General features: G+C 70.5%; 51 protein-coding genes, 2 tRNA genes and 3 pseudogenes. 20 read left to right on the top strand and 36 right to left on the bottom strand.

Annotated elements, in window-relative coordinates; all coding sequences use genetic code 11:
- The first annotated feature begins 756 nt into the window (after nucleotides 1-756).
- Nucleotides 757-948: a 50S ribosomal protein L28 gene (rpmB, locus tag V6V89_RS30000; protein WP_265255297.1), complete on the top strand. Its 192-nt coding sequence runs from the start codon at nucleotides 757-759 to the stop codon at nucleotides 946-948.
- An 82-nt stretch (nucleotides 949-1,030) separates the two neighbouring features.
- Here rpmB and V6V89_RS29995 read toward each other — a convergent pair whose 3' ends face one another.
- The 3 genes from V6V89_RS29995 to V6V89_RS29990 form a co-directional block, all read right to left on the bottom strand.
- Complete coding sequence (locus tag V6V89_RS29995) at nucleotides 1,031-1,165, bottom strand: hypothetical protein (protein ID WP_334622841.1); 135 nt, start codon at nucleotides 1,163-1,165, stop codon at nucleotides 1,031-1,033.
- Nucleotides 1,166-1,178: 13 nt separating this feature from the next.
- Nucleotides 1,179-1,535, bottom strand: coding sequence for an RNA polymerase sigma factor (locus tag V6V89_RS41880; protein WP_442935248.1), 357 nt, complete (start codon nucleotides 1,533-1,535; stop codon nucleotides 1,179-1,181).
- A 94-nt stretch (nucleotides 1,536-1,629) separates the two neighbouring features.
- A complete protein-coding gene (locus V6V89_RS29990; protein ID WP_334622840.1) occupies nucleotides 1,630-2,565 on the bottom strand; it encodes a thiamine-phosphate kinase in 936 nt (311 codons plus the stop codon).
- A 92-nt stretch (nucleotides 2,566-2,657) separates the two neighbouring features.
- Here V6V89_RS29990 and V6V89_RS29985 point away from each other — a divergent pair, with 92 nt between their 5' ends.
- Together V6V89_RS29985 and V6V89_RS29980 are read left to right on the top strand one after the other, a co-directional pair.
- The gene (locus V6V89_RS29985; protein ID WP_265253164.1) at nucleotides 2,658-2,891 is read left to right on the top strand and encodes an Lrp/AsnC ligand binding domain-containing protein; all 234 of its coding nucleotides are present in this window, start codon (nucleotides 2,658-2,660) and stop codon (nucleotides 2,889-2,891) included.
- Complete coding sequence (locus tag V6V89_RS29980; RefSeq protein ID WP_334622839.1) at nucleotides 2,892-3,449, top strand: DUF3515 domain-containing protein; 558 nt, start codon at nucleotides 2,892-2,894, stop codon at nucleotides 3,447-3,449.
- On the opposite strand, the gene V6V89_RS29975 is transcribed toward V6V89_RS29980, so the two are convergent.
- Complete coding sequence (locus V6V89_RS29975; RefSeq protein ID WP_334622838.1) at nucleotides 3,446-4,531, bottom strand: D-alanine--D-alanine ligase family protein; 1,086 nt, start codon at nucleotides 4,529-4,531, stop codon at nucleotides 3,446-3,448. The genes V6V89_RS29980 and V6V89_RS29975 overlap by 4 nt on opposite strands.
- Before the next feature lie 63 nt (nucleotides 4,532-4,594).
- Nucleotides 4,595-4,825, bottom strand: a complete 231-nt coding sequence (locus tag V6V89_RS29970) for a hypothetical protein (RefSeq protein ID WP_334622837.1) — start codon at nucleotides 4,823-4,825, stop codon at nucleotides 4,595-4,597.
- Nucleotides 4,826-4,926: 101 nt separating this feature from the next.
- Between V6V89_RS29970 and V6V89_RS29965 the strand changes: the two genes are divergently transcribed.
- Complete coding sequence (locus V6V89_RS29965; protein WP_334622836.1) at nucleotides 4,927-5,163, top strand: helix-turn-helix domain-containing protein; 237 nt, start codon at nucleotides 4,927-4,929, stop codon at nucleotides 5,161-5,163.
- Nucleotides 5,163-5,756 (top strand): annotated as a pseudogene (locus V6V89_RS29955) (Clp protease N-terminal domain-containing protein); the annotation flags it as partial. The gene V6V89_RS29965 and the pseudogene V6V89_RS29955, both read left to right, overlap by 1 nt.
- A gap of 18 nt (nucleotides 5,757-5,774) precedes the next feature.
- Here V6V89_RS29955 and V6V89_RS29950 read toward each other — a convergent pair.
- From V6V89_RS29950 to V6V89_RS29940, 3 genes are all read right to left on the bottom strand, one after another.
- Nucleotides 5,775-6,887, bottom strand: coding sequence for a cystathionine gamma-lyase (locus V6V89_RS29950; RefSeq protein ID WP_334622835.1), 1,113 nt, complete (start codon nucleotides 6,885-6,887; stop codon nucleotides 5,775-5,777).
- Nucleotides 6,884-7,879, bottom strand: a complete 996-nt coding sequence (locus V6V89_RS29945; RefSeq protein WP_334622834.1) for an NAD(P)H-dependent glycerol-3-phosphate dehydrogenase — start codon at nucleotides 7,877-7,879, stop codon at nucleotides 6,884-6,886. The genes V6V89_RS29950 and V6V89_RS29945 overlap by 4 nt, the downstream gene beginning before the upstream one ends.
- A 103-nt stretch (nucleotides 7,880-7,982) precedes the next feature.
- Entirely contained in the window at nucleotides 7,983-8,681 is a 699-nt protein-coding gene (locus tag V6V89_RS29940; protein WP_442935247.1) for a lysophospholipid acyltransferase family protein, read from the bottom strand.
- A gap of 163 nt (nucleotides 8,682-8,844) precedes the next feature.
- Here V6V89_RS29940 and cofC point away from each other — a divergent pair, with 163 nt between their 5' ends.
- From cofC to V6V89_RS29905, 5 genes are all read left to right on the top strand, one after another.
- Entirely contained in the window at nucleotides 8,845-9,534 is a 690-nt protein-coding gene (cofC, locus tag V6V89_RS29935; RefSeq protein ID WP_334622832.1) for a 2-phospho-L-lactate guanylyltransferase, read from the top strand.
- A 296-nt stretch (nucleotides 9,535-9,830) separates the two neighbouring features.
- The gene (locus V6V89_RS29925) at nucleotides 9,831-11,924 is read left to right on the top strand and encodes an RNA degradosome polyphosphate kinase (protein WP_442935245.1); all 2,094 of its coding nucleotides are present in this window, start codon (nucleotides 9,831-9,833) and stop codon (nucleotides 11,922-11,924) included.
- Between the two features lie 9 nt (nucleotides 11,925-11,933).
- On the top strand, nucleotides 11,934-13,463 hold the full coding sequence (locus V6V89_RS29920) for a CYTH and CHAD domain-containing protein (protein ID WP_334622830.1): 1,530 nt from the start codon (nucleotides 11,934-11,936) through the stop codon (nucleotides 13,461-13,463).
- A complete protein-coding gene (locus V6V89_RS29915; RefSeq protein WP_334622829.1) occupies nucleotides 13,451-14,344 on the top strand; it encodes an NUDIX hydrolase in 894 nt (297 codons plus the stop codon). The genes V6V89_RS29920 and V6V89_RS29915 overlap by 13 nt, the downstream gene beginning before the upstream one ends.
- Before the next feature lie 487 nt (nucleotides 14,345-14,831).
- A complete protein-coding gene (locus V6V89_RS29905) occupies nucleotides 14,832-15,062 on the top strand; it encodes a hypothetical protein (RefSeq protein WP_334622828.1) in 231 nt (76 codons plus the stop codon).
- A gap of 75 nt (nucleotides 15,063-15,137) precedes the next feature.
- Here V6V89_RS29905 and V6V89_RS29900 read toward each other — a convergent pair.
- The 3 genes and pseudogenes from V6V89_RS29900 to leuC form a co-directional block, all read right to left on the bottom strand.
- A pseudogene (locus V6V89_RS29900) lies at nucleotides 15,138-15,656 on the bottom strand (HU family DNA-binding protein); the annotation flags it as partial.
- 176 nt (nucleotides 15,657-15,832) lie between these two features.
- Complete coding sequence (gene leuD, locus V6V89_RS29895) at nucleotides 15,833-16,432, bottom strand: 3-isopropylmalate dehydratase small subunit (protein WP_334622826.1); 600 nt, start codon at nucleotides 16,430-16,432, stop codon at nucleotides 15,833-15,835.
- A gap of 11 nt (nucleotides 16,433-16,443) precedes the next feature.
- Nucleotides 16,444-17,892: a 3-isopropylmalate dehydratase large subunit gene (gene leuC, locus V6V89_RS29890; RefSeq protein WP_334622825.1), complete on the bottom strand. Its 1,449-nt coding sequence runs from the start codon at nucleotides 17,890-17,892 to the stop codon at nucleotides 16,444-16,446.
- Nucleotides 17,893-17,941: 49 nt separating this feature from the next.
- On the opposite strand from leuC, the gene V6V89_RS29885 reads away from it, so the two are divergent.
- Nucleotides 17,942-18,628: an IclR family transcriptional regulator gene (locus V6V89_RS29885; RefSeq protein ID WP_281893256.1), complete on the top strand. Its 687-nt coding sequence runs from the start codon at nucleotides 17,942-17,944 to the stop codon at nucleotides 18,626-18,628.
- Between the two features lie 795 nt (nucleotides 18,629-19,423).
- Here V6V89_RS29885 and V6V89_RS29880 read toward each other — a convergent pair.
- The 3 genes from V6V89_RS29880 to V6V89_RS29870 all read right to left on the bottom strand — a co-directional run bounded on the left by V6V89_RS29880 (nucleotide 19,424) and on the right by V6V89_RS29870 (nucleotide 20,504).
- Nucleotides 19,424-19,496 (bottom strand) — tRNA-Glu (locus tag V6V89_RS29880).
- Between the two features lie 82 nt (nucleotides 19,497-19,578).
- A tRNA-Gln gene (locus V6V89_RS29875) sits at nucleotides 19,579-19,650 on the bottom strand.
- 77 nt (nucleotides 19,651-19,727) lie between these two features.
- A complete protein-coding gene (locus V6V89_RS29870) occupies nucleotides 19,728-20,504 on the bottom strand; it encodes a fumarylacetoacetate hydrolase family protein (protein WP_334622824.1) in 777 nt (258 codons plus the stop codon).
- 22 nt (nucleotides 20,505-20,526) lie between these two features.
- Here V6V89_RS29870 and V6V89_RS29865 point away from each other — a divergent pair, with 22 nt between their 5' ends.
- The gene (locus tag V6V89_RS29865) at nucleotides 20,527-21,384 is read left to right on the top strand and encodes a 3-methyladenine DNA glycosylase (RefSeq protein ID WP_334622823.1); all 858 of its coding nucleotides are present in this window, start codon (nucleotides 20,527-20,529) and stop codon (nucleotides 21,382-21,384) included.
- On the opposite strand, the gene arfB is transcribed toward V6V89_RS29865, so the two are convergent.
- Genes arfB through V6V89_RS29820 form a run of 9 tightly spaced genes read right to left on the bottom strand, consistent with a single transcriptional unit; the run spans nucleotide 21,359 to nucleotide 28,447 of the window.
- On the bottom strand, nucleotides 21,359-21,775 hold the full coding sequence (gene arfB, locus V6V89_RS29860; protein WP_334622822.1) for an alternative ribosome rescue aminoacyl-tRNA hydrolase ArfB: 417 nt from the start codon (nucleotides 21,773-21,775) through the stop codon (nucleotides 21,359-21,361). The genes V6V89_RS29865 and arfB overlap by 26 nt on opposite strands.
- A 4-nt stretch (nucleotides 21,776-21,779) precedes the next feature.
- Nucleotides 21,780-22,442, bottom strand: a complete 663-nt coding sequence (locus V6V89_RS29855; RefSeq protein WP_334622821.1) for a DUF1345 domain-containing protein — start codon at nucleotides 22,440-22,442, stop codon at nucleotides 21,780-21,782.
- A gap of 18 nt (nucleotides 22,443-22,460) precedes the next feature.
- A complete protein-coding gene (locus V6V89_RS29850; RefSeq protein WP_334622819.1) occupies nucleotides 22,461-23,645 on the bottom strand; it encodes a sensor histidine kinase in 1,185 nt (394 codons plus the stop codon).
- The gene (locus V6V89_RS29845; RefSeq protein ID WP_334622818.1) at nucleotides 23,642-24,322 is read right to left on the bottom strand and encodes a response regulator transcription factor; all 681 of its coding nucleotides are present in this window, start codon (nucleotides 24,320-24,322) and stop codon (nucleotides 23,642-23,644) included. The genes V6V89_RS29850 and V6V89_RS29845 overlap by 4 nt, the downstream gene beginning before the upstream one ends.
- Before the next feature lie 9 nt (nucleotides 24,323-24,331).
- The gene (locus tag V6V89_RS29840) at nucleotides 24,332-25,198 is read right to left on the bottom strand and encodes a S1C family serine protease (RefSeq protein WP_334622817.1); all 867 of its coding nucleotides are present in this window, start codon (nucleotides 25,196-25,198) and stop codon (nucleotides 24,332-24,334) included.
- A gap of 14 nt (nucleotides 25,199-25,212) precedes the next feature.
- Nucleotides 25,213-26,172 (bottom strand): VWA domain-containing protein, encoded by a 960-nt coding sequence (locus V6V89_RS29835; RefSeq protein ID WP_334622816.1) that lies wholly within the window; start codon nucleotides 26,170-26,172, stop codon nucleotides 25,213-25,215.
- A 52-nt stretch (nucleotides 26,173-26,224) separates the two neighbouring features.
- Entirely contained in the window at nucleotides 26,225-27,193 is a 969-nt protein-coding gene (locus V6V89_RS29830; RefSeq protein ID WP_334622815.1) for a DUF58 domain-containing protein, read from the bottom strand.
- 49 nt (nucleotides 27,194-27,242) lie between these two features.
- Nucleotides 27,243-28,259, bottom strand: coding sequence for an AAA family ATPase (locus V6V89_RS29825; protein WP_442935244.1), 1,017 nt, complete (start codon nucleotides 28,257-28,259; stop codon nucleotides 27,243-27,245).
- The gene (locus V6V89_RS29820; RefSeq protein WP_334622814.1) at nucleotides 28,256-28,447 is read right to left on the bottom strand and encodes a hypothetical protein; all 192 of its coding nucleotides are present in this window, start codon (nucleotides 28,445-28,447) and stop codon (nucleotides 28,256-28,258) included. The genes V6V89_RS29825 and V6V89_RS29820 overlap by 4 nt, the downstream gene beginning before the upstream one ends.
- A gap of 207 nt (nucleotides 28,448-28,654) precedes the next feature.
- Here V6V89_RS29820 and V6V89_RS29815 point away from each other — a divergent pair, with 207 nt between their 5' ends.
- Entirely contained in the window at nucleotides 28,655-29,773 is a 1,119-nt protein-coding gene (locus V6V89_RS29815; RefSeq protein ID WP_334622813.1) for a CapA family protein, read from the top strand.
- On the opposite strand, the gene V6V89_RS29810 is transcribed toward V6V89_RS29815, so the two are convergent.
- On the bottom strand, nucleotides 29,759-30,643 hold the full coding sequence (locus tag V6V89_RS29810) for a hypothetical protein (protein WP_334622812.1): 885 nt from the start codon (nucleotides 30,641-30,643) through the stop codon (nucleotides 29,759-29,761). The two genes, V6V89_RS29815 and V6V89_RS29810, sit on opposite strands and share 15 nt — an antisense overlap.
- 129 nt (nucleotides 30,644-30,772) lie before the next feature.
- Between V6V89_RS29810 and V6V89_RS29805 the strand changes: the two genes are divergently transcribed.
- A complete protein-coding gene (locus V6V89_RS29805) occupies nucleotides 30,773-31,489 on the top strand; it encodes a carbonic anhydrase (protein ID WP_334622811.1) in 717 nt (238 codons plus the stop codon).
- Between the two features lie 18 nt (nucleotides 31,490-31,507).
- Entirely contained in the window at nucleotides 31,508-32,125 is a 618-nt protein-coding gene (locus V6V89_RS29800) for an MBL fold metallo-hydrolase (RefSeq protein WP_334622809.1), read from the top strand.
- Here V6V89_RS29800 and V6V89_RS29795 read toward each other — a convergent pair.
- The 4 genes from V6V89_RS29795 to cimA are packed head-to-tail and all read right to left on the bottom strand — an operon-like array spanning nucleotide 32,122 to nucleotide 34,925.
- Complete coding sequence (locus tag V6V89_RS29795) at nucleotides 32,122-32,622, bottom strand: DUF456 domain-containing protein (RefSeq protein ID WP_334622808.1); 501 nt, start codon at nucleotides 32,620-32,622, stop codon at nucleotides 32,122-32,124. The genes V6V89_RS29800 and V6V89_RS29795 overlap by 4 nt on opposite strands.
- Before the next feature lie 17 nt (nucleotides 32,623-32,639).
- Entirely contained in the window at nucleotides 32,640-33,059 is a 420-nt protein-coding gene (locus tag V6V89_RS29790; RefSeq protein ID WP_334622807.1) for a TIGR03668 family PPOX class F420-dependent oxidoreductase, read from the bottom strand.
- 3 nt (nucleotides 33,060-33,062) lie between these two features.
- Nucleotides 33,063-33,275 carry a hypothetical protein gene (locus V6V89_RS29785; protein ID WP_334622806.1) on the bottom strand — a complete coding sequence of 71 codons (213 nt, stop codon included), beginning with the start codon at nucleotides 33,273-33,275 and terminating at the stop codon, nucleotides 33,063-33,065.
- Nucleotides 33,276-33,317: 42 nt separating this feature from the next.
- Entirely contained in the window at nucleotides 33,318-34,925 is a 1,608-nt protein-coding gene (gene cimA, locus V6V89_RS29780) for a citramalate synthase (protein ID WP_334622805.1), read from the bottom strand.
- 210 nt (nucleotides 34,926-35,135) lie between these two features.
- Here cimA and V6V89_RS29775 point away from each other — a divergent pair, with 210 nt between their 5' ends.
- Together V6V89_RS29775 and V6V89_RS29770 are read left to right on the top strand one after the other, a co-directional pair.
- The gene (locus V6V89_RS29775; protein WP_334622843.1) at nucleotides 35,136-35,516 is read left to right on the top strand and encodes a PRC-barrel domain containing protein; all 381 of its coding nucleotides are present in this window, start codon (nucleotides 35,136-35,138) and stop codon (nucleotides 35,514-35,516) included.
- A 41-nt stretch (nucleotides 35,517-35,557) separates the two neighbouring features.
- A pseudogene (locus V6V89_RS29770) lies at nucleotides 35,558-36,298 on the top strand (tyrosine-protein phosphatase); the annotation flags it as partial.
- A 330-nt stretch (nucleotides 36,299-36,628) separates the two neighbouring features.
- Here V6V89_RS29770 and V6V89_RS29765 read toward each other — a convergent pair.
- Nucleotides 36,629-37,726, bottom strand: a complete 1,098-nt coding sequence (locus V6V89_RS29765) for a branched-chain amino acid aminotransferase (protein ID WP_334622804.1) — start codon at nucleotides 37,724-37,726, stop codon at nucleotides 36,629-36,631.
- Nucleotides 37,727-37,787: 61 nt separating this feature from the next.
- The gene (locus V6V89_RS29760) at nucleotides 37,788-38,819 is read right to left on the bottom strand and encodes a 3-isopropylmalate dehydrogenase (RefSeq protein WP_334622803.1); all 1,032 of its coding nucleotides are present in this window, start codon (nucleotides 38,817-38,819) and stop codon (nucleotides 37,788-37,790) included.
- A 165-nt stretch (nucleotides 38,820-38,984) separates the two neighbouring features.
- Between V6V89_RS29760 and V6V89_RS29755 the strand changes: the two genes are divergently transcribed.
- A complete protein-coding gene (locus tag V6V89_RS29755) occupies nucleotides 38,985-39,818 on the top strand; it encodes an FAD:protein FMN transferase (protein ID WP_442935246.1) in 834 nt (277 codons plus the stop codon).
- A gap of 443 nt (nucleotides 39,819-40,261) precedes the next feature.
- Complete coding sequence (locus tag V6V89_RS29750; protein WP_334622842.1) at nucleotides 40,262-40,615, top strand: hypothetical protein; 354 nt, start codon at nucleotides 40,262-40,264, stop codon at nucleotides 40,613-40,615.
- 50 nt (nucleotides 40,616-40,665) lie between these two features.
- Here the strand turns inward: V6V89_RS29750 and serA are convergent, their stop codons facing one another.
- From serA to V6V89_RS29720, 6 genes are all read right to left on the bottom strand, one after another.
- On the bottom strand, nucleotides 40,666-42,264 hold the full coding sequence (gene serA, locus V6V89_RS29745; RefSeq protein WP_334622801.1) for a phosphoglycerate dehydrogenase: 1,599 nt from the start codon (nucleotides 42,262-42,264) through the stop codon (nucleotides 40,666-40,668).
- Nucleotides 42,265-42,448: 184 nt separating this feature from the next.
- Complete coding sequence (mpgS, locus tag V6V89_RS29740) at nucleotides 42,449-43,672, bottom strand: mannosyl-3-phosphoglycerate synthase (protein WP_334622799.1); 1,224 nt, start codon at nucleotides 43,670-43,672, stop codon at nucleotides 42,449-42,451.
- A 145-nt stretch (nucleotides 43,673-43,817) separates the two neighbouring features.
- Nucleotides 43,818-44,831 (bottom strand): ketol-acid reductoisomerase, encoded by a 1,014-nt coding sequence (gene ilvC / locus V6V89_RS29735; protein ID WP_334622797.1) that lies wholly within the window; start codon nucleotides 44,829-44,831, stop codon nucleotides 43,818-43,820.
- A gap of 12 nt (nucleotides 44,832-44,843) precedes the next feature.
- Nucleotides 44,844-45,359, bottom strand: coding sequence for an acetolactate synthase small subunit (ilvN, locus tag V6V89_RS29730; protein ID WP_334622796.1), 516 nt, complete (start codon nucleotides 45,357-45,359; stop codon nucleotides 44,844-44,846).
- Nucleotides 45,360-47,195: an acetolactate synthase large subunit gene (locus V6V89_RS29725; RefSeq protein ID WP_334622795.1), complete on the bottom strand. Its 1,836-nt coding sequence runs from the start codon at nucleotides 47,193-47,195 to the stop codon at nucleotides 45,360-45,362.
- Nucleotides 47,196-47,358: 163 nt separating this feature from the next.
- Nucleotides 47,359-49,665 (bottom strand): putative bifunctional diguanylate cyclase/phosphodiesterase, encoded by a 2,307-nt coding sequence (locus V6V89_RS29720; protein ID WP_334622794.1) that lies wholly within the window; start codon nucleotides 49,663-49,665, stop codon nucleotides 47,359-47,361.
- Between the two features lie 152 nt (nucleotides 49,666-49,817).
- Here V6V89_RS29720 and ilvD point away from each other — a divergent pair, with 152 nt between their 5' ends.
- Complete coding sequence (gene ilvD / locus V6V89_RS29715; RefSeq protein WP_334622793.1) at nucleotides 49,818-51,662, top strand: dihydroxy-acid dehydratase; 1,845 nt, start codon at nucleotides 49,818-49,820, stop codon at nucleotides 51,660-51,662.
- Nucleotides 51,663-51,878 lie beyond the last annotated feature (216 nt).

Raw genomic sequence — 51,878 nt, 5'->3', positions numbered from 1 at the left:
CCCGAAGTCCCGGCTCCGCCGGGACGCTGCCGCACACGTGGCTGGGCCGAGTTTCGTCTCAGGGCAAATGCACGTGCTTTGATCTCATTTCCGCGTGCATTTGCCCTTGATCGACGCGAATGCCCTTGATCGAGGACCGCACATCGCGCCGGCCGCGCCGGCTGCGGACACCGCACCCAAGCCCGCCGCACCCCAAGCCCGCAGCGCCCAAGCCCGCAGCCACGGTGCGCCGCGAGCGCGCCGCGCTCGCGGCGCGGAGTACGAGACGCGGACGCGCCGCGCTCGCGGCGCGGGGTACGAGACGCGGACGCGCCCTGCCTGGCCACCGTCAAGCCGCGCCACCGGCCCGCGCCCGCGCCCGCGCACCCCTGCTGCCCGCCGAACTTGCCGAGCTATGGCTCAAATAGCGCCCGGCAGGTTCGGCTCGGTAGCCGGCCGCGCCGGCGTGCGTCAGCTCGCCGGCGCTCACCCGCAGAGCTCGCCGGCCGCGGCCCTCGCCGACGGCGTAGGCGGCCGTGTCGCCACGCCCGCTCCGCCGCACGGTCGCCGATCAAGGAGATGTCCGTCGATCAAGGGCAAATGCACATGGATCGGAGATCGAACCACGTGCGTTCGCCCTTGATCGACGGGAGAAGGCCGGGGGGGAGGCCGGGGAGGAGGGGGTTGGGAAACGGGCGGGGGGATCGGGTACCCTGGTCAGGTTGCCCGGGCTGCGTCCGGTGGCGACCTCACGATCGACAATCCCAGGAGTATCCCGTGGCTAGCGTGTGCGACGTCTGTGGCAAGGGGCCGGGCTTCGGCCACAACGTGTCCCACTCGCACCGGCGGACCAACCGTCGCTGGAACCCGAACATCCAGACGGTGCGCACCCCGGCCGGTGGCGGCACGACCCGCAAGATGCAGGTCTGCACCTCGTGCATCAAGGCTGGCAAGGTCGTCCGCGCCTGAGGCGCGACACCAAACCACCCACAAAACGACAGGAGCCGCCGGGTCGACGACCCGGCGGCTACATCTGTGCGTGGTGAAAAGGTCAGGAGGTGGCGAACAGGGCGCCGACCACCTTCTGCGTCCAGATGGCCTGGTATCCGACGCCGGGATCGAGCCGCACCGGCGACGCTGGGTCCAGCCTCAGGATGCTGTCGACGTTGACGCTGCGCCGCCCCACGGCCCGCCCCGCGTCAACGCCACCATCGCCCTCGCCGGCCGGGTCGCTGGCCGGGTCGAAGAGGATCTCGTCGCCGCTGCCCGCTGGGTGTGGCGGATCGCCACGAGGCGACGCTTGTCGACCGTGACCTCAGACGACGTGATGCCCCGCAGCGAAGTGAACGCCTCCAGCAGCGCCGCCCGCAGCTCCGAACTGAGCAGCAGGTCACACTTACATACAGCCAGGGCAGCAGGCCACCCCGTTCGGCGTCGTACCGGTCGCGTTGCTCGTACGCGACGAGGAACGTCTCGGCCACCACGTCTTCGGCGACCTGTTCCCCGACCCGCCGTGTGCAGTACCGGAGCAGGTCACGCGCGTACCGGTCGAACATCCCCGCGAGATCAGCCGGCTCGATCATCCCGGAGGTCGGCGCCGGCGTCGTCATGCCCTTTCTTGCCATCCGCCCGCGGCCATGTTCCCGGGTGCTAGAAGTGCTGCCAGCCGGGCGACCCCTTGTACGGCTTTCCGTCCACGGTCACCCCGGTGCCGTCGCGGACCTCGCCCACTACCCGCCACCACTCCGGCAGCGTCAGCCCGGCCGGGAACGTCGCGGCAAGCGCGTGGTCGTCGCCCCCGCCCAGCACCCACGTGTACGGGTCGGTGCCGAGCGCGTGCGCCGCGTCCCGCATCTGCCGCGGTATCTCGAACACGTCCCGCCGCACGTCCATGGCGACCCCGCTGGCTACCGCGACGTGCCCGAGGTCGGCCAGCAGACCGTCCGACACGTCGATCATGGCCGTAGCGCCGAGCCGCGCCGCCTCGGGACCGCACGCGTAGGGCACCTCCGGGCGCCGGTACGCCTCCACGAGGAGTTTGGGTGTGCGGAAGCCGCGCGACAGTACCGTGTAACCCGCCGCCGCGTACCCGCAGCGGCCGGCGACGGCGACCACGTCGCCTGGCCGTGCCCCGCTGCGCAGGACGGGCGCCCGGCCCTCCAGGTCGCCGAGCGCGGTGACCGCGATCATGAGCGTGGGGCTCGCGGACATGTCGCCGCCGACGACGCTGGCGCGCACTCTGGCCGCCTCGGCGCCGAGCCCGTCGGCGAGCTCCTCGGCCCAGCGGGCGTCCAAACCCGGCGGCACGCAGAGCGCGACCAGCAGCGCGGTCGGCACCGCGCCCATGGCTGCGATGTCGGCGAGGTTGGCCGCCGCGGCGCGGTGGCCCACGTCCTGTGGGGTCGACCAATCGCGCCGGAAGTGCCGGCCTTCGACGAGCACGTCGGTCGAGGCGACCACCCGGCCGTCCTTGGCGGCGACCACGGCCGCGTCGTCACCGGGGCCGAGCAGCGTGGACGGCCCGACGGGTAGGCGCGCGGTGACCCGGGCGATCAGGCCGAACTCACCGCTTCTCGCCACACTCACTTACGCCTCCCTCGGCACCGTCATGAATAGGGCCTGTTCCGTACGGTAGTTTCACGTTCGAGCCGCTGGCTGCGGCGGAGGGGAGTCGGATCGTGGTCCAGGCATACATCCTCATCCAGACCGAGGTCGGAAAAGCGCGTGACGTGGCCGCGGCGATCAATGATGTTCCGGGAGTGGTGCGGGTCGACGCGGTGACCGGCCCGTACGACGTGGTCGTGCTCACAGAAGCACATACGGTCGACGAGCTCGGCAAGATGATCGTCAGTAAGGTACAGATGGTTCCCGGTATTACTCGTACGTTGACGTGTTCGGTGGTGCACTTATAGGTGGACAGGACCACCCGGCAGGCGGCGCTGTGGGCAACGGCGGTGGCGCTGCCCATCACCGCGCTCGTCGCCGTTCTCGCGATCCGGGCGGCACAGCCCGATCCCGTCGCGCGGCCCACTCCGTCGGCCACCGCACCGAGTCCCACCTCCACCACGCCGGTGGAGATGGCCGCGCCCGCCCTGCCGGAGCGCGCCGCGACGGTATGCCGGGCCCTGCTGTCCCGCCTGCCCGCGACCGTGCAGGGCATGGCGCAGCGCCCGGTGACAGCCGGCGCTGAGCAGAACGCGGCATACGGCGACCCGGCCGTGACGGTGGCCTGCGGCGTGCCGGCGGCGCGGGTGCCGCCCACCGCCGAGTTGTTCGACCTCGACCAGGTGTGCTGGTACCAGACCGCGGGCGACGAGGCCACCGTGTGGACCACTGTGGACCGCGAGGTGCCGGTGCGGGTGACGGTCCCGAAGGCGTACGACCCACCGGGGCAGAAGGCCATCGCGTTCTCCGACGCGATCGTCGCCACGGTGCCGTCGCGGCCCGACGCCCCCAGTGGTTGCGCCTAAGACCGTCGGAGCGCGGTGCGGATAAGCCTGCTCACCAGCTTCGGGTACTCGAGACCGGTGGCGGCCCACATCCGGGGAAACATCGACGTCGGCGTGAAGCCCGGCATCGTGTTGATCTCGTTGAGGTAGACGTCGAGCTCGGGCGTGACGAAGAAGTCGACCCGGCCGAGCCCCGCGCAGTCGAGCGCGGTGAACGTGCGCGTCGCGTACTCCTGGACCTGCCGGGTGACCCGCTCGGGCAGGTCGGCCGGGATGTCGTACTCGCACGATCCGTCGAGATACTTGGCCTCGAAGTCGTAGAAGTCGTGACCGGAGACGCGCACCTCGGCCAGCAGCGACGCCTCAGGTGCCCCGCCGGCCTCGCCCTCCAGCACGCCGCACTCGATCTCACGGCCGACGATGGCGGCCTCGACCAGCACCTTCTGGTCGATCTGGCGGGCGGTGGCGACGGCGGATTCGAGGTCGGCCCAATCGGTGACCTTGGTGATGCCGTGTGACGAGCCGGCACGGGACGGCTTGACGAAGACCGGCAGGCCGAGCCGCTCCTTGTCTTCCTCGGCGAGCGTCACGCCGGCGCGCAGGACCGCGTACGGCCCGACCGGGATGCCCTCGGCCGCTGCCAGCTTCTTCGTGAACTCCTTGTCCATGGCGGCGGCGGAGGCGAAGACGTTCGCGCCGACGTACGGGATGCCGGCCATCTCCAGCAGCCCCTGGATGGTGCCGTCTTCGCCGTACTTGCCGTGCAGCGCCGGAAAGACGACGTCGACCTCGGCCAGCACCCGCGGTCCCGCGGTCGGGTCGAGCACCACGAGGCTGCGCTCGGTGGGGTCGGCAGGCAGGACGACGGCCGTGCCGGCGTCTGTGGTGATCTCCGGCAGGCGCCGGTCGGCGATCGCGAGCTGGGCCGGGTCGCCACTGGTGAGAACCCACTGCCCGGAGCGGGTGATGCCGACCGGCACCACCTCGTACTCATCCGGGTCGAGTGCGGCGAGGATGCTGCCGGCGCTGACTGCCGAGATGGCGTGCTCGGTGCTACGGCCGCCGAAGACGACGGCCACGCGAGTCTTACGTGGGCTGCTCACCCGGGTGACCCTACTCTGCGTGCGCGCGCTCCGCGCTGGTACGCGAGGGTCCGCGGGGTGCCGTCACCAGAAGTGGCGCCGGCGCTTCTTGTAGTGACCACGGAACTTCTTGTAGTGGCCACGGAAGCGGTAGTGGCCGTGGTATCCGTAGTGGCCGGGGTGCGGCGGGTAGCCGTGCCCTGGGTGGCCGTGACCGTAGTAGCCGCGGTGGCCGTGGCGGTGGTGCCGACCCAAGAGGCGACCGAGCTTGGCCACCAGGATCGAGTAGATCATCGCTTTCAGGTGACGCCCCATGAACTCCTCCTTCGCTCAAAGGGTAGGCGGGGGTCCTGTGAAACCCCTGTAAGCTGTCAACCAGAGTTGACAAACCCATCGTGTCAACGTAGGTTGACAACATGAGCGAGGCAACCGAGCTGGCCGCGGCGGCAGGCAGCACCGATCCCCGGGTCGGTCTGCGCGCCGTCCTGGCGCTGCGCCGCCTGCTGGAGAGCCTGGAGACGCTCCAGGTCGACAACGCGCGGCGGCAGGGCTGGTCGTGGCAGGAGATCGCGGACGCGCTCGAGGTCACCAGGCAGGGAGTACACAAGAAGCACGCCGGCCGCCGGCCGGCCAGCACGCGGCGGGAGGCGTGATGTTCGAGCGGTTCACCAAGCCGGCGCGCGATGTGGTGACGGGTGCCCAGACCGAGGCGCGGGAGCTTCGGCATCGGCACATCGGCACCGAGCACCTGCTGCTCGCGCTGCTGCGCGACGACGGCGGCATCGCGTCCGCGGTTCTGCGCGACGCCGGGGTCCATCCCGAGCAGGTACGCGCCGATGTGCGGGCGCAGGTGAGCACCGGTACCGACCCGCTGGGTCAGGCCGACGCCGACGCGCTCCGCTCGATCGGCATCGACCTCGACGCGATCCGCTCGAAGATCGAGGAGACCTTCGGCGAGGGCGCGCTGGACCAGCCGCACGTGTGCGAGGAGCCCCGCCGCGGGCTCTTCCGCCGGCAGCCGCGCCAGGCGCACGGCGGCTCGCCGGGGCACATCCCCTTCACGCCGCGCGCCAAGAAGGTGCTGGAGCTTGCGCTGCGGGAGGCGCTGCACCTCAAGCACTCGTACATCGGCACCGAGCACATCCTGCTGGGGCTGATCCGCGAGGGCGAAGGGCTGGCCGCCAGGGTGCTGACCGACGCGGGGCTGAGCCTCGACGACCTGCGCACCCACGTCCTCGACGCCCTCGACCGCGCCGCCTGACGGCTACGCCGGGGCGGTGTCGAGGGCGGCCGCGAGGTCGGCTACCAGGTCGGCGGCGTCCTCGATGCCGCAGGAGAGGCGGACGAAGCCCGGCGGTGTGTCGTCGCCCCACTGGGCGCGCCGGTCGGCCGTCGTGTGCAGGCCGCCGAACGACGTCGCCGCGAACACGAGCTTCGACGCGGTCAGGAACTGGCCCACCCGCTCGGCGCTGCCGAGGTCGAAGGACACCACACCGGGGATCCGCCGCATCTGCTGGGCGGCCACCTCGTACGAGGGGTCGTCGGGCAGGCCGGGCCACCGTACCCGCTCCACATCGGACCGGGCGGCCAGCGCCTGCGCAACGGCCGCCGCGTTGGCTGACTGGCGAGCCAGCCGGAGGTCCAATGTGGCCAGCGAGCGGTGTGCGAGCCAGGCGTCGAAGGCGCCCGGAATCGCACCGGTGTGCGAACGCCACGTGGTGATCCGGCCCAGCAGGTCGGCGGAGCGGGTGGCGGCGTACCCGAGCAGCATGTCGGAGTGGCCGGTCAGCGCCTTGGTGCCGGAGGCGACGGCGATGTCCGCGCCGAGGTCGAGCGGGCGCTGGCCGAGCGGGGTGGCGGTGGTGTTGTCGACGGCGACGAGAGCGCCCGCCTCGTGCGCCGCCACCGACAGCGCCGTCACGTCGCACACGTCCAGGCCAGGGTTCGCGGGCGTCTCCAGCAGGACCAGGCGTACGCCGTCGAAGGACGGGTACGGCCCGGCGGTGGGCGCGTACCCGACGCGCACGCCGAGCTGCTCCAGAGTGGACGCGGCGAACGAGCGCACGGTGTAGTAGCCGTCGCTGGGCAGAAGCACGGTGTCGCCGGGACGCAGCACCGACATCAACACCGCCGTGATGGCAGCCTGCCCGGTCGCGAACGCCCGGCAGTCGCCACCTTCCAGCTCGCCGATGGCGGCTTCCAGCGCTCGCCGGGTCGGGTTGTCCGGCCGGCCGTACCCGTCGGGTGCGGAGGCCGGGCCGGTGACCGGGTCGAGATGGTACGGCGCGGCGAACACCGGACCGGGAAGGAAGGGCTGCCCCGGCACCGGTTCGGGCAGTCCAGCATGGACACATCTCGTGCCGTCGCCAAAGGTCATTCCGGCTTCGTCTCCCGGCTCATCAGCGCGGTGAGCGCGACGCGCGGGTCGAGGCCCTCGTGGCAGACCCGCTCGACCTGCTCGGTGATCGGCATGTCCACATTGTGCGAACGGGCCAGGTCACGGATGGACAGACAGCTCTTGACGCCCTCGGCGGTCTGGCGGGTGGCCGCCTGCGCCTGCTCCAGCGTCTCGCCCCGCCCGAGGTGCTCGCCGAACGTGCGGTTGCGAGACAGTGGGGAGGAGCACGTGGCGACGAGGTCGCCGAGTCCGGCCAGGCCGGCGAACGTCATCGGGTCGGCGCCCAGTGCCACGCCCAGCCGGGCGGTCTCCGCGAGCCCACGGGTGATGAGCGTTGCCTTGGTGTTGTCGCCGAGCCGCATCGCGGTCGCCATGCCGTACGCGAGGGCGATCACGTTCTTGACCGCACCACCCAGCTCGGCGCCCACCACGTCGTCGTTGGTGTACGGCCGGAAGTACGGCGTGGTGATAGCGCGCTGCACGAGCGTCGCGCGCGTCATGTCGACGCACGCGACCACGGTGGCCGCCGGCTGCTCACCGGCGATCTCGGCCGCCAGGTTGGGCCCGGAGACCACGGCGACCCGCTCGGCGGACACCCCCGCGGTCTCGATGATCACCTCGCTCATCCGTTTGAGCGTGCCCAGCTCGATGCCCTTCATGAGCGAGACGAGCGTGGCGTCCGGTTCGAGGAAGGAGGCCCAGTCGGCGAGGTTGCCGCGCAGCGTCTGCGACGGCACCGCCAGCACCACGAGGTCGGCGCCGGCGATCGCCTTGCCCGCGTCGGAGGTGGCGGTGACCCGCTCCGGCAGCCGTACCGCCGGCAGATAGTCGGGGTTGGTGCCGTATGACCGGATGGCGGCGGCCAGCGACTCGCGGCGCGCCCAGATCGTCACGTCGGTACCCGCGTCGGCGAGCACCTTCGCGAACGCGGTACCCCAGGAACCGGCACCGAGAACCGCGGCCGTTGTCATGCGCCGCCTCCCGCGGCCGACACGAGCCGTAGCGACTGCCGGCTACAGGGAGGCTTTGGGGCGCATGACCCTCGCAAGCGGAGGTGAGCGCCGGCTGGCTCTGTCATGATGCCTTTTCTCCCTTCACAGGCGCCCACAACGGGGGCGGCGTCTCCTGCCGGATCTCGCCGAGCAGGTCGCGGACCCGCAGCATGATCTCGTCTGTCATCTCGTCGAGCACGGCCCGGGTCGGTTCCGCGCCGGCCCACTTGCTGAAGTCGACCGCCGGCCCGGCGGCGATCGCGATCGGGGTACGCGGGCGGATGCGGATCCTTTTGGTGCGCGGGTCGAAAAAGGTCTGCGGGCCCCACATGGCCATCGGGATGACCGGAGCGCCGGTGGCGAGTGCGAGCCGCGCCGCGCCGGTCTTGCCCCGCATCGGCCACAGATCCGGCTCTCGGGTGGTCGTACCCTCCGGGTAGATGATCACCGCGCCGCCCTCCTGGAGGGCCTCGGTGAGGGCGTCGAGCGACTTGGCCGCGTCGAGCGAGCCGCGCTCGACCGGGATCTGCTGCGCCCGCAGGATGATCTTGCCGACCACCGGGACCTTGAAGACGCTCGCCTTGCCGAGGAAGCGGGGCCAGCGGCCGGCGTCGTAGACGAAGTGCGCGCAGACGATCGGGTCGGCGTGTGACAGGTGATTGGGCGCGAGGATGACGCCGCCGGTGGCCGGGATGTGCTCCAGACCGGTCCACGTGCGCTTGGTCATCGGGGTCAGGACCGTCTTCACGAGAATGACAATTAATCGGCGCAAAAGCCCCAATCTGCGCCGCGCCGTCCGCACCACGGCCCCTCCTCGCTCCCACCAGCCAGCGTCGCCCGCCGGACGCCCGCAGCGAAATCATGCCTGCTGACAGCGGGTCCGGCTACATCCGCCGTTCCGCCACGGTTCCGCCGCCGTCGGTGGCGGCTGGCAGGATTGCGGTGTGGACGAGGCGACGTGGGCGGTGGTGCTGCCGGTCAAGCGGCTCCACGTGGCCAAGAGCCGGCTGCGGGGCGCGCTGCCCGGAGTGCCTCACGAGTCACTCGCGCTCGCCCTGGCGCAGGACACCGCACGTGCCGCACTGGCCTGCCCGCCGGTCGCCGAGGTGGTCGCCGTGACAGACGACCCCACCGTGGGGCGGGCACTGGCGAGGCTCGGCGCACGAGTCGTACCCGATGATCCCCGCGATGGGCTGAACGCCGCTTTCGCACATGGCGCCGCCGCGGCCGGGGCCGGACGCCCCGTGGCCGCACTCGCCGCGGACCTGCCGGCGCTGCGGCCCGAAGAGCTGGCCGCGGCGCTCAGCGCCGCGGCCACAAACGCCGGTCGGGCCAGAAGCTTCGTCGCGGACGCGCCGGGCACCGGCACCGTACTGCTGGCGGCGCCGCCCGGCACGGCACTCGACCCGCGTTTCGGTGTCGGCTCGGCGGAGGCCCACCGGCGCTCCGGCGCGCTACCGATGGCAGGGCACTGGCCGACGCTGCGCCGCGACGTGGACACCGCGGCCGACCTGGCGGTCGCGGCCCTGCTCGGACTGGGACCAGAGACTGAGGCGCTAACCGGAGGCATTCATGCAAGGAACTGTCGCGACCTACGACCCGCAGACGCGGTCCGGGACTGTGCTGCTGGATGACGGCACCGAGCTGGCCTTCCCCCGCGAGGCGTTCGACGCCTCCGGGCTCCGCCTGCTCCGCCTCGGCCAACGCCTACGCATCGAGATGAACGAATCAGGGCAGGTAACACAGGTAACCTTGCCCACGTTTGCGGACTGAGTTCACCTCACGTTAACCCTCATCGGGTGATGATAATGCGGTGAGCACCATGCCAGCCCGACGCACGCCGCAGCAGCGCCGAGCCACGGCCTCCCCTGAGCCACAGCGCGGGCCCGACGGGCGATTCGTTCGCGCGGACGAGGGCACCACAGAAACCATGGACGAAAGCCCCGACGAGGCCGACATGCTTCCCGAAGACCGGTTTCTGAACCGCGAGCTGTCCTGGCTGGACTTCAACGCGCGGGTGCTCGCGCTGGCCGAGGATCCAGACACCCCGCTGCTGGAACGCGCCAAGTTTCTCGCCATCTTCGCCAGCAACCTCGACGAGTTCTACATGGTGCGGGTCGCCGGCCTCAAGCGGCGCCTCCAGGCCGGCCTGCCGGTGCGCGGCGGCGATCAGCTCCCACTGCGCACCCAGTTGGAGCTGATCGGAGAACGCACTGCGCACCTCGTCGCGCGCCACTCCGCCTGCTTCGCCGACGAGGTGATGCCGAAGCTCGCCGCGGAAGACATCCAGTTCATGCGGTGGCACGAGCTCGAAGTGCCTGAGCAGGAACGGCTGCGCATCTACTTCCGTGAGGTCGTGTTCCCCGTCCTCACGCCGCTCGCGGTCGACGTGGCGCACCCGTTCCCCTACATCTCCAGCCGATCGCTCAACCTCGCCGTGGCCGTACGCGACCCCGACGGCGGCCCCGAACTGTTCGCCCGGGTCAAGGTCCCCAACAACGTGCCGCGCTTCGTGGTGGTGGAGAGCAGCGGCCGGCGATACCGGTTCCTGCCGATCGAAGAGCTCATCTCCAACCACTTGAGCCAGCTCTTCTCGGGCATGCAGGTGGTCGAGTGCCACCTCTTCCGCGTCACCCGCAACGCCGACTTCGAGGTCGACGAGGACCGCGACGAAGACCTGCTCCAGGCCCTCGAGCGCGAGCTGGCGCAGCGCCGCTTCGGCCCGCCGGTGCGGCTGGAGGTCGCGTCGTCGATCTCCGACCAGATGCTCGACAAACTCGTACACGAGCTCGACATGGACAGCCACGACGTGCTGCGTGTGCCGAGCCTGCTCGACCTGTCGTCGCTGTGGCAGGTGTACGGGGAGGTCGACCGGCCCACGCTCAAGGAGCGGCCGTTCGTGCCCGCCACCCACCCGCGCTTCGTCGAGGGCGAGGTGCCGCGAAGCGTCTTCGCGACCCTGCGAGACGGCGACGTGCTCGTGCACCACCCGTACCACTCGTTCTCGACGAGCGTGCAGCGCTTCATCGAGCAGGCCGCCGCCGACCCGAACGTCCTCGCCATCAAGCAGACCCTGTACCGCACCAGCGGCGACTCCCCGATCGTCGACGCGCTCGTCGAGGCGGCCGCCGCGGGCAAACAGGTGGTGGTGCTGGTCGAGGTCAAGGCCCGCTTCGACGAGCAGGCCAACATCGGCTGGGCACGCACCCTGGAGCGCGCCGGCTGCCACGTCGTGTACGGCCTCGTGGGCCTCAAGACGCACTGCAAGACCGCGCTCGTGGTGCGCCAGGAGGGCAACCAGATCCGGCGGTACTGCCACATCGGCACCGGCAACTACCACCCGAAGACCGCCAGGCTGTACGAGGACTACGGGATGCTCACGGCCGACCCCGAGGTGGGCGCCGACGTCACCGACCTGTTCAACGTACTCACCGGCTACAGCCGGCAGACCGCGTACCGGCGACTGCTGGCCGCGCCGCACGGCGTGCGCAGCGGCATCATCGAACGGATCGAGCGCGAAATCGAACACACCCGGGCCGGTGGGCAGGGCCTGGTGCAGATCAAGGTGAACTCGCTCGTCGACGAGGGCGTCACCGACGCGCTGTACCGTGCCTCCCAGGCCGGCGTGCAAGTCGACCTCATGATCCGGGGCATGTGCACGCTGCGGCCGGGCGTACCAGGGCTGTCCGACAACATCCGCGTGCGGTCGATCCTCGGCCGGTTCCTTGAGCACTCCCGGGTCTTCCGCTTCGGCAACAACGGATCCACGGAATTCTGGATCGGCTCGGCAGACCTCATGCACCGCAACCTCGACCGCCGCGTCGAGGCGCTGGTGCAGGTCACCGATCCGGAGGCGCGCGCCGAACTCGACAGGGTCCTGGCCCTCTCGATGAGCGACGAGACCGAGTCGTTCGAGCTGCACCCGGACGGCACCTGGACGCGCCGCCGGTCGTCCGACAACCAGCCTCTCGTCAATCTCCAGGAGGCGTTGCTCCGGCGCATTGTCGGCGTCTCCGGTAAGTAGGCTGACCAGATGCTGGAGGAGGAACGCAAATACGAGGTGGACGTCCGGTTCAGGGTGCCGGACCTGTCCGACTGCCTGCCCGCGGGCGGCCAGGTGGTAGAGCAGTCGCCGGTCACGCTGACCGCGACGTACTACGACACGCCCGACCTGCGCCTCGCTCGGGCGGGTGTGTCATTGCGGCACCGCCGCGGCGATGCCGAGCCGTGGACGGTCAAGCTGCCGGCCGACGCGCCCGGCATACGGCACGAGATTTCCCGGGGCGGTGACCCTGGCACCCCGCCGGCCGATCTGGTCGCGCTCGTGACCGCGTACACGCGCGGCGCTGAGCTGGTCGCGGCCGCCGTCGTGCGCACGGTGCGGCGGGCGTACGACCTGCGGGACGACGACGGTCAGACGTTGGCGGAGCTGGCCGACGACGCGGTGTCGGTGCTCGACGGCCGCCGGGTGCGCCTGAAGTTCCGCGAGATCGAGGTGGAGCGCAAGGCGGGCGGGCGCAAGCTCCTCGACCGGGTCGACGAGGCACTGTGCGACGCGGGCGCGGTCGCCGGCGGGTTCGTGCCGAAGAACATCCGCGCGCTCGGCGAGACCGCCACGGCACCCCCTGATCTCGTGGCGCCGACCGACCTGCGGCGCAAGCCAAGCGCCGGTGATGTGGTGACCGCGGCGATCCGCCGGGGCGCCGGCCGCCTTCTCGCGCACGACCCGCTGGTGCGCCTGCGCGCACCGGTAGGCGACAACGACACCGCCGTGCACCAGATGCGGGTGGGCTGCCGGCGGCTGCGCAGCGACCTGCGCACGTTCGGCCCGCTCGTCGACAAGGCGTGGGCCAAGCCGCTGCGCGACGAACTGGGCTGGATCGCGGGCGTGCTGGGCGAGGCCCGCGACGCCGAGGTGCTTCGTGCCCGGCTACGCCGCACAGCCGAGAGTGACCCGCTCAGCCCGCCGGACGAGGCAGCCATCGCCCACATCGACGAGGCGCTTGCCGCCCGGCACGAGGAGGCGCTTGCCGCGCTCGACGAGGCGCTGCGCTCCGACCGGTACGTCAAGCTGGTCGACGACCTGGTCGCGGCGACCATCGCGCCGCGGTTGACGGCGCAGGCCGAGGGCCGGGCCACCGACGTGCTGCCCCGTCTCGTGTCCCGACCGTGGCACCAGTTGGCGTACGGCGCCAAGGGTGTAGACGGCGCGGCCGACCTCGACCCGAACGCGCCCGACGAGAAGTGGCACGCGGTGCGCATCAACGGCAAGAAGGCCCGGTACGCCGTCGAGGCGGTCGCGGGCGTGCTCGGTGGCGCGGCAACTGACCTGGGCAAGGCGCTGGCCGGCGTGCAGGACCTGCTCGGCGAGCACCAGGACGCCGCCACGGCCGCGGACACCTGGCTCGACATCGCGGCCGCTTCCCCCGACGATCACGCCCTCGCGGTCACCGCCGGGCGGCTCTTCGAACGCGAGCGCGCCGCCATCCGCACGGTGCGCGCCGAGTTCCCGGAGGCGTGGCGCAAGGCCGCCAAGCCCAGGAAGACCGCTTGGCTGCCGTAGGGCTCGTCCGGGCGGCTGGCGGCGTGGTCTGGCGGCCGGTGGGAGGGCGCGTCGAGGTATGCCTGGTCCACCGGCCGCGGTACGACGATTGGTCGCTGCCCAAGGGCAAGCTCAACAGCCGCGAGCATCCGCTGGCCGCCGCCGTGCGCGAGGTCGACGAGGAGACCGGAGTACGCGGGCAGCCGCAGCTCCGCCTGCCGTCGGTGCGGTACTGGCGCAACGGCCTGCCGAAGGTCGTCGACTACTGGGCGATGCGCGCCCTCGCGGTGCCCGAGTTCGTCCCCAACACGGAGGTCGACGGGGTGCGCTGGCTGAGCCCGTCAGCCGCGACGCGCACCGTCACGTACGCGCACGACGCCCAGGTGCTGCGGCACTTCGCCGGCCTGCCACGGGTGACGTGCGTGCTGGCGCTCGTGCGGCACGCACTGGCCGGCAAGCGGGGGACCTGGTCCGGCCCGGACGCCGCCCGGCCGCTCGACGCCGCGGGCCGGGCACAGGCGCACGCCCTCGCGCCGTTGCTCGCTTTCGGGGAGCCCCGGCGGCTCGTCTCCGCGTCGGTACGCCGCTGCCGCCAGACCCTCGACCCGCTGGCCGCCCTGTCCGACCTGCCGATCGAGGTGGACTCCCGCTTTGACGAGCCGCGTCCGGGGCAGGACCCGGCGGCGGTGACGGCCGGAGCGGCGGCACGGCTGCGGGAACTGGCCAGCAGCGGCATGCCGGCCGTGGTGTGCAGCCAGGGCAAGGTCATCCCGCAGGCACTCGCCGGGCTGGCCGGTATCGGCTCGGCGAAGGCGTGGACCACACCGAAGGGCACCGGATGGCTGCTGGCTTTCGCCGGCCCGCACCTGATCGCGGCCGACCGCCTCGTTCCACAGACTTAGCCGCTCGCTCCTGAAAGGGATCAGCTCCGCGTCCTGGTGGTCGACGACCAAGCCCTGGTGCGCGACGGCTTCAGCGTCATCCTGGGCGCCCAACCGGACATCGCGGTGGTCGGGGAGGCCGGCGACGGCGAAGAGGCCGTCTCGGCGGCGCTGGCGCTGCGCCCCGGCGTGGTGCCGATGGGCGTGCGTATACCGAGGTCCTCCAACGCCTCACCGCGGCGGTCGACGCCGACATCACCGACGTGCGCGCGCAGCCCGGCGTCGCCAACATCACCACGCCCAAAGCCGCGGAAGACGACCAGCGCTCAGGTGGCAGATCACGCTCGACTCCGCCGAGGCGGCGCAGGGCACGGGTTCCTCGCACGCGTCGCGCGTGGCGTGCTGCGACGGCTCGGTGTCACAAACCTGACGGTGCCGGTGCTGGTATCCGCGATAGCGTTCGGATTCTCAGCGGACTACGAGGTGTTCCTGGTATCGCGCATCCCGCGTGCTCGTCGAGATGTTCGCCGGTTTCCTCACGGCCGGATTCGCACCGGCACAGGCGATCGGGCTCGGCCTCGTGCTGGCGGTCACGCTGGACGCCACGGTGGTACGGATGTTGCTCGCGCCGGCGACCATGATGCTCCTGAACCGGTACAACCGGTGGACGCCGGAACCGTTGCGGCGCGCGCACACCCGCATCGGCTTGCGGGAAGAGGAGCACGTACTCGTTGGCTAGACAGTCGTTGGGCAGACGCGAAGAGGGGCACCCGGGTGGGCGCCCCTCTTCGTGCGTACCGTTGTGTCAGCGGCGCGGCGCGGTCTTCTTCGCCGGCGCCTTCTTGGCGGGGGCCTTCTTCGCGGCCGCCGTCGCACGCGCGGTGGTGGTCTTCGCCGCGCGGGTGGTCTTGGCTGCGGTCGCCTTCTTGGCGGCCGGAGCGGCCTTCTTGGTCGCCGTCGCCTTTGCGGGCGCGGCCTTCTTCGTAGCCGTCGTCGCCTTGGCGGCGGCCGACTTCGTGGCACCGGTGGTCTTCTTGGCGGCAGCGGCCTTCGGCACCCGGCCGCTGGCCACCATCTCCTTGAAGCCAGCGCCGGCGCGGAACGCCGGAACCGACGTCTTCTTCACCTTCACCGCTTCACCGGTGCGTGGGTTGCGGGCTGTTCGGGCACCGCGGACACGCTTCTCGAAGACACCGAAACCAGTGATGGCCACCCGGTCGCCCTTGGTGACCGCCTGCTGGACCTCCGCGAGAACCGCGTCCAGCGCCGCCGTCGCCGCCTTCTTGTCCCCCAAGCGGGCGGCGAGCGCCTCGATGAGCTCGGCCTTGTTCACGACTTCCCTCCCGTACCTAGCTTTTGGACTCAACGCGAGCCATTCTGCGCGCACGGTATGCCCTTTGACCACTAGATACAAACATCCGCAGAAAAAAAGTCGTTGTGTCGTAACGGATTCGCCCCTGCCGGATGATCCGGCAGGGGCGAAAACGGCTAGAGCACTACACCCAGCGGCTAGCCGACCACTGGCAGGAACGGCAGCCTGCGCTCCTCGTAAGCGGTGATGGCGTCCTCGTTCCTGAGCGTCAGTCCAATGTCATCAAGCCCCTCGAGCAGGCGCCAGCGGCTGAAATCGTCGAGGGGGAAGGACCAAACGGCTGTGCTGGCCGGGAGTTCGGCGCGCACCTCGCGAGCCGTCAGGTCGACCGTCACCTGTGCGGTTGGGTCGCTCTCGACCAGATCCCACAGGGCTTCCACCGCCTTCAGCTCCAACTCCACCGGCAGCAGGCCCTCCTTCAGGGCGTTGCCGCGGAAGATGTCGCCGAAGCGCGGCGCGATGACCGCGCGGAAACCGTAGTCCCGCAGGGCCCAGACGGCGTGCTCGCGCGACGAGCCGGTGCCGAACTCGGTGCCCGCCACGAGGATCGAGGCACCCGCGAACGCCGGGTTGTTGAACACGAAAGCCGGATCTTCCCGCCACGCGCTGAAGAGCCCGTCGGCGAACCCGGTGCGGGTCACCCGCTTCAGGTACACCGCCGGGATGATCTGGTCGGTATCCACGTTGGACCGGCGCAGCGGGATCGCTGTGCCGGTGTGCACGGTGAACTTCTCCATGTCTGTCAGCCTCAGTTCAGGTCGGCGGGAGCGGCGAGGTGGCCCAGCACGGCGGTGGCAGCGGCCACCGTCGGCGACACCAGATGGGTACGCCCGCCGCGGCCCTGGCGGCCCTCGAAGTTGCGGTTGGAGGTCGACGCCGAACGCTCGCCCGGCTTGAGGGTGTCGGGGTTCATGCCAAGACACATGGAGCAGCCGGCGAACCGCCACTCGGCGCCCGCGTCCCTGAAGACCTTGTCGAGTCCTTCCTGCTCGGCCGCTTCGCGCACCACGGCGGAACCGGGCACGACGAGCATGCGTACCCCGTCGGCGACATGGTGGCCCCGCAACACTTCCGCGGCCGCGCGCAGATCTTCCAGCCGGCCGTTGGTGCACGAGCCCACGAACACCACGTCCACCTCGATGTCGCGCAGCGCGGTGCCGGGCTGGAGATCCATGTACTGCAGCGCGCGCTCGGCGGCGGCCCGCTCGCCCTCGTCGACGATCTCCTCCGGGTTCGGCACGCGACCGTTGAGCGCAGCGCCCTGGCCCGGATTCGTACCCCACGTCACGAACGGGCTTATCTGCGTAGCGTCGAGGATGACCTCAGTGTCGAATGTGGCGCCATCGTCGGTCGTGAGACCGCGCCAGTACTCCACCGCGGCGTCCCACGCCTCACCCTTGGGCGCGTGCTCGCGACCCTTCAGGTACGCGAACGTGGTCTCGTCCGGCGCGATCATGCCGGCCTTGGCACCCCACTCGATGGACATGTTGCAGATGGTCATCCGGCCCTCCATGGAGAGCTTGCGGATGGCCTCGCCGCGGTACTCCACGATGTGGCCGCGCCCGCCACCGGTGCCCACCTGTGCGATGAGGGCGAGCACGAGGTCCTTCGCGGTCACGCCCGGGCCCAGCTCGCCGGTCACCGTCACGGCCATCATCTTCGGCCGGGACTGCGGCAGCGTCTGCGTCGCCAGCACGTGCTCGACCTCGCTGGTGCCGATGCCGAACGCGAGCGCGCCGAAAGCGCCGTGCGTGGAGGTGTGTGAATCGCCGCACACGATGGTCAGACCAGGCTGGGTGAGCCCCAGCTGCGGCCCGATCACGTGCACGATCCCCTGCTGCTCGTGACCCAACGAGTGCAGCTTGACCCCGAACTCGGCGCAGTTGCGGCGCAGCGTCTCGATCTGCGTCCGCGACGTCGGGTCGGCGATCGTCAGCAGGTCGCCCCGGCGGCTGTTGAAAGCCGGGTCGGCGTATCCCGTCGGCGTGTTGTGATCCTCGGTCGCGAGCGTCAGGTCCGTGCGCCGCACCTGGCGCCCCGCCATCCGCAGGCCGTCGAACGCCTGCGGGCTGGTCACCTCGTGCAGCAGGTGAAGGTCGATGAACAACAGATCCGGCTCGCCCTCGGCAGATCGCACCACGTGGGCGTCCCAGACCTTCTCGGCCAGGGTCCTTGGTTTGGCAGTGTCTCCCACCATCTGGACATCCTAAATTCTGGGAGGTATGTTTCGGCTTGTGGGACACAGTATGAGCGGTGTCGGCGTTCTCGACAAGGCGGTGGTCATCCTCGCGGCCTGCGTAGATGGCGCGAGCCTGGCCGAATTGGTGGACCGGACGAAGCTTCCGCGAGCCACCGCACACCGCCTGGCACAGGCTCTTGAGATCCACCGAATGCTGGTACGGGACACCCAGGGACGGTGGCGTCCGGGCCCGCGCCTCGGTGAGCTTGCCAACGCCGCACCCGACGTCCTGCTGACCGCCGCCGAGCCGCTTCTCGCCGCACTGCGGGACGCCACGGGCGAAAGCGCCCAGTTGTACCTGCGTCGCGCCGACGAACGCGTCTGCGTGGCCGCCGCCGAACGCGCGAGCGGCCTGCGCGACACCGTTCCCGTCGGCTCGGTACTGCCCATGACCGCCGGCTCCGCCGCGCAGATCCTGCTCGCGTGGGAGCCGCCGGAGGCCGTGATGCCGCTGCTCCCCCGCTGCAAGTTCACCGGCCGCACACTGGCCGAGGTGCGGCGGCGTGGTTGGGCGCAAAGCGTTGCCGAGCGCGAGCCCGGTGTGGCAAGCGTCTCCGCCCCGATCCGCGACCGGACAGGCCGGGTGATCGCCTCGGTAAGCGTCTCCGGCCCCATCGAACGCCTCGGCCGCCGCCCCGGCGACCGCCACGCCATGGCGGTAGTAAGAGCCGGCCAACGCCTAAGCGGCCTCTAACTCCGCCCCGCATCGCCCACCCCGCATCGCGCCCACCCCACCCCGCCGCACCGCACGCCGCATCGCCCGCGTGGCCCGCACCGCCCGCGTCGCGGCGCGGCGCGCCGTCTCCCCCGTCGATCAAGGGCGAACGCACGTGGTTGGATCTCTTTTCCACGTGCGTTCGCCCTTGATCGATGCGAACGCCCTTGATCGACGGTCCCTACGCCTCACACGCTGCGTCGCGCCATTGCCCGCCTCACACGCTGCGTCGCGCCATTGCCCGCCTCACACGCTGCGTCGCGCCATTGCCCGCCTCACACGCTGCGTCGCGCCATTGCCCGCCTCACACGCTGCGTCGCGCCATTGCCCGCCTCACACGCTGCGTCGCGCCATTGCCCGCCTCACACGCTGCGTCGCGCCATTGCTTGCGCACCGTCGGGTTAGGCCGCCGCGCGGACGCGAGCCGACACGGCCGCGCCACTGCGCGCGAGTCCCGCATTGCGCACCAGGCGGAGCGCCGCAGGGTGGCCGCCGACGGCGCCGCAGCGTCCGCCGATCAAGGAGATCTGCATGGATCAAGGGCAAACGCACGCGGAAAAGAGATCCAACCACGTGCATTTGCCCTTGATCGACGGAGAGGGCGCGAGGTCCGCGCGGCGTCGCGACCCCCGGCGCGGGCGCGCGGCGCAAGCGAGCGCGCGGCAACCCGCGCATGGCAACCACGTGGGCGCGACACAACCGCGGTGCAGGCCTGGGGTATCACGAGCCGGCTAACACAAAGGGCCCGCAGCTGCGCTGCGGGCCTTGCGTCTGTAGCCCCGATGGGATTCGAACCCACGCTACCGCCTTGAGAGGGCGGCGTCCTAGGCCGCTAGACGACGGGGCCAGGACTTTCCTTGTCGCCCTTGCGAGCAACGGTGCTGAACTCTACCAGAGACCAGCTCCGGCGCCTTCGCAGGCGCCGGCCGCTGGGGTACCAGGACTCGAACCTAGACTAACTGAACCAGAATCAGTTGGGCTGCCAATTACCCCATACCCCAATGTGGCACGAACCGTGAGGACCGCGCCGCTCACGAACTTTACCCGACCGTCCGAAGCCCGCCAAATCGGCTCGCACTCAGTCGAGCGCGAGCACCGGGTTGGCCAGCTCGCCGATGCCCTCGATCCGCACGGTCACCGTGTCGCCGGCCGTCAGGGGGCTGACGCCGGCCGGTGTGCCGGTGAGCAGGACGTCGCCGGGCAGCAGGGTCATGACGTGCGACACGTACGAGATGAGGGTCGGCACGTCGAAGACCATGTCTTTGGTGCGGCCGAGTTGGCGGACCTCCTCGCCGACCTCGCACCGCACCTCGAGGTCGCTGACGTCGAGGTCGGTGACGATCCAGGGGCCCAACGGGCAGAACGAGTCGAAGCCCTTGGCGCGGGTCCACTGGCCGTCGGTGCGCTGCAGGTCGCGGGCGGTCACGTCGTTGGCGCAGGCGTACCCGAAAATGGCCCGCTCTGCCCCGGCGCGGTCGACGCGCCTCGCACCCGGCGGGCCGATGATGACCGCGAGCTCGGCCTCGTGCTCGACCTGCTTCGACTGTGGCGGCAGCTTGACCGCGTCGCGTGGGCCGACCACGGAGGTCGACGGCTTGAGGAAGATCAGCGGCTCTTTGGGCACCTCGGCGCCGTGTTCCGCGGCGTGGTCGGCGTAGTTGCGCCCCACGCACACCACCTTGCTCGGCAGGATCGGTGAGAGGAGGCGCACGTCGGCGAGGGCCCACCGCTCGCCGGTGAACGAGATCTGCCCGAACGGGTGTCCGTCGATGCCGGCGACGGTCAGGCCGCCCGCGTCGCCTTCGACGATTCCGAAGGACATCCCACCAGCGTGAACGAAACGAGCGATACGCACAGCCTCAACCTACCCTGGGGCCGTGAGGTACCTGGACGCGACGCAGTGGCGCGCGAGGCGGGCGGCGCACGAGCGCCGGGTCGACGCCTGGCTGGCTCCGCATCTGGCGCGCCGGCAGGCGGGGGTGAAGCACCCTGTCGAGGACTTCCTGTTCACGTACTACTCGTTCCGGCCCGCGCAGCTGCGGCGGTGGCATCCGGGCGCCGGCGTGGTGCTGCGGGACGGTCTGCCTGACCGCGACTACGTCGCGGTCGACGGCGGCGTGACGTTGGACACGGCAGCCGCCGCGAAACGCTCACTGGAATGGATCCACACGCTCCTTTCGCGTACCGCCTCGCGGCCGCCCCAGTTCGGCTGCTTCGGCATGCACGAGTGGGCCATGGTGTACCGGACGGACAGCGTGCGCCACGACCAGGTGAGCCTGCGGCTGTCTCCCGCGCAGACCGACCGGGTGGTCGAGGAGAACCGGGTGCGGTGCAGCCACTTCGACGCGTTCCGGTTCTTCACGCCGGCCGCCCGCCCGATCAACCTGCTCCAGCCCACCCGCGAATCGCAGCACGACAACGAGCAGCCGGGCTGCCTGCACGCCAACATGGATCTCTACAAGTGGGCGTACAAGCTGTCTCCGCTGGTGCCGAGCGAGCTGGTGGCGGACGCGTTCGCGCTGGCGCGAGACATCCGGGCGCTGGACATGCGGGCCAGCCCGTACGACCTCGCGGATCTGGGCTACGCGCCGGTGCGGGTGGAGACGCCGGAGGGCAGGGCCGAGTACGCGGCCGCACAACGCGCCTTCGCGGTGCGTGCCGCCCCGATCCGGGAGCGGCTGATCGAGGCGGTCAGTCCACTGACAAAGGTCAGTCCACTCGCCGGTTCCGTTTGATCTCGGAGCGGCGGCGTTTCTCGTCGAGGCGCCGCTGCTTGGCCGCGCGGCTCGGCTTGGTTGGCCGGCGCGCGGGTGGCGGCGGCGCGATGGCCTCGCGGAGCAGGGCCGCCAGTCGGGCCTGAGCGGCCTCCCGGTTGCGCAGCTGCGACCGGTGCTCTGAGGCGGCGATCGTGATGATGCCGTCGATGAGCCGGCCGGCGAGCCGTTCCAGCGCCCGTTCGCGCAGTCGCTCCGGCAACGCTTGCGACGACGCGAGGTCGTACGACAGTTCCACGCGCGAGTCGGTGGTGTTCACGCCCTGCCCACCGGGCCCGCTGGAACGCGAGAACCGCCAGCTCAGTTCGGCCTCCGGGATCGTGATCCCGGTCCGGATCGTCAGGTCCGCCACGCACCTAGTTAAGCGCGTTCACCGCGCGGGCGATGACCAGGATGACGATGAGGAAGGACACGCACGACTGCACCATCATCGCCACCTTGGCCCAGCGGGCCAGCGGAAGCGTGTCTGTGGGGCTGAACGCCGTCGAGTTGGTGAACGCCAGGTACAGGTAGTCGATGAAGACCGGGCGCCATTCGGAGTGCGCCAGGTCGTCCAGGGTCATCTGGGGAAACAGGAAGTCGGGGTGCACGCGCCGGGCGTTCGCACGCGAGGCCGGGCCGCCGCGGTCGAGCAGCCAGTACCAGAGGGCGAACACCATCATGTTGGTGAGCCAGATGACGGCGCCGCTCAGCAGCACCTCGCTCGGTTTGCCGGCGTCACCACCGCGGGCCAGCACGACGACGAGCCGGGCGGTGGACCACACGACGGCCACGGTGGCGACCGCGACCAGCGCCAGGCTGGCGAAGTGCAGCGCCGACGACTCGCGGTCCATGCGAAACGGGTTGACCGCGAGCAGTCCGAGCAGGAGCGCCAGCTCGATGACGGGCAGCAGCCAACGCGGGTCGAACGCGAGCTGCTGCGGCGTCAGCCATTGCAGGGCGATGGCCGCCGCGATGGCGAACGCCACCGGCCAGCGGTGCTCAGCCTGGTGTGGGCGCCGCCACGCGGGTTGGGTCACCTATCCATTGTGGTCCGACTACAGCGGAGAAACAGCAGGTGGCGGCGTGTCGTCGGTGCGGTCGGTGGCTGGCAGCCACAGGACGAACGTGCTCCCGACGCCCAGCGACGAGAACACCGCCACGTGACCGCCGTGCGATTCGGTGATTTGCCGCACGATCGCGAGGCCCAGTCCGGTGCGCCGGTCGAGCTGGGAGCCGGCGCGCCAGAACCGGTCGAACACCCGCGCGTGATCGTCGGGCGCGATACCCGGGCCCTGGTCGGCCACGCCCACCCACAGCCACCCGCCGGCCCGCCCAGCCCCAACCGTCACCCTGCCCCCGCCCGGTGACAGCCGCACCGCGTTCGACAGCAGGTTGCCCACTGAGCGGCGGAGCGCGTCGTGGTCGCCGATCAGCCACAGGTCCGACTGACGCACGCTGTACTCGATAACGACCGCACGCTCGGCGGCGATGGCGGTGAAGTCCTCGCCCGCCTCGCGGGCGACCGCCCCCAGCTCCACGTCGCTGTCGGCGAGGGCGTCCGCGTTGCGGCGCGCGGTGGCGAGCAGGTCCTCGACGAGCCGTGTCATCCGCGTGGTGGCCCGGTCGATCACGGCGACGGCCCGCGCCCGCTCGGCGTCGGTGGCGTCCGGGGCGTCCATGAGCGACGCGTCGAGGTTGGCCCGAATGATCGCCAGCGGGCTGCGCAGCTCGTGCGAGGCGTCGTCGATGAGCTGGCGCTGCGCCTGGAACGCGCCGTCGAGGCGGTCGAGCATCGAGTCGATGGTGTCGCCGAGTTCGCGTAGCTCGTCGCGGTACCCGTCGAGCCGGATGCGCCGCGACAGGTCGGTGGCCTGGATCTCCCGTGCGGTGCGGGCGATCGCGCCCACCGGCCGCAGGGCACGCCCGGACAGCACCCACCCGATGCCGAGGCTGGCGAGGAAGAGCCCGCCCATCGCGATCAGCGAGTAGTTGCGCAGCGTCTCCAGGGTACTGAAGTTGACCGCGGACTCGATCTCGTCGACCTCGGCGACCGTCATCGTGCCGACGGTGCGGCCGTGCTTGACGATGTCTGCCTCGTACTCCTTCGTGATCGGCTTCGGGTCGGTGGCGCGCTCGACGGCCACGTAGGTCACCGCGAGCCCGGCACCGGCCAGCGCGAACAGCAGTGTGGAGTACAGCACGGTGAGCCGGAACCTGATGGACTGTACGAAGCGCTTCATGCTGTCTCCCGCAGGCGGTACCCGCGTCCAACCACCGTTTCGATGGCCTCGCCGCCGAGCTTGCGCCGCAGCGTACCCACGGTCACCCGCACGGTCTGCGTGAACGGGTCGGCGTTTTCGTCCCAGACGTGCTCCAGCAGTTCCTCGGCGGAGACCACGTGCCCGGGGCGGGTCATCAGGTACTCCAGCACCCCGAACTCCTTCGGCGTCAGGTGCAGCGGCGCGCCGTCCCGGCTGGCCTCGTGCCGTGACACGTCGAGCTGGAGCGGCCCGACGCGCAACACAGCGGTGCCGCCGTTGGTGTCGCGCCGCAGCAGCGCCCGTACCCGGGCCAGCAGCTCCGCCAGCGCGAACGGCTTGACGAGGTAGTCGTCGGCGCCCTCGTCGAGCCCTCGAACCCGGTCGTGCAGCGCGCCACGCGCGGTGAGCATCAGCACGCGCAGCTCCGCGCCGCCCTCGACGGGTACCTCGCCGTGGCGGATGGCGCGGCAGACGTCGAATCCGTTCGCGTCTGGCAGGTTGATGTCGAGCAGCATCAGGTCGTACCCGTTGACGCCCAGCCGCTCGTACGCCTGCGCCGCGTCCATGGCGACGTCGACCGCGTACCCGGCGCGGACCAGGCCGAGGCGCAGGGCCTCGGCCAGGTCCTCCTCGTCCTCTACCACCAGTAGCCGCATGTCAGAACGCTAACCGCCGTCGCGGATGATCCGCTCAGCCGCCTGCTGGGCGCGCTCGATCGGGATCGCGAAACCGATGCCGATGTTCCCGCTGCCCTCCAGCGTGGCGATCGCCGTGTTGACGCCGATCACCTCGCCTTGGGCGTTGACGAGCGGTCCGCCCGAGTTGCCCGGGTTGATGGACGCGTCGGTCTGGATGGCGCTCTGCCGGGCCCCGGTGTCGCCGAGCCGTACCCGCCGGTCGAGCGCGCTGACAATGCCGGCGGTGACGGTGCCGGAGAGGCCGAGCGGCGACCCGACGGCGAGCACTGGTTCGCCGACGTCGGTGGCGCCCGCCTGGACGAGCGCGAGCGGTCGCAGGGCGCTTGTCGGTGTGACCCGGAGCACCGCGATGTCGCTGTCCGGGTCGCGCCCGACCACCTCGGCCGGCAACCGCCGCCCGTCCTGCCCGACGACGCTCACGTTGCCGCCGCCCGCCACCACATGGTTGTTGGTGATGATGTGCCCCTGGTCGTCGACCACGAACCCGGATCCGCCGGCGTTGCCGACCCGGACGGAGACCACGCCGGGCAGGGCGATGGCCGCGGCGCCGACCAGATCACTGGGCACGGCATTGGATGTGGGCGGCGCCGTGGACGCGCCTGCCGCCTCCGGCGGCGGCGGAGGATCGGCCACCCACCCGCCGGCGACGGCTCCGGACGCCGCCGACACCCCCACCAGCGCGAGGCCCGCGAGCAACATGCGGGGCCATCGGGTACCGCCTGCCGGCGGCGCGTCGACCGGTGCCGTGGCTGGGCGGGGCACGGCCCACGGGTCCAGCTCCGGGGAGATGAACCCGGGGCCGCGCGGGTGCCCGAGTCCTTGTGGCGCAGTCATCTGACGTCCCTCCATCATGGAATCCGCGCGAACCAGAACATCGACGCGGCCGCCGCCAGCAGAGCGAGGATCAGGCCGAGACCGATGAACCGGGCCGACACGTCCTGCCGCTCGGTGGTGAAGCCGACCGAGCTGCCGATGTCCTCGTATACGGCGCGCAACTCGTCGTTGCTGGCCGCCTCGTGGTACCCGCCGCCGGTTTCCTGCGCGACGGCCTGGAGCGTCTCGCCGTCCACCGGCACAGACAGCGAGCGGCCACCGCCCTGGATGACGCCGGACGCCGTACCGAACGCGATCGTGTCGACCGGCACCCCGGCGGCCACCAGGTCGGCGGACGCCTCCCCGGGGTCGCGCCCGGCGGTGTTGGCGCCGTCGGAGAGCAGCACCACCCGTGCCGGCGGCGTGTCTTCGGCGGCCTCCGCGTCGACTGTCTGGATGCTCTGCAGCGCCGTCGTCATGGCGTCGCCGATCGCCGTGCCCTGCCGGCCGGTGCCGCCCTGGTCGAGGCGGTCGATGCCGGCATCGAGGGCGGCACGGTCGGTGGTCGGCGCCACGTACACGGACGCGTCGCCCGCGAACGCGACCAGCCCGACGTTGAACTCCTCCGGCAGCCCGTCGACGAACTCCAGCGCCGCCTCCTTGGCCGCACCGAGGCGGTCCGGCGACACGTCGGTGGCGAGCATCGACATCGACACGTCCACCGCCACGACCACGGTGGCCCGCTCGCGTGGCACCTTCACCTCGTCGGTCGGCCGGGCGAACCCGACCACGAGCAGCGCCATCATCGCCAGGAACAGGCTGGCCGGCACGTGCCGGCGCCAGCCCGGACGCTTTGGCGCCACCCGGTCGAGCAGGCGCAGGTTGGTGAAGCGCACCGCGTACCGGCTGCGCCGCCGTTGCATGACCAGGTACCCGGCGGCGAGCAGCGCCACCCCGAGCAGCAGCCACAGCCGTATCGGACTTTCGAAACTCATGCGGGGCCCCCGCGGATTTGTGGAGCGTAGCGGAGCAAATTCGTGGGGTGGTTCACGCTGCACCTCCCGGTTGTCGGGCCGCCATGGCGAGGCGGCGCTGGGCGTACACGTGCCGGACGATGTCCGCGACCCAGTCGCGGTCGGTGCACAGCGGCAGGTGGTGCGCGCCGGTGCGGCGCAGCGATCGCCGCACGATGTCGCGCTGAGCCGTGGCCGCGGCCTGGTACTTCTCGCGCAGCCGCCGGCTGCTGGTCGATACCTCGCGCCGCTGCCCGCTCTCCGGGTCGACCAGCGTGATGAGGCCGACGTCCGGCAGTTCCAGCTCGCGCGGGTCGGTTACTTCGACCGCCAACACCTGGTGCCGGACGGCGAGCCGTCGCAGGTCGGCCTCCCACTCCGGGCGGTCATCGCGGTCGTTCTCCGGCAGTCCGTCCAGGAAGTCGGACACCACGACCACAAGGCCCCGCCGCGGCGCCGACCGTGCCAGACCCGCGAGCGCCTCACCCAACGCGTGGGGTTGCGCTCCGGCTGCCGCCCTGGGTACCGCCAAGAGCGTGCGCAGCAGTCCGAGCAGGTGCGTGCGTCCGGTCCTTGCCGGGTACCGCCGCACGCCGTCCATGCCCAGCACGTGCGCGCCGAGCCGGTTGCCGGCGCCCGCGGTGAGGAAGCCCACCGCTGCCGTCGCGGCGACCGCCAGCTCCCGCTTCTCCACGTCGGCCGTGCCGAAGTCCATGCTGGGCGTGGCGTCGACGAGCAGCCAGGTGGTCAGCTCCCGGTCGGCGTCGACCTCACGCACGTGCGGCACGGCGGTCCGGGCGGTGACCGCCCAATCCATCCGCCGCACCTCGTCCTCGCCCGGCCGGTACTCCCGGCTGCCGGCCAGTTCGCTGCCCGCGCCCGGTAGCAGGCCGAGGTACTGGCCGTGCAGCAGCCCATCGAGGCGCCGGGTGATGGTCAGCTCCAGCCGCCGCAGCCGGCGCTCCGGCGCGAGCTGATGAACTGTGGCGTATCCCTCGTTCATGCGGGGTCCCCCCGGAAGGGTGAGCGCGGCGAGCGCTTTCGTGGGGTGCTCATGCCGCTTGTTCCGCCTGGTGGGGGGCGATCTGCGGCGGCGGCACCGCCTCGACCAGCCGGCGCACCACGTCTTCCTGCACCACGCCGTCGGCCACCGCGTCGAACGACAGCACCAGCCGGTGCGCCAGCACGTCGACGGCGAGGTCGGTGATGTCGTTCGGCAGCACGTACTCCCGGCCCCGCAACAGCGCCAGCGCGCGTGCGGCTGCCACCAGGCCGAGCGTGGCCCGCGGGCTCGCGCCGTACGCGAGGCGGGACTTGAGGTCACCCGCGCCGAACCGAGCAGGATCACGCGTCGCAACGACAAGCCGCACCACGTACTCGGCGAGCGCGTGGTGCACGAACACACCGCGGGCCAGTTCCTGCAGCACGGTGAGGCGCTGCGGGTTGAGCACCGTGCGCGGTTCCGGCCGCGAGGTGCCCATCCGGTACAGGATGCCCAGCTCCTCCTCGTCCGTCGGGTAGCCCACGACGATCTTCATGAGGAACCGGTCGCGCTGCGCCTCCGGAAGCTGGTACACGCCCTCGGACTCGATCGGGTTCTGGGTCGCGAGCACCAGGAACGGATCAGGCACCGGGTACGAGCGGCCACCGATGGAGACCTGGCGCTCGGCCATCGCCTCCAGCAAGGCCGACTGCACCTTCGCCGGCGCCCGGTTGATCTCGTCCGCCAGTACCAGGTTGGCCATGATCGGCCCTAGCTCGACGTCGAAGTTCTCCTTCGACGCACGGTATATCCGGGTGCCGACGATGTCGGACGGCACCAGGTCGGGCGTGAACTGGATCCGGTTGAACGTGCCGCCAACCGCGGTCGCGAGGGTCTGCGCGGCGAGCGTCTTCGCCACTCCCGGTACGCCCTCCAGCAGGCAGTGGCCGTCGGCGAGCAGGGCGGTCATCAGCCGTTCGACGAGCCTGTCCTGCCCGACGATGACCCGTTTCACTTCGAAGAGCGCCTGCTCCAGCAGGACGTGTGGCGCCGGCGCTTCGGTTTCGGTGGTGGTCGGTGCGCTCACAGGCTCTCCTCAGACGGCGCGTTCCCGGTGCCGCCGTTCTTCTCTGGACAGTCCTCGTAGACGATCCGCACGTTGGCGTCGTCGCCACGGTTGGCCTCGCTGGCGTACGCAGCACCGCCCGCGATCACCGCGGCGGCCGCCGCGCCGGCGAAGCTGAGCGCGACGATGGCTTTGATCCGCATGCTCATGTCCCCTTCCGCTACTGACGCCCCCCATAAGAGCAACCACCCCCGAAAGCCGGCCGAAGCATTACCTGTGCACCCGTTGTGCCCCCTCCCCCTCCCCCCTCCCCCCTCCCCCCGCCCCCCGCCACCGCCGCCGCACCCACCTCCCCGCCGATCAAGGGCAAACGCACGTGGTTCGATCTCTTTTCCACGTGCGGTTGCCCTTGATCGATGGAGATTTCCTTGATCGCGGGCGGCGGCTGGCGCCCGGTTTCGTACCCTGGGCTGGTGACGAGGGGCCGGGGACGCATCGCGGCGCTGCTTGTCGCGTTCCTGGCCGCCGGCTGTGGCGACGAGCCGTCGAAGCCCGCGCCACCCGCGCCGCCAACGTCTTCGCCAACCGTGACGCCCCCACAGCCGAGCCCTACGCCGCCACCGGAGATCACCCTCGCGTTCGGCGGCGACGTGCACTTCACCGGCCGCACGGCGCGGCTGCTACGCGAGCCCGCAACGGCCTTCGGCGCCACCATCCCGCTGCTGTCCAGTGCGGACCTCGCGATCGTCAACCTGGAGACGGCGGTCACCACGCGCGGCCGGCCAGAGCCGAAGCAGTACCACTTCCGCGCGCCCACGAGCACCTACGCCGCTCTGCGTGGAGCGGGCATCGACGCGGTCTCGCTGGCCAACAACCACGCGCTCGACTATGGACAGGTCGGCCTGCTGGACACATTGGACAGCGCGAAACGCGCGACCTATCCGGTCTTCGGCGCCGGGCGCAATACGACCGAGGCGCACCAGCCGTGGATCACCAACGTGCGCGGCGTGCGGGTGGCGGTGCTGGGGTTCAGCCAGATCCGGATGCTCGCGTCGACCTGGGCCGCGCGCGACGACCGGCCCGGCATCGCGATGGCGTGGAACGTCCAGCGTGCCGTCGCGGCGGTAGCGGCCGCCCGGCGCGACGCCGATCTCGTGATCGTGTTCAACCACTGGGGGCAGGAGGGCAACGAATGCCCTACCTCCGACCAGAAACGGTTCGCCGGGAAGCTCGCCGCGGCGGGCGCCGACATCGTCGTCGGCACGCACGCGCACACGCTCCAGGGCGACGGCTGGCTCGGCGAGACGTATGTGGCGTACGGGCTGGGCAACTTCCTCTGGTACGGCAACTCGGCCAGTACGCAGACAGGGGTGCTGCGGCTGACGGTGCGAGGGCGGCAGGTGGTGCGAAACGAGCTGGTGCCCGCCGTCGTGTCCAGCAGCGGGCAGCCGGTGCCGCTGACCGGGGCGGCCGCCAAGCGCCAGCGTGACCGCTTCGCCGACCTGCGCCGGTGCACCGGCCTATCCGGTCGCTGACGCCACCTGGTCGATCCCGACGCCGCTGACGAGCAGGCGCTCCTTGTTGTTGCCGAGCAGGCGCCGCGTCCAGTCGACGAAGCCGCCGTCGGCGACCTCCACGCCACCCTCGACGTACACCTTGTAGGTGAGGCCGGTGTAGTAGCCGCTGTTGCCTTCCACCGCCTCGTAGGGCAGTTCCGCTGCCAGCGCGGCGAACCGCGGGTCGAGCACCCGCACCCGCACGTCGATCTCACGCGCGCCGGCGGCTCGCAGAGCCTCCACAAGGTACGCCAGGTGCTCGGCGATGTGTGTCCGCTCGAACACCAGATCGCCGGTGTCCCGCCCTCCGGATACCAGTCCCAGCAACGAAAAGTGCGCGCTCGCCCCCTCGAACCGCTGCGCGCGCAGCACCCGCTGGAACGCCGCGAGCCGCACGGCGGTACCCGATCTGGCGTTTTCGCGCAGCAGTGCCTGGCGGCGGCGCGCGACCTCCAACGCGAGGCCGTTTGTGGGGTCCGCCGCGACCTCAGTGCCCCTGATGGTCGTGACGACCTTGTTCTGGTCCACAGTGGCCACCGCCGAGTGGGTGCCGAGCGGCGCGACCGGCGCCAGCGTCACCATCTCCACGTCACCGGACAGTGTGGACAACAGAGCGTCCTCCACCCGGCGCAGGTTGCGGAACGCTGTCCGGCCCAGTTCCGTGAAGCGATCTTCGGTGTACCGCCGGAGCACCTGTGCCGGGGACCGCGCCGATGCCCGGCGCCGCATGACGGCGAGTAGGAGCGTCGTCAGCTCAGCGCCGGAGAGCTTGCCGCCCAGCAGGTCGAGGACGGCTGGGCCGCCGGCCCGATGGAGTAAGGAGTCGAAGGCCATTCCTATCGCTACCACCGGCGGATGGGTGCTCGCTAACACTTTCCCGGCGATGTGTGTGCTACGTCGCAAGCCCTTCCCTCCTCTGCCAGGGCGGGAGGACCATCTCCGGCGGACCTGAGCGGTTCTCAACCCTAGGAGACATCCGTGCAGCACAGAGCTGTGCAGCGACGGGCCTTGCTCGCCGCCAGCGGTCTGGTCGCAGGAGCCGTCGGGCTGGCTGCCCGCCCGACTGCCGCATCCGCCGCCACCGCCACCGCCACCGAACCCATCCCCGAGACCGCGGCCGCCGCCATCCACCGGCTGCTGTCGGGCAACCATCGCTTCATCACGGGCCACTCCCGCCATCCCCACCAGTCCCTCCAGCGCCTGCACGAGCTCGCCGCCGGCCAGGACCCGTTCGTCATCACGCTGGGCTGCGCCGACTCCCGCGTGTCGCCGGAGGTGCTCTTCGACCAGGGCCTCGGCGACATCTTCGACAACCGGGTGGCCGGCAACATCGTCGACGACCTGCTCTTCGGCAGCATCGAGTACGCGGTCGAGCACTTCGCGCCGCCGCTGCTGCTCGTGCTCGGCCACGAGCGGTGCGGCGCTGTTTCGGCGACCGTCGAGGCGATCGAGAGCGGCGGCACAGCCCCCGGTCACATCGGTGCGATCGTCGAGGCGCTCCGGCCGATCGTCACGCCCGTTCTGGATCAGAGCGGCGACAAGGTCGAAAACTCCGTCGTGGCGAACATCAAGGCCCAGGCACGGGCGCTGGTGGACGGCAGCGACATCGTGCGGGAAAAGGTCGAGGCCGGCGAGCTGGCCGTGGTCGGCGCCCGGTACGACCTCGACACGGGGAAGGTCACGCTCGTTCGCTGAGGCGCTAGGGTCGAACCTATGCGTTTGATCAAGTACACACACGCCTGTGTGCGCCTAGAGCGCGACGGCGGCCAGCTGCTGATCGACCCTGGCACGTGGTCGGAAGACGAGGCGTTCGTCGATGCCTCAGCGGTGCTCGTCACGCACGAGCACGCCGACCACATCGACGCCGACCGGCTGGCCGCCGCGCGCTCGACGAACCCGTCGCTGCCCGTGTACGCGCCAGCGGCGGTCGCGGAGCAACTCGACGGCGTCACCGCGGTCTCGCCCGGCGACACGTTCGAGGCGGCGGGATACCAGGTACGCGTGGTCGGCGGTGCGCATGCCGAGATCTTCGAGGGCCTGCCCGGCTGCGCCAATGTCGGCTATGTCATCGACGGCGTCTACCACCCCGGTGACTCGGTCTTCGTGCCCGACGTACCCGTGGAGACGCTGCTCGTGCCCACGTCCGCGCCGTGGCTCAAGCTCGCCGAGGCGCTGGAATTCGTCCGTGCGGTCAAGCCTCGGCGGGCGTTCTCGATCCACGACGCGATGCTGAGCGAGCGCGGCGAGCAGAACGTCGACCGGTGGCTCGACATGAAGGGCGGCACCGAGTACGCGCGCATCCCCGTCGGGGAGTCGGTGACGCTCGCCTAGACCGTCGCCAGGCCGATCAGCCAGGCGCCGGCGATGCCGAGCGCGGCGCACAGCTCGATCACCATGCTGAGGCCGACCGCCTTGAGCGCGTGCTTCGTCGACGGCCACGCCTGCCCCGAGTCGCCGAGCCGGGCCCGTTCGGCGAGCCACACGCCGAGCACGAAACCGGCGATCAGGCCGACGAGCGGCACGAGGAAGAAGCCGGCCAGCCCCAGCGCGCCGCCGGCGAGCAGGGTGGTGTTGGGCACGCCGGCACGTTTCAGCTTGCGCCCCGGCCACAGGTACTTGACCAGCGTGCCGGCGAACGCGAGCAGCGTGGCGAACGCCAGCACCACCCACTTGCCCCAGCCGCCCTCGCCGAGCACCGCCCAGGCGAGCACGCCGGCCCAGCACAGCAGCAGGCCCGGCAGGACCGGCACGATGACGCCGGCGATGCCAACGACGATGGCCAGGCCGGCCAGCACTGTCACCGTCGAGTCGGTATCGCCGAGGTCCACGCGGGTATTTTCCCCTGTTACGGCCAGCCGCGCCAACGGTGCACAGCGACCTCCAGGACCGGCCCGTCCACGTCGACCTCGCCGTACTGCCGATACTTGGCGCGCAGCAGCCGCACCGCGTGCGCCACCGTGGCGGGCGCCTCGTGGACCACGGCAAGCCCGTCCGCGCGTACCCACCAGAGGGCCGACCAGTCCTCGTCCCAGTGCTGGACGAGCAGGCCCACCGCCGGGTTGGTGCGCACGTTGGCGTACCGGCGCAGCGCGCCACCCCGCTTGGGCTTGGCGTCCGTGGCCGTCCACAGTGTGTCGCCCTCGACGGCGAAGACGACCGGCACGAGATTCGGCGCGTGGTGCGGTGGTGCGCCACCGCTGCTCACCGTGGCGAGTGTCGCCACGCGTGCGGCGGCGAACCGTTGCCGTGCCTCGGTCTCGTCCATGGCTCACTTCACCGCGTCGGCCAGCCGGTCGACTTCGTCCACTGAGGCCACTGTCGGGATGAACATCAGCTCGGTCTGCTCGGGTGAAGAGCCCGATGCGAGACGGTCGATCGGGGCGAGGGCGCTAAGTCGCGCTCCTCCGCGCGGCGTGCCCAGTCGACGAGGGCGGGTCCGGGGATGTGCCGGGGCGTTCGGAAGGCCGATGCCGAGCTTCATGCTTTGGACCGTAGCTCGCCGCGCGGAGGAGATTGAGAGTGGTTAACGGGTCGTCACGGGTGAGCGGGACAGGCCGTAGGTCAGCGCGTCTACGAGGGCGTGCCAGCTGGCCTCGACCACGTTTTCGTGTACGCCCACCGTCGTCCAGTCTCGGCCGCTGCCATCGATGGTCTCCACCAGCACCCGCGTAACCGCGCCGGTGCCGTGGCTGCCTTCCAGGATGCGCACCTTGTAGTCGGCCAGCTCGAACGACGCCAGCTCCGGATAGTGCCTCGACAGCGCCACCCGCAGCGCCTCGTCGAGAGCGTTGACCGGTCCGTTCCCCTCAGCGGTGGCGATGACGCGCTCACCCCGTACCCGGACCTTCACGGTGGCCTCGGAGACGACCGCGCCGTCCTCGCGGTGCTCGACCTGGACCCGGTAGGACTCCAGCGTGAAGGGGCGTACCGGCCCCTCACCCGGCAGCTCACCGCGGACCAGCAGCTCGAAGGACGCGTCCGCCGCCTCGAACGACCAGCCGCCCGCCTCCAGTTCCTTGACCCGGTTGGTGACGCGGCCGAGGGCTTCGGGATGGCCGGCCAGGTCGATACCGAGCTCGCGGCTCTTGAGCTCGATGCTGGCCCGGCCGGCCATCTCCGTTACCAGGATGCGCATGTCGTTGCCGACGATGGTCGGGTCCACGTGGTTGTAGAGCACCGGGTCCACCTTGATCGCGCTCGCGTGCAGCCCCGCCTTGTGAGCGAACGCCGCGGCCCCGACATAGGCCTGGTGGGTGTCGGGGGCGATGTTGGCGATCTCCGCGATGGCGTGCGAGACGCGCACCATCTGTTCCAGGCAGCCGTCCGGTAGGACGGGCAGCCCGAGCTTGAGTTGCAGGTTGCCGACGACGGCGAAGAGGTCGGCGTTGCCGGGCCGCTCGCCGTACCCGTTGGCCGTGCACTGGAAGTGCTTCACGCCGGCCTCGACGGCGGCGACGGTGTTGGCGACCGCGCAGGAGGTGTCGTTCTGGCAGTGGATACCAAGACGATCGGGGACTGGGCCATCCACGATGTGTCCGAGGCGCTCTGTCAGCTCGGTGATCGCGGCGGTGATCCGCGACGGCAGCATGCCGCCGTTCGTGTCGCACATCACGACGACCTCCGCGCCGGCCTCCAGCGCCGTCGCGACGACAGAGGAGGTGTACGCCGGGTCGAAGCGGTACCCGTCGAAGAAGTGCTCGCAGTCGAGGAAGACCCGGCGGCCCTCGGCGACGAAGTGCGCGACGCTGTCACGCACCATCGCCAGGTTCTCGTCGCCGGTGGTGCGCAGCGCGCGCGTGACGTGGCGGATGTCGGACTTCGCTACCAGGCACACGGCAGGCGTCTCGGCGTCCAGCAGGGCACGTACCTGCGGGTCAGCGGCCACGGCGACGCCGGCCTTGCGGGTGGCGCCGAACGCGACCAGCACCGCGTGCTTCAGGTTCAGCTCGGTCCGGGCTCTGGAGAAGAACTCGGTGTCCTTCGGCATCGCTCCCGGCCACCCGCCCTCGATGAAACCGACGCCGAACTCGTCCAGCAGCCTGGCCACCGCGAGCTTGTCCACGACCGAGTAGCTGATCCCCTCACGCTGTGCCCCGTCGCGCAGCGTCGTGTCGTACACCTGGTAGGTCATCGTGCTTTCCTTTCACTACCAACAAAAAGACCCCCCGCGGTCGCGGGAGGTCTGCGCGCTCGGCGTGAGGGGTGCCGGCGCGCTAGGTGCCAATAATGAGGGCAAGACGTGTCACGCCGCGTATTCTGCCACTCGCGCCGCGTTCGCCGGAAGCTCGGTCCACATCGCGGGATATCAGGTGGGTTAGGTCACTGTCAATCCGGGGTATTCCTGAACCCGGAAGGAGTGATAGCCGTGGACACCCCATACCAGCCCTTCGACCCGTGGACCTATCGAGACGAGGCCGGCGTCAACGGCGCTGACCTGATTGGGTACAAGGTCGAGGCGACCGACGGCGGCATCGGCAAGGTCGACCGATGCAGCTACGAGGTCAACTCCAGCTACCTGGTCGTCGACACCGGGCCGTGGATCTTCGGTAAGAAGGTCATGCTGCCGGCGGGTCTGATCAACCACGTCGACCACGACGACCGCAAGGTGTACGCCGACCGGAGCAAGAGCGAGATCAAGTCGGCTCCGGAGTTCGACGAACAGACGTACGCCGAGCCCGTGTACCGGGACAAGCTCGGCTCGTACTACGGCGAGCCCCGGTAACCGAAGCCAACGGTCAAGGCGCCCCCTGGGGCGCCTTGATCATGCGCGGTACCGTGACAGGCGTGGACCGGGCGCTGTCGTTCTCCGAAATCTTCAACTTTCGCGACGTCGGCGGGTACGCCGGACACGACGGGCGGACAGTGCGCTGGCGCCGGCTCTTCCGGTCCGACTCGCTCAGCCGCCTGAACGGGGCGGACCAGGCGGCGTTCGAGGCGCTCGGCGTGCGCACCGTGATCGACCTGCGCCGTCCGCACGAGGTGCGGCGAGACGGGCGGGTGCCGGCGTACGACGGGCTCGGCTACCACCACATCCACCCCGAGCACCAGGACTGGGACGAGATCCCGTACGAGGAGCGCATCGGGGTGGCCCGCTACCTGGCCAACCGGTACAACGACCTGGTCGAGCAGGGCGCGGCGGGGATCGCGACAGCCGTTGGTGTGATCGCCGATGCGGAGGCGGCACCGGTCGTGGTGCACTGCGTGGCCGGCAAGGACCGCACGGGTGTGGTGTGCGCGCTGACCCTGTCGGTGCTGGGCGTGAGCGACGAGGACATCGCGACCGACTACGCGCTGACGACGGCGGCGTCCGAGCGGTTCACGGCATGGTTGCGGGCGAAGGGTGCGTTGCGGCGGGAATTCCCCAAGCCGTACTACTCCTCGCCCGCCGAGGCGATGCTCCTGTTCCTCACGGACCTGCGCGACCGTCACGGCTCGGCAGAGGGCTACCTGCTGGCCGCCGGCCTGAAGCCCGACCACCTCGACGCCCTCCGCACCCATCTCCTAACCCCAACCGACACGCCCACACCGCCGCTCTCCCCGCTCTCCCCGCTCTCCCCGCCGGCCCCGCCGGCCCCGCCGGCCCCGCTCTCCCCGCCGGCCCCGCCGGCCCCGCTCTCCCCGCCGGCCCCGCTCTCCCCGCCGGCCCCGCCGGCCGCGGCCGGCGCGCCCGCGCCGCCCCTTTCCGTCGATCAAGGGCAAACGCACGTGGTTTGATCTCTTTTCCGCGTGCGTTTGCCCTTGATCGACGGAAGACGCCGGGAAAGGCCGGGACGCCGGGAAAGGCCGGGACGCCGGGAAAGGCCGGGACGCCGGGAAAGGCGAGGAACGGGCGCGCTAGAGGACGCGGTGGACCCAGCCGTACGGGTCGTCAGCGCGGCCACGCTGGATGTCGACCAGCTGCTGGCGCAGCCCCATCGTCACCTCGCCGCCACCACCGTCACCCGCGACGATCTCCCCATCAGGCGTGCGCACCACACCGATCGGTGTAATCACGGCCGCCGTCCCGCACGCGAACACCTCGCGCAGCTTTCCGCTAGCCGCGTCCGCTCGCCAGTCGTCGATGCTGACCGGCCGCTCGTGGACGGTGTGCCCCGCTGCCCGCGCCAGCGTGATCACCGATTCGCGCGTGATGCCGGGCAGGATCGAGCCGGTCAGCGGCGGCGTCACTAGCGTGCCGTCGTCGTACACGAAGAAGACGTTCATGCCGCCGAGCTCGTCGACGTACTTGCGGTGCACCGCGTCGAGGAACACCACCTGGTCGCAGCCGTGCTCGATCGCCTCGGCCTGGGCGGCGAGAGACGCCGCGTAGTTGCCGCCGCATTTGGCCGCGCCGGTGCCACCGGGCGCCGCCCGCGTGTACTCCTGCGACACCCACAGTGTCACCGGCTGCACGCCGCCGGAGAAGTACGAGCCCACCGGCGAGGCGATCAGCACGTACAGGTACTCCTGCGCCGGCCGCACGCCGAGGAACACCTCGGTGGCGAACATGAACGGCCGCAGGTACAGGCTGCCCTCGGCGGCGGTGGGGATCCACTCCCGGTCGACGTCGATGATCCGGTGCAACGAGTCGAGGAAGACCTGCTCGGGCAGCTGCGCCATCGACATGCGCTCGGCGGAGGCGTTGAACCGGCGGGCGTTGGCGTCCGGCCGGAACATGGTCACGCCACCGTCAGCGGCGTGGTAGGCCTTGAGCCCTTCGAAGATCTCCTGGGCGTAGTGCAGGACGGCCGTCGCCGGGTCCATCGGGATCGGCGCGCGGGCCTCGACGCGAGCGTCGTACCACCCTTTGCCGTCCGCGTACCGGATCGTGACCATGTGGTCGGTGAAGATGCGCCCGAACCCGGGATTGGCCAGCAACGCGGCGCGCTCAGCGGCGGATACCGGCTGCGGATTCGGATGAATCTCGAAGTCGAGCTTGTCACCACCGCTCATTGCACTGCCCTCCAAAAGGCTACGGGCTTGCAGGATACCCCGAACGGTCGTTAACCGACGGTCAGGCCGACGCGTGCGTGGCCAGCCGGTCGCCGACCTCTTCGGTTCGTACAGGAGCACCCGGCGCGCGCGACGCGAGCTCGACCGCGACGGCCTCGACCACGCGGCGGGACTCCTCCGCGTGGCCCAGGTGGTCGAGCAGAAGCGACGCGGACAGCACCGCCGCGACCGGGTCGGCGATGCCTTTGCCGGCGATGTCCGGCGCGGAGCCGTGCACCGGCTCGAACGTCGATGGGAACCGCCGCTCGGGGTTGATCGAGCCGGTCGCCGCGAGGCCGATGCCCCCGGTGACGGCGGCCGCGATGTCGGTGAGGATGTCGCCGAAAAGGTTGTCGGTCACCACGACGTCGTACCGCTGCGGCTGGGTCACGAGGAACATCGCCATCGCGTCGACGTGCTGGTACTCCGTCTCCACGTCGGGGAACTCGGCTCGCACCGCCTCGAACGTGCGCGACCACAGCGAGCCCGCGTGCGCGAGCACGTTGGTCTTGTGCACGAGCGTGACCTTGCGCCGCTCTCGGCGCTGCGCCCGCGCGAACGCGTCGCGGATGACCCGCTCGACGCCGTGCCGCGTGTTGAGGCTCTCCTCGGTGGCGATCTCGGCGGGGGTGTCGCGGTGCAGCGTGCCGCCGGCGCCCGCGTACAGGCCCTCGGTGCCCTCGCGGACGACCACGAAGTCGATCTCGCCGGCCTTGACCTGCGCGAGCGGGCTCGACGTGCCCGGCCACAGCCGCGCGGGCCGCAGGTTGACGTACTGGTCGAACACGAACCGCAGCTTCAGCAGCAGCCCGCGCTCCAGCACGCCCGGCGGCACCGACGGGTCGCCGATCGCACCGAGCAGGATCGCGTCGTGCACGGCGAGCTCGCTGAGCACCGAATCGGGCAGCACCTCGCCGGTCCGGTTGTAGAGGCTCGCCCCGAGGTCGTACTCGGTCGCGTTCACTCCCGGCAACACCGCGTCGATCACCTTGCGGGCCTGAGCGACCACCTCGGTGCCGATCCCGTCACCGGCCACGACCGCGATGCGTGTCACCGTAAACTCCTCTTGTCCGCCGATTGTGCTGAGCGAACGTTAATCGCCCGTCCCGATTTTCGGTACGCGAGTCTCAAGGCTCGGGACACAGCAAGTTCACAGGTGGCGGTCATAGCGCCCCCAATATCTTCACCTACGGTGAAGATCATGGCGATCCAGCAGATCATGCCGCGCTCGCGCACCACGCGAACTTTCACCACGAATGACCGGCGCACTCGAGCCGACCTCCGGCTCGGCTTCCCGGGCACCGGCAACCGGCCGTTCGGCACCGCGGCCGCCGCCGCGGCCGGCCGCATCGTGGTCCGGCATGCCGTGCAGACCTCCGCGGCTGACTTCTCCCTCATGCTGGTGGCGTCCGAGGCGATGAGCCGCCGGGCCGTCAGCGAGGCGCTCGCCGACGCGGTCGCCGAGCTTCGCGCCATCGATGCCACATACAGCCCGCTGCGCCGCACCAGCCTGGTCGCGCGGCTGCGCCGCGGCGAGGTATCCCCGGACGTGTACGCGCCGCTCGCCGACATCGTCGCGCGCTGCGACGCGATGCGCGCGGCAACCGACGGCTGGTTCGACGCCTGGGCGGTGCCCGGCGGCTTCGACCCCAGCGGCCTGCTGAAGGGATGGGCGGTGGAACGCGCGGGCGCCAGGTTGCGCGCCGCCGGGATCTCCGACTACGCGGTGGTCAGTGAGGCGGATCTAGCTGTACGCGGACACGCGCCCCACGGCGGCCCATGGCGCATCGCCGTCCACCGCCCGTTGGAGCACAGCCGTTCTCCGATGATCCTGGAGATGACCGAGGGCTCGGTCGGCACATCGGGACTGACGGGCCAGCAGGGCCACGTAGTCGACCCGCACACCCGCGAGCCGGTGCGGCAGGGCGTCGCGGCGGTCCTGGGCCCGGACCTCTCGGTGGCCGACGCCTACGCCACCGCCCTGGTAGCCGCCGGCCCAGCAGGCCTGTCCTGGTTCCCGACACCAGACGGCTACCGCCTCCTCCTCCCCTGACGCGCTTCACCGGCGAGCGGCGCCAGACCGCGATCAAGGAGATGTGCATCGATCAAGGGCATATGCACGTGGATCGGAGATCAAAGCACGTGCGTTTGCCCTTGATCGGCGGCGAGAGGCCAGAAAGGCCGCGACCGGCGGCGAGAGGCCGGGCCGGGCGGAAGGCCGGGACCGGCGGCGGAAGGCCGGGACCGGCAGGGGCGTAGATCGGCCCCCGCGATCTCGGCAAGTGATCGCGGGGGCCGACAACGACGTACGCGTGGCTCGCGCACACGGAACCGGCCACGACCTGCGAGGAACACGTCACCCGAAGACACGTCCGCGCGGTGCGTAACCGGATGAACACGCTATCGATTTGGCCCGACTCCGCGCAAGGCATCGCCCGTACGCGTGTCGGCGGGGCGCGTCCCCACCGGAAGTTCACCGGGTGGCAATATCTGCGCGTGAGTTTTGACCTCGTCGTGTGGGCCCTGGACAACAACGCCACACCAGCCGACGTACGGGCGGCGCATGAGCTCTGCCGCGAAGGTGAGCACGCCGAAGGCGAAGTCGACCGTCGGATCGGCGCCTTCTACGTCGAACTGACGGCCCAGTACCCCGACAGCGTGTCCTTGTCGGACAGTCCCTGGGCGGACGCACCGCTGCACAAGGCGACCGACCACGTCACGATGTGCCTCACCCCTTCGTGCGCTGACGAGGTGCTCGAAGCCATCGAGCGCCTGGCCGCGCACCACAACCTGATGCTGCTGGACCTGCAGGACGGCTCGGTCTATCCGCCGCCCACTCCCGTGAAGTAGAACAAGGCGCCCGTCGCACCGACGGACGCCTTGATCACAGTGGAGGGTGGTTACTCGTCGCGCAGATCGGCAGCGCTCGCCGCGACGGCGCCGATGGCGTCGGCGGCCTCGGTGAGCAGCTCGGCGTCGACCGCACCGTCGACGGTGAGCGCCATCAGCGCCTCGCCGCCGGCCTCGCGCCGGGCCACCTGCATCGCGGCGATGTTGACGCCGGACTCGCCGAGGATCGAACCGATCGCACCGACGACACCCGGACGGTCGACGTACCGGAAGAACAGCAGCACGCCGTCGGCGCCCAGCTCCAGGTCGAAGCCGTCGACCTCGGTGAGCTTGATGGTCTCGCGGCTGCCGCTCACCACGACGGTGCCGGACACCGTCACGGTGCGGCCGTCGGGCAGCGCGCCACGCACCGTCACCAGGGTCGGGGTGTCGACCGAGTCGGCGTGCGTGACCAGCTCGACCTCGACGCCCCGGTCCGCGGCGAACAGCGGCGCGTTGACGTACGTGACCTGCTCCTCGACCACCGAGGTGAACAGACCCTTGGTGGTGGCGAGCTTGAGCACCGAAACGTCGTTGCCGGCGGCCTCGCCGCGCACCTCGACGGTCACGTTGGCGGCCACACCGCCGGCGACCGCGGTGAACGCCTTGCCCAGCTTCTCCGCGAGCGGCAGCAGCGGACGGACGTCTTCGGCGACCACGCCACCGGCCTGCACGTTGACGGCGTCCGGCACGAACTCGCCCTGCAACGCCAGCTTGACGCTCTTGGCGACCGAGAGACCGGCCTTGTCCTGCGCCTCAGCGGTCGACGCACCCAGGTGCGGGGTGGCCACCACGTTGTCGAACGCGAACAGAGGCGACGCGGTGCAGGGCTCCTTCGAGTACACGTCGATGCCGGCGCCGGCGACGCGGCCCTCGGCGATCGCGTCGGCCAGTGCCTGCTCGTCGATCAGCCCGCCACGCGCGGCGTTGACGATCCGCACGCCCGGCTTGACGAGCGTCAGCTCCTTTTCGCCGATGAGGCCGACGGTCTCGGGCGTCTTGGGCAGGTGGATCGAGATGAAGTCGCTCTCCCGCAGCAGCTCCTCCAGGCCGACGAGGCGAACGCCCAGCTGAGCGGCGCGTGCCGGCTGCACGTAGGGGTCGTACGCGATCAGGCGGGTGCCGAACGCGGCCATCCGCTGGGCGAAGAGCACGCCGATGCGGCCGAGGCCGACCACGCCGACGGTCTTGCCCTGCACCTCGACGCCGCTGTACTTGGACCGCTTCCACTCGCCGGCCTTGAGCGCGGAGCTGGCGCTGGCCGTGTTGCGAGCGACGGCGAGCAGCAGGGCGACGGCCTGCTCGGCGGCGGAGACGATGTTGGAGGTGGGCGCGTTGACCACCATGACGCCACGCGCGGTGGCGGCGGGCACCTCGACGTTGTCGAGGCCCACGCCCGCGCGGGCGACGACCTTCAGACGCGGGGCGGCGGCGATGGCCTCGGCGTCGATCTGGGTCGCGCTGCGCACGAGCACGGCGTCGGCTTCGGCAAGCGCCGCGAGCAGGGCCGGGCGGTCGGTTCCGTCAACATGGCGTACATCGAAGTCGTGCGCGAGCACGTCAATGGCGGCTGGAGCGAGTTCTTCGGCGATGAGTACGACGGGAGTCATCTGTCCTCGTAGGGTTGTCGGCTACGGCGGCGCGCGCAACAGCGCGCCGCTCTGCGCCCTGCGCCTCCCCAGCGAGCGGACGGCTCTCGCACGGTGCGCCCTCACCGCGAGGATAGGCGTACGCCGACCCCGCGTCGCTCCCGACGCGGCGTGAGTGCCCTCACAGAGTCGGACTTAAGCTCCCTTAAGTGACGGACGACACGTCCAACGAGCACTCGATCTGGTGGAACGCAGTGGATTCGGCTTTGAGAGTGTCGAGGAACGTGTCGAACGACATCGACCCCACCGGCGGGTAGATCCGCTCGCGCGGCGGCTCCTGCCCAGGCGCCAGCGCGCCCTCCGCGACCATGAACTCCAGGATCGCCTCACGCACCGCGGGCAGCGACACCGGCGAGTGGTACACCACGTTGAGGGCCTGCATCCGCATGCCCTTGACGTGGTCCTCGCCCTTGTTGTCGTGGAAGTGCGGGTTGCGGGTCTCGATCTGGAGCACCGGCACCGCCTTGACGTCTTCCGGCAGCGCCGCCGCCTCCGGCAGCAGGCCGCCGAACTGCTCGAACAGTTCCACGTACTCGAACGGCTCGACCGCGAACCCGCCGGCCAGCCGCATCCGCAGGCCGAGGTCGAGGCTGAACGCGTGCTCGCCGGCGTTGCCGGTGGCGATCACCTCGGTGCCGAAGCCGCTGTGCTCGGCCACCAGCCGGTTGAGGAACATGTTGGTGATCTCGGAGCTGCGACCTCGCCGGCTGAAGAACAGCCGGCCGTCGCGCAGCTTCGGCTTGGAGTGCCAGGAGATCCGCACCATCGAGTACGGGCTTTCGGCGAGGTGCAGCCCGGCGGCGTACGCCTTGCAGTACTCGTTGACGGCGCCCGGCACGTAGTTGTCGGCGTCGACGTAGCCCACGTACTTGCGGCCGGTGAGGGCGGCCATCGCCATGCCGATCAGCATGGCCTCGCCCTTGCCGGTGCGCACCAGGCCCTCGTCGTCGATCAGCTCGGGCAGGCCGGCCGCCTTGATGGCCGATGCGAGGCCAGGATCCCGTTGGTGCACCGCCACCGCCGGCCGGTCCGCGAGGCGGCAGAACTGCTCCAGGCTCTGCACCTCAATCTCGTACCGGTCGACCGGCTGCCGTGCGCTGTTACTGACCAGAATGATGAGGCAGTCGTGCGGAATTCCGGAGAGCACGCCCTCAATTACTCTGCGTGTCTCATTCATGCATGGAATGACGACGACCAATTCCTCTTCGATGGCGCGGATCGCTCCGGGTGCGACGAGCTGGCTATTGCCGACACGTCCTCCCAGGTCAACACCCCGTTGCGCGCCCGAGTCAAGCTCGATGACGCGCTGAAGCTCATGAATCCGGACGGCGCCGAAGCGTTCGGTCCGGTGTGATTGCTCCAGCCGCATAGAGCGACGGTACCTGAGGGTCCGATCAGTTGCCTGTAGCCGTTTGTGAATTAGCGAGCATTGACCCCTGCTCGAAATCTGCCGGTAACGAAGCGGCCAGGAATCGGGGGCGCCCGCAGCACGCGGACGCCCCGGATGACGTGCGTCAGGCGGTCTCGGTGATGGGCCGGTCGACCCAGCTCATCATCCCGCGCAGCTTCTTGCCGGTCTCCTCGATCGGGTGCGCGGCACCCTGCTCGCGGTACTTGGTGAAGTTCGGCCGTCCGGCGTCGTCCTCGGCGATCAGCTCGCGGGCGAACTCGCCCGACTGGATCTCACCGAGGATCTTGCGCATCTCATCCTTGACCCGGGAGTCGATGACGCGCGGGCCCCGGGTGTAGTCGCCGTACTCGGCCGTGTCCGAAACGCTGTACCGCATCCGCGCGATCCCGCCCTCGTACATGAGGTCGACGATCAGCTTCAGCTCGTGCAGGCACTCGAAGTAGGCGACCTCGGGCGCGTACCCGGCCTCGGTGAGCACCTCGAAACCGGTCTGCACCAGCGCGGAGGCGCCGCCGCAGAGCACCGCCTGCTCGCCGAACAGGTCGGTCTCGGTCTCTTCCTTGAACGTGGTCTCGATGACGCCCGCCCGGCTGCCGCCGATGCCCTTGGCGTACGACAGGGCCAGTGCCAGCGCGCTGCCGCTCGCGTCCTGCTCGACGGCTACCAGGCACGGCACGCCCTTGCCGTCCACGTACTGCCGGCGCACCAGGTGCCCCGGGCCCTTCGGCGCGACCATGGCCACGTCGACGTTCGCGGGCGGCTCGATCAGGCCGTACCGGATGTTGAGCCCGTGCCCGAAGAAGAGCGCCTTGCCGGCGGTCAGGTTGGGCTCGATCTCGTCGGCGTAGATCTTCCGCTGTGCGGTGTCTGGCGCCAGCACCATGATGACGTCGGCCCACTCGCTGACCTCGGCCGGCGTGCCGACGGCCAGACCCTGCTCCTGCGCCTTGGGCCGGCTCTTCGAGCCCTCCTGCAGGCCGATCCGCACCTCGACACCCGAGTCGCGCAGGGACAGCGCGTGGGCGTGGCCCTGGCTGCCGTACCCGATGATCGCGACCTTCTTGCCTTGGATGATGCCGAGGTCGGCGTCGTCGTCGTAATAGACCGTGACGGCCATTTCTTCCCTTTCTCAGGCGGCGCGCAGCGCCGGTCCGGTGGTGATCGACCGTGAGCCGCGGCCGATGGCCACGAGGCCGGACTGCACCATTTCCTTGATTCCGTATGGTTCGAGGTCGCGAAGCAGCGCGTCGAGCTTGTCGGCGGTGCCGGTCGCCTCGATGGTGAGCGTGTCCGAGGCGACGTCGACGACGCGCGCCCGGAAAAGGTTCACCGTCTCCAGCACCTGTGACCGTACCGGGCGGTCGGCCCGGACCTTGACCAGGAGCAGCTCGCGCTGGACCGAGACGTTTGAGTCCAGCTCGACGATCTTGAGCACGTGCACCAGCTTATTGAGCTGCTTGGTCACCTGCTCCAGCGGCGACTCCTCCGCGTTGACCACGATCGTCATCCGGGAGACCTCTGGGTGCTCGGTCTCCCCGACGGCCAACGAGTCGATGTTGAACCCGCGACGGGCGAACAGGCCCGCGACCCGGGCCAGTATGCCCGGCTTGTTCTCCACCAGAACGGAGAGCGTGTGCTTAGTCATCTAAAGATCGTCCTCGTCGAAGCTCGGGCGCATGTCGCGGGCGAACATGATTTCGTCGTTGCTGGTGCCGGCGGCCACCATCGGCCACACCATCGCATCCTTGCCGACCACGAAGTCGACCACGACGGGGGCGTCGTTGATCGACATCGCCGCCTCGATCGTCTTGTCGACGTCATCCGCGCTCTCGCAGCGCAGCCCGATGCAGCCGAGCGCCTCGGCCAGCTTGACGAAGTCGGGGATGCGGTGCTTGTGGGTGCCCAGATCGGTGTTGGAGTACCGCTGGTTGTAGAAGAGCGTCTGCCACTGCCGGACCATGCCGAGGTTGCCGTTGTTGATGATGGCGACCTTGATCGGGATGCCCTCCAGGGCGCAGGTGGCCAGCTCCTGATTGGTCATCTGGAAGCAGCCGTCGCCGTCGATCGCCCAGACGGTGGCCTCGGGCTTGCCAACCTTGGCGCCCATCGCAGCGGGCACGGCGTAGCCCATGGTGCCGGCGCCGCCGGAGTTCAGCCACGTGTGCGGCTTCTCGTACGAGATGAACTGCGACGCCCACATCTGGTGCTGGCCAACGCCGGCCACGTACAGGGCGTCCGGCCCGGCGATCTCGCCCAGCCGCTTGATCACGTACTGCGGCGAGAGCGTGCCGTCGGTCGGTTCGTCCCAGCCCAGCGGGTATCGCTCGCGCAGGTCGTTGAGCGTCGCCCACCACTCGGTGCGGTCGCCGGTGCGGCCGCCGGACTGCTCCGTGGTCACCGCGACGATCAGCTCGTCGATGACGTGCTTGGCGTCGCCCACGATCGGCACGTCGGCGGCCCGGTTCTTGCCGATCTCGGCCGGGTCGATGTCGGCGTGCACGATCGCCGCGTCCGGCGCGAACGAGTCGAGCTTGCCGGTCACCCGGTCGTCGAACCTGGCACCCAGCGCCACGAGCAGATCGGCCTTCTGCAGGCCGTACACCGCCGTCACGCTGCCGTGCATGCCCGGCATGCCGAGGTGCTGCGGGTGCGAATCCGGGAACGCGCCGCGCGCCATCAGCGTGGTGACCACCGGGATGCCGGTCAGCTCGGCCAGCTTGCGCAGGCTGTCGGTGGCGCCGGCCTTGAGCACACCGCCGCCGACGTACAGGACAGGCCGGCGTGCCGAGGTCATCAGCCGGGCAGCCTCGCGGATCTGCTTGCCGTGCGGGTGCAGCGTCGGCCGATACCCGGGCAGCTCCATCGTCGGCGGCCAGGTGAATGTGGTCATCGCCTGGAGCACGTCTTTGGGGATGTCGACCAGCACCGGGCCGGGCCGGCCGGTCGAAGCCAGGTGGAACGCCTCCGCGAGGATCCGCGGGATCTCCTCGGGCGTCGTCACGAGGTAGTTGTGCTTGGTGATCGGAAGGGTGATGCCCTGGATGTCCGCCTCCTGGAAGGCGTCCGTGCCGATCGCCGGCCGCGGCACCTGGCCGGTGATCGCCACGATCGGCACCGAGTCCATGTACGCGTCGGCGATCGGGGTCACCAGGTTGGTCGCGCCGGGCCCGGACGTGGCGACGCAGACGCCGACCTTCCCGGTCGCCTGGGCGTATCCGGTGGCGGCGTGGCCAGCGCCCTGCTCGTGGCGCACCAGGATGTGCCGGACCGTCGAGTCGTAGATAGGGTCGTACGCCGGCAGGATCGCGCCGCCCGGAATGCCGAACATGACCTCGACGTCGAGGGCCTCGAGCGACTTGACGAGCGCGACGGCTCCGGAGACCTTGGCCGGAGCTACCGGCGCGGCCGGCGCGACCGCAGCCGCGAGGGTGGCCGGTGATGGGGCACGGTGGGCGAGGGTCTCAGGTGTGGGTCTCGTCATGGCGGTTCAGCCTTCGTCTTAAGGGTTCGCGGTCGTCTGTGGGTCTGAGGAACGTCCGGACATGAAAAAGGCCCTCGTGCGGAACGCACGGGGCCAGCGCACTCTCGGGCTGCGAGAGTGCGCTCAGATAAGTACTCGAGACGACAGAGTCGGCGACATGTGGCTAACTCTGACGGATCTCAGCCGATGAGTCAACTGATCTCACATGTTGAGCAGGGAGTGTCGCGGGACCGCCATTGATCTGCATTTCCGGCTGGCGACTGTTGGGAATCACCGGCGCCAGCGACTGCATTCGCGCCTCGAAGTGCTCGGCGAGCACCGGCCGCCCAGCCAGGTATCCCTGGCCGAGCCGGCAGCCCGTCTTGACCACCATCGCCATCTGGTGCTGCTCCTCGATGCCCTCGGCGATCACCTCCAACCCGAACTGGTGCCCCAGCTCGACGACCACACGCATCATCGGCTCGACCACCAGCGAGTGGTCGATCTTCAGGATGTCGATGGGCAGGTTGCGGAGCTGACCGAGCGACGAGTAACCCGCGCCGAAGTCGTCGAGCGCGATCCGAACGCCGGTCTCGCGCACCCCACGCAGCTGGCGGATCATCTCGTCGAGGTCGGTGGCGACGGCGTGCTCGGTGACCTCGAGGACCAGCCGCTGCGGCGGCACCCGGTGCGCGCGCAGAGCCTCCTTGACCTGCTCGACGTAGCACGCGCGGTGCAGCTCGCGAGGCGAGACGTTGACGGATACCCAGACGTCGTGGCCCTCACCGAGCCACCGGGAGAGCTGGTGGCAGGCCTGGTGCAGCACCCACCTATCGAGCTTTTCGATCATGCCGCACTCTTCGGCCACGGGGATGAATTCGTCGGGGCCGACGGTGCCCAGCTCGGGGTGGCGCCAGCGCAGTAGGGCCTCGGCGCCCACCGGCCGCACCTCCGGCAGCATGACGACCGGCTGGAACTGGAGGTACAACTCGTCGCGGTCGATCGCGCCGCGCAGCTCGTGCTCGAGCGTCGTGCGCCGGCGCAGCTCCCGGTCGTACCCGATGTCGTAAAGCTCGACCCGGTTTTTCCCGTGCTGCTTCGCGGACCGCAAGGCGAGGTCTGCGTTGCGCATCAGGGTCGCGACGTCGGACGCGGACATGCAGCTCGCGAGGCCGATGCTCACCGAGAGGAAGACCGTGCCGGACGGCTGCTCGTACGGCCGGCCGAGCACCTTCAGCAGCCGCGCGGCGGCGCCCTTGGCCTCGTTGGGCCGGGCCCACATCAGCACGGCGAACTCGTCGCCGCCCAGCCGGGCCGCCACGTCGCCGGGGCGCAGGTTCATCCGGAGCCGCTGCCCGACTTCGACCAGCACCGCGTCGCCCACATCGTGGCCGCGCATGTCGTTGACGTTTTTGAAACCATCCAGGTCGAGGGCGAGTAGGACGCCCGTCGAGCCGGCGGCGTCTTCGTCGTGCAGGGCGGTGAGCAGGCCACGCCTGTTGGCGAGCCCGGTCAGCGGGTCGGTATGCGCCAGCTCACGGAAGTGCGCCTCCCGGTCGCGCAGCCGCTCGGCGTATCCCTGCACGTCGCGCAGCGCGAAGTACTGCCGGCCGACCAGGGTGAAGCCCTCCAGGCTGCCGGCGACGATGAGCATCATGCCGAAGTCGCCGCCGCGCAGCAGGTGGTACAGGGCGGAGGCGGCCATCGCGGCCATCGGGATGAACGCGTAGCCGGCGCCCCGGCGGGTCATGTCGGCGTCGCGGTCGTCGGCGTCGGCGACGCCGGCCCACGACCGGACCGGGCGGTCGGCGCGCCGCGCGGCGTAGACGATCATGCCGAGGCCAGCGGGCATCGCGATCAGCGCGACCCAGCCGGCCTCCGTCCAGCCCTGGCACACGCCGCCGGCCAGGGCCGAGCCGGCGATCGTCACGGCGGTGATCCCGACGCCGACGCCCACCAGCGGGCCGCGCGGACGGCGGGCGCGCATCGCGGCCATGACGCTGAGCCCGAGCGCCAGCGCCGCGACGGCGGCAGGCAGGAGCAGCGGCCGGCACCAGTACGGAGTGCGGTCGCCCAGCAGCAGGGTCGGCGTGGACAGCAGGACGCAGCCGACGAACCACAGCGCGGCCGCGATCACCAGGGCGTCAAGCAGGTATCGAAGGGCGCGGGATCGATCCGGGGCGCCACCCGGCAGGCTCAGCAGCCCCAACAGCAGCAGCGCGCTGCCCAGGGCGACTCCGACAGCAAGCAGGTTGCCGAGCGACGTGCGGCTCGACTGGGTGTGCACCAGGTGCTCCTCCACCGCGCGGCTGGAGGCAATGCCGCCCGCGACGGTCAGCAGCGTGACGCCGGCGCCCGCAGCGAGAAAGCGGTGACCGCGCCGCGCCGGACCCGCGTGCCGGAGTGCCGAAAAGAGCAGCAAACCGGTGCAGAGTACGCCGAACAGGGCGCCCGTTATCGCGGCAAATTGGAACACCGTAGGGAGGTGCACGCATCAATGCTGCCGGATGTCAAGCGGGCCGTGGGGGACGGGGTGTGCGACGCGCCCCGGATTGGCACTAACCGCCTAATCGGGCCGTCCCGCTTGGTGGACCCGGTGGACGCCTCTTCGGCGGATGGCGCTGGCGGTGACACACTGTTTACATGCCTGAACTGCGGTCGAAGACTTCCACGCACGGCCGGACCATGGCGGGCGCCCGCGCACTCTGGCGTGCCACCGGCATGACCGACGACGACTTCGGCAAGCCGATCGTCGCCATCGCCAACAGCTTCACCCAGTTCGTACCCGGGCATGTGCACCTCAAAGACCTCGGCGGGCTGGTCGCCGATTCGATAAAGGCGGCCGGCGGCGTGGGCCGCGAGTTCAACACGATCGCGGTCGACGACGGCATCGCGATGGGCCACGGCGGCATGCTGTACTCGCTGCCCAGCCGCGAGCTGATCGCCGACGCGGTCGAATACATGGTCAACGCCCACTGCGCCGACGCGCTCGTCTGCATCTCGAACTGCGACAAGATCACGCCGGGCATGCTGATCGCCGCGCTTCGCCTCAACATCCCCACGGTCTTCGTCTCCGGCGGCCCGATGGAGGCCGGCAAGACGGTGGCCATCGAAGGCATCGTCCACGAAAAGATCGACCTGATCGACGCCATGATCGCCTCGTCCAACGACGCGGTCACCGACGAGCAGCTCGGCGACATCGAGCGGTCCGCATGCCCCACCTGCGGCTCCTGCTCCGGCATGTTCACCGCCAACTCGATGAACTGCCTCACCGAGGCCATCGGGCTGGCGCTGCCGGGCAACGGCTCCACGCTCGCCACCCACGCCGCCCGCAAGGCGCTCTTCGAGCGGGCCGGCGAGCTGATCGTCGACATCGCCAAGCAGTGGTACGAAAACGACGACGCCTCCGTGCTGCCGCGCTCGATCGCGTCCCGGTCGGCGTTCGAGAACGCCGTCGCGCTCGACGTGGCGATGGGCGGCTCCACCAACACCGTGCTCCACCTGCTGGCCGCCGCCCGCGAGGCCGAGCTCGACTTCGGTGTCGCCGACATCGATGCGATCTCCCGGCAGGTGCCGTGCCTGTCCAAGGTCGCGCCGAACTCGCCCAAGTACCACATGGAGGACGTGCACCGGGCCGGCGGCATCCCCGCGATCCTCGGCGAGCTCGACCGGGCCGGGTTGCTGCGGCGCGAGGTCCGGTCGGTGCACTCACCGTCGCTCGACGAATGGCTGGCCGACTGGGACATCCGCGGCGGGTCGGCGAAGCCGGAGGCCGTCGAGCTCTTCCACGCCGCCCCCGGCGGGGTGCGCACCACCGAGCCGTTCTCCACCGAAAACCGGTGGGCCACGCTCGACGTCGACGCGGCCAACGGGTGCATCCGCGACCGGGAACACGCCTACACCGCCGACGGCGGCCTCGCCATCCTGCACGGCAACCTCGCGCCGGAAGGCTGCGTCGTCAAGACCGCCGGGGTGCCCGAGGAGGTCTGGCGGTTCGCGGGGCCCGCGCGCGTCTTCGAGTCGCAGGACGACGCGGTCACCGGCATCCTCGCCGGCAAAATCAACGCGGGCGACGTCGTCGTGATCCGGTACGAGGGCCCGAAGGGCGGGCCGGGAATGCAGGAGATGCTGTACCCGACGTCGTTCCTCAAGGGACGCGGCCTCGGCCGGGCGTGCGCGCTGATCACCGACGGCCGCTTCTCCGGCGGCACCTCGGGCCTGTCGATCGGGCACATCTCGCCCGAGGCGGCGGGCGGCGGGCTGATCGCCCTGGTCGAAGAGGGCGACGAGATCGTCATCGACATCCCGGCCCGGACGATCACGCTGAACGTGCCCGAAGACGTGCTCGACGCGCGCCGGGTGGCACAGGAAAAGCGCGAGCGCCCGTACACGCCGGCCGACCGCCACCGCCCGGTGTCCGCGGCCCTGCGCGCGTACGCCTCGATGGCCACCTCAGCCAGCGACGGCGCCTACCGCCGCGTCCCCTAGCCACCGGCAACGCCCCGCGGCTTCGGCCGCGGCGGCGCCCGCCCCCACTCCCGTCGATCAAGGGCGAACGCACGTGGTTCGATCTCCGATCCGCGTGCGTTTGCCCTTGATCCCTGCGCTTTTCCTTGATCGGCGCCGCTTCGGCGCCGCCTGAGCGCCCGCCGCACCGCGCCCGCCGCACCGCGCCCGCCGCACCGCGCCCGCCGCACCGCGCCC

The sequence above is a fragment of the Micromonospora sp. CPCC 206061 genome, assembly GCF_036906915.1.
Classification (GTDB): Bacteria; Actinomycetota; Actinomycetes; order Mycobacteriales; family Micromonosporaceae; genus Phytohabitans.
This window is presented reverse-complemented; position numbering and strand designations above follow the sequence as displayed.

Excerpts from the sequence above, each read along its gene's own strand:
- V6V89_RS29970 (WP_334622837.1), bottom strand. The coding sequence starts at position 4,825 with ATGGGGCGTCACCTGAAAGCGATGATCTACTCGATCCTGGTGGCCAAG.
- V6V89_RS29885 (WP_281893256.1), top strand. The coding sequence starts at position 17,942 with ATGAGCGGTGTCGGCGTTCTCGACAAGGCGGTGGTCATCCTCGCGGCC.
- ilvD (WP_334622793.1), top strand. The coding sequence starts at position 49,818 with ATGCCTGAACTGCGGTCGAAGACTTCCACGCACGGCCGGACCATGGCG.
- V6V89_RS29790 (WP_334622807.1), bottom strand. The coding sequence starts at position 33,059 with ATGGACGAGACCGAGGCACGGCAACGGTTCGCCGCCGCACGCGTGGCG.
- V6V89_RS29920 (WP_334622830.1), top strand. The coding sequence starts at position 11,934 with ATGCTGGAGGAGGAACGCAAATACGAGGTGGACGTCCGGTTCAGGGTG.
- V6V89_RS29850 (WP_334622819.1), bottom strand. The coding sequence starts at position 23,645 with ATGAAGCGCTTCGTACAGTCCATCAGGTTCCGGCTCACCGTGCTGTAC.
- V6V89_RS29950 (WP_334622835.1), bottom strand. The coding sequence starts at position 6,887 with ATGACCTTTGGCGACGGCACGAGATGTGTCCATGCTGGACTGCCCGAA.
- mpgS (WP_334622799.1), bottom strand. The coding sequence starts at position 43,672 with ATGCGGCTGGAGCAATCACACCGGACCGAACGCTTCGGCGCCGTCCGG.
- V6V89_RS29945 (WP_334622834.1), bottom strand. The coding sequence starts at position 7,879 with ATGACAACGGCCGCGGTTCTCGGTGCCGGTTCCTGGGGTACCGCGTTC.
- V6V89_RS29800 (WP_334622809.1), top strand. The coding sequence starts at position 31,508 with ATGCGTTTGATCAAGTACACACACGCCTGTGTGCGCCTAGAGCGCGAC.
- V6V89_RS29830 (WP_334622815.1), bottom strand. The coding sequence starts at position 27,193 with ATGAACGAGGGATACGCCACAGTTCATCAGCTCGCGCCGGAGCGCCGG.
- V6V89_RS41880 (WP_442935248.1), bottom strand. The coding sequence starts at position 1,535 with ATGTTCGACCGGTACGCGCGTGACCTGCTCCGGTACTGCACACGGCGG.
- V6V89_RS29840 (WP_334622817.1), bottom strand. The coding sequence starts at position 25,198 with ATGACTGCGCCACAAGGACTCGGGCACCCGCGCGGCCCCGGGTTCATC.
- leuD (WP_334622826.1), bottom strand. The coding sequence starts at position 16,432 with ATGGAGAAGTTCACCGTGCACACCGGCACAGCGATCCCGCTGCGCCGG.
- V6V89_RS29765 (WP_334622804.1), bottom strand. The coding sequence starts at position 37,726 with ATGAGCGGTGGTGACAAGCTCGACTTCGAGATTCATCCGAATCCGCAG.
- leuC (WP_334622825.1), bottom strand. The coding sequence starts at position 17,892 with ATGGTGGGAGACACTGCCAAACCAAGGACCCTGGCCGAGAAGGTCTGG.
- cimA (WP_334622805.1), bottom strand. The coding sequence starts at position 34,925 with ATGACCTACCAGGTGTACGACACGACGCTGCGCGACGGGGCACAGCGT.
- V6V89_RS29835 (WP_334622816.1), bottom strand. The coding sequence starts at position 26,172 with ATGAGTTTCGAAAGTCCGATACGGCTGTGGCTGCTGCTCGGGGTGGCG.
- V6V89_RS29925 (WP_442935245.1), top strand. The coding sequence starts at position 9,831 with ATGGACGAAAGCCCCGACGAGGCCGACATGCTTCCCGAAGACCGGTTT.
- ilvN (WP_334622796.1), bottom strand. The coding sequence starts at position 45,359 with ATGACTAAGCACACGCTCTCCGTTCTGGTGGAGAACAAGCCGGGCATA.
- V6V89_RS29785 (WP_334622806.1), bottom strand. The coding sequence starts at position 33,275 with ATGAAGCTCGGCATCGGCCTTCCGAACGCCCCGGCACATCCCCGGACC.
- V6V89_RS29725 (WP_334622795.1), bottom strand. The coding sequence starts at position 47,195 with ATGACGAGACCCACACCTGAGACCCTCGCCCACCGTGCCCCATCACCG.
- V6V89_RS29820 (WP_334622814.1), bottom strand. The coding sequence starts at position 28,447 with ATGAGCATGCGGATCAAAGCCATCGTCGCGCTCAGCTTCGCCGGCGCG.
- ilvC (WP_334622797.1), bottom strand. The coding sequence starts at position 44,831 with ATGGCCGTCACGGTCTATTACGACGACGACGCCGACCTCGGCATCATC.
- V6V89_RS29815 (WP_334622813.1), top strand. The coding sequence starts at position 28,655 with ATGGAGATTTCCTTGATCGCGGGCGGCGGCTGGCGCCCGGTTTCGTAC.
- V6V89_RS29845 (WP_334622818.1), bottom strand. The coding sequence starts at position 24,322 with ATGCGGCTACTGGTGGTAGAGGACGAGGAGGACCTGGCCGAGGCCCTG.
- V6V89_RS29965 (WP_334622836.1), top strand. The coding sequence starts at position 4,927 with ATGAGCGAGGCAACCGAGCTGGCCGCGGCGGCAGGCAGCACCGATCCC.
- V6V89_RS29755 (WP_442935246.1), top strand. The coding sequence starts at position 38,985 with ATGCCGCGCTCGCGCACCACGCGAACTTTCACCACGAATGACCGGCGC.
- serA (WP_334622801.1), bottom strand. The coding sequence starts at position 42,264 with ATGACTCCCGTCGTACTCATCGCCGAAGAACTCGCTCCAGCCGCCATT.